The organism is Allobosea psychrotolerans (genome assembly GCF_002917105.1).
Taxonomy (GTDB): Bacteria; Pseudomonadota; Alphaproteobacteria; order Rhizobiales; family Beijerinckiaceae; genus Allobosea; species Allobosea psychrotolerans.
Genome location: NZ_PQFZ01000022.1, coordinates 1 through 56,100, shown reverse-complemented (window position 1 = coordinate 56,100; position 56,100 = coordinate 1). Strand labels below are relative to the sequence as shown.

Genomic DNA, 56,100 nt, shown 5'->3' with positions numbered 1-56,100 from the left:
ACGCTCTCGATGCATAGCCGCAGCCAACACAGCGCGATACGCAAGGAGCCTGTGTGGGAGCCGTGGATCCTGTAGAGAACCTTGTCCGATAAAACCACCAAAGTCGCTAAGATCGGCCGATGCGGCCGACTTTTTCGATAGCCTGCTGGCGCGGAGCGGGCTTGGGCAAGGCCGCCTGACGATCGGCCAATTCGCCGACCGATACCATCAGCGCGATTGTCCGAGCCGGAAGCTCATTGGTATCCGGACAGGGGGCGGGATGTGTAGGGTTCCTCCAGTGATCGGATCTCCTCTCCGTTCAGCCTGACGTCCACGGCGGCGAGCGCATCCTCAAGCTGGTGCATCTTGGTCGCACCGACGAGCGGAGACGTCACGCCTTCTTGTGAAGCGGCCAAGCCAGCGCGGCTTGCGCGCGTAGAATGCCGCGCGGCTCCGCGATCTCGCCAACGCGGCCGACGACCATGCGGTCCGCCTCCTGGGCCTTCGCGCAGAGGGCCTTCCAGACCTCATCGGCCGCGGCGTGCGCCGTAGACGACGTATCCTCCCGGGCGCGGGTCAGCCGCCCTCGCGCAAGAGGCGACCATGGCACGACGGCAATCCCGTCCGCGATACAGAGCGGGAGCATCTCCCATTCCTCCTCGCGATAGAGAAGGTTTAAGGCCCAGTCTCTGTCGAGCCGGTCTCGGACCGGACACTTGCGTGAGGCGGCGCCGTGCCACTCCGAGACAGGAGAATTCTGTGCGGAGCCAACATTGCCTCGCTGCTAAGCTGGCCGAGCGCTTTGCGGGAAGTCTGGGCTGAGTCGGCTTCGGCAGCGGTCTCGTGCTGCGACAGTTTCGGACGTTGAGAGCTTGCCAGAACCGGACCTTCGTTACGAACGGATTCTCCCATTCCCAGATTTCGGAATGTGGTGTCCAGGGACCAGAGCGCACGCCGATCGGGCTGCTGCGCAATCCGATCGGAGTGCCGACCTCAATCGAACATTCACAGCCGGCGGTGCTTTATTTCGTCGTGCCGCCTCAGCCATCTACCGAACAAGCCTCTGCCCCGGCACCGGCTCTGCCAGGCCGCGGCCTACTTCGGCGTGGCCGCCGGGAAGATCCATGTACCGTTCAAGATTTCTGCTCGGGGTCGGTAAAGGCGGACCATGTAGTTCCAGCCTTCCATAACCGGCAGGCAATTGGGAAGCGCGCCATCGCAGCCGCCGAACTGGATGTCGACGCCGCCGTCGGCGCCCCTCTTCGCGGTGATACTGTTGAGCGAATAGGCGCCGAACTCGTTCTTCTCGAAGAAGCCGTCCTTGTTGTAGAGGCTAACCGACCAGAAGGCGTCGACCGGCACGCTCGCCGGCACTTTCAGGCCGTAGACCGTCCTGCCGTCGTTCTTCTCCGGGACGACATTGAGGTAGACGGCCTCCTTGTCGGGGTTGCCGCCCCAGCCCGAGGCCGCGCCGAGCAGGAAGCGGACCGGGTCGACCTCCGCGCGCGTGCCGAACATCCGGTTCTTGTCGGGCAGGGTGTCACTGAGCGCGATCAGCAGGTCGCGGACCTTCTTCTGGCTGGCCTGGTCCCAGGCCGGGATCTCGAACTTGCCCGGCCCGCCGGGCTGCTCGACCTTGATCGCGTCCTGCACCGCATGGGCCTGCTTCATGTCGTCCCTGTCGGCCGGATTGGCCAGGGTGCGGAACGCCACGGCGACGTAGCGCGTGCCGACGCTCTCGCGCGTCAGGGTATAGGGGCCCGGCTTGTAGGCGACCCGATGGGTGTACTGATCCTCGTCGAACACTTGCATCGAGATGAAGCGCCGGCCTGCATCGGGGACCGTGATCGTGACCGGCCCGGCATCGAGATCGAACACCGCGGAAGAGTAGAGAGTGTCCCGGTTGAGGCGAATGACGGTCTGCTTGTCGAGCGGCGCGGGCTCGCGCGTGTGATCGAACTTGCCGAAGCCGCCGTTCCTGACGATGCCGGCGAAATAGAGGTCCGACTCGGCCCGCGCGAAATTCTCGACATTGACGGGCACCGGCTTGGGCTGGGGAGCCTGCGCCTGAGCGGACCAGCTTGCGAAGATGGCGGCCGCGGCCACCAGTGCGAATGTCTTTCTCATGATCGGTTCCCTTCTGTCAGGCTGCACGAACAAGCGCCGGCTGCTTCCATCGGCGATCCAGTGCCTCGGGCTTGGGCCAGTAGAGCCGCAGCGTCGTCCAGAACGGTCCGGCAGGAACGGGTAGCCAGTTCGCCTCGCGGTCCGGCCCCGGTGACTCGTGCTGGAGGTAGAGCGTCACCAGCCCGTCTGGATCGCGCTTCAGCGACGGCAGCATCGGCGAGTTGATGAGGTAGCGGTTGATCGCGTTTGCCGAGAGCAGGCTCTGCGGCAACTCATAGATGGTCAGCGACCAGAAGGCGTTGACCGGGAACGTGCTCTTCGGGTCGAAACGCAGCGTATACCGCCCGTCCCTGCCGTTCAGCGGCTTGCCGGCGGAATCGGTATAGTAGAAGGGGTAGAGTGCCTCCTCCTTCGAATTGCCATAGATTCCCAGAGCGGCCGAGGCCATGCGGATCATGTAGTCCTGCTTCAGGAAGCTCCGCGTCCCGAAGCCCTCTGCCGCAGTGCGCTTGCCGGTGTCGAGCTCGCCGGCCTTGAAGGTCGCGAAGGCCTTCCAGGCGTCAGCCATGCCGTCCTCGAGCGCCTTGCGCCGCTCGGGTGCAAGCGTGGCGATATCCAGAGCCCGACCCGGCCCGATACCGATGCTAGCGAAGCGCCGACGTAAAGCCCGCTCGGAAGCGTGCGTCGGGCAGAATTGCAGGATGAAGTTCAGGATCTGGAAGAACTCGGCCGAATTGCGCTGCCGCTCGGACGAGAGTGGCCGCGGGAAGTCGATGACGGGCGCGGCCGCCGGCGCCGGCTTGCCGAGGAATTGCGAGAGCGGCTGCACCTTGTAACCCGCCTGGATCGCCTTGACCTTCTCGATGTCGGCCGGCTCGAAGAGCTGGGTCCGGTAGAGTACGAAGGCGAAATCGGTTTCGCAGCGGATCACGCTCTTCACGCCCGGAGGCTTGCGCCCCTTCCAGCCCGGCCCGGCGAGCAGGAAGCTGCCGGCTTCGTTGCCGGTGGCGCGGCTGCCGACATAGGCGAAGTTGAAGGTGTACTGGTCAATGAATTGCAGCGAGTAGTAGCGCCCGGCCTCCACGGCGGGCACAGAGATCACCAGCGGCTCATTGCGCAGGTCGGCGCCGATATAGGAATAGGGCGTGTCCGAGTTCGGCGTCTGGATCGCCTTGTCTTCGGGCGTGTAGACGCGCGCCGTGCTGGCGATCACGTTCCAGGATGCCTTGAACTCAGGGCCGCCGCGATCCGCAAAATACGAATACTGGATGCGGTAATTGTCGACGAGCGGGAAGCCCCAGATCGTTGCCTCCTTCGCGATCGCGCGCAGGGTATCGGGCTCGGCCGCCCGGGCGGCACAGGGACTCGCGGTCAGGCCCAGGGAGGCTCCCGCACCAAGACTCGCGAGCGATGCGAGAAGGGCCCGTCTGTTGATGGAGGAGGAGGAGTTTGTCATGACGATGTTCTCCCGGCGAAGGCCCAGACGGCTCAGAAGGGGTTGACGTAGTTGAGGATCGCGATGATCCGGCGGATCAGATGAGCGGGCTGGACCCGCTCGGTGAAGATCGCGGCATCTCCGACGGAGCCGGCGGGAAGTGCGTCGGCGAATGCCGCGTCGTGGCCACGCCGCCGCGCTATCATACCCGGCAGCATGGCGAGCAGGACAACGACGGCGATCGTGCTGAACAGCAGCACGACAAGAACGAGCCAGGCGAAGATGTCGAGCATGAGCATGAGCGTTCCGGCGCGCCGTCAGAACCGATAGGTCGTGGCCAGGATCGGGCCGTGCATGGTCGTGTCGTAGAGGAAGCGGCCCTTGCTGTAGTCGACATGAAGGGCCCGGTAACCGGCGTGGAACACCCAGTTCTCGTTCCAGCGGTAGTTCACCGTCCCGAGCGCCTGCCAGGTCAACCGCGAGCCCACATCGAAGCCCCCGACGTCTCCGATCAGGGTCACGCTCCAAGGCCCGCCGAGGCGAGCGATCAGCCGGGCGGCCAGCACCGGGTCGAGCCAGTTCTCCGCTTCGGAATGTTCGATGGCGAAATTCAAAGCGCCCGGGCCGATCTTCAGACGGTTATCGAGATTCCAGAAGCGCAGCCCCGCACCGAGGTCGAAATCGAAGCTGGCATCACTGTAGAGCCGATACAGGGCAGTGGCTTGCAGCGTGAGCGTCTGCGAGCGCAGTTTCACGCTGGAGAAGTATGGCCCGGGCAGGGCAGCCCCCGAGGTCACCTGACTGAACATGGCGTCGGCGATAAAGCCCCAGTTGCCGAGCCGCATCTCGGCGACGCCCATCAAGCCGCCGTTGAAGTCCTTCAGGATGTCCGGGAAGCTGAGATCGACCTTGGCCGCCGGCAGCGGTGGCAGAGTCGAGGCGCGCCCGTGCAGAGCCGAGGCCCAGCCATAACCGGTGAAGGAAAAGGTCGGGCCGCCAGCCGTGGCGAATGAAGCTGCTCGCTGTGCAACGGGAAACGGCTCTGCTGCCTGAACGGGCAGCACGCCGCCCAGAATCGTCACGAGGGCGAGAAGCCGCTTCATGACCTTGCTTCCTTTCCGTCGGTCCGGAGGAAACGACCGGCAGTGCCCGGTCACCGCGATGAGCTCATTCGTCGCCGGGAGGATGATGGCGGTCAGCGTGCTGGTCGTCAGCCGAGCGCGGCCTCCAACCACCGGATCGGCAAAGACGGTTTCAGACAGACCGCGCGACGATGCCTCCCGCGCGATCCCATTATGAGGGATCGCGTCATCTTTCTTCCCAAAGCCGCGGACCATATCACCGCCTCCGAGCGCCATCTCGTCGCGCGCCAGTTGTCCAATCCCATCCAGCTTGCGTAGGAGTGGGAATAAGGAAGTGGCGGCGTAACGCGGCTACTATAAACGCTTGGAGAAGCGTATTTGTCCGGAATCGGACAAAGTTGGAGCTTTACGTGAAGCAAGTCAGCAGGGCCCGCGCCGAGGAGATCATGAGCGAGCGTGGCTGGCTACCATTGTTGCCGGAAGCGTTCCGGACCGAGGTGCTGCAGCGCTCGGTGTTGCTGCGCTTCGCGCCGGGCGACAGAGTATTTCGCCTCGACGATCCCGCAGGGGGAATTTACGGGCTAGTAACAGGCACCGTTAGCATCAGCTTTGCTCAGAGCGGCGCCACGCCGCGCCTGATTCTTCTGGGTGTTCCGGGCCACTGGACCGGCGAAGGTTGCTTCCTTACGCGAAAGCCTCGGCGGGCAGAGATCCGCGCCGTCGTCGAAACGACGATGCTATACCTTCCCCTCGACGCGATGGATCAGATGGCGGCGCGCGATCCGATGGTCGTGCACCATGTCGCGCTCTTGCTGATGATGACGGTCGAGGTTTTATTCCGCGTGATCGACGATCTCCAAAGACCCGACGTGGACAGGCGGGTCGCCTCGGTCCTTCAGCGCACCACATGGATCGGAGAGGTTCCGATCCCGCTGACCCAGAGCGAGGTGGGGGTGATGGCCAATGCCTCCCGCAAGCAGGTCAACGCCGCGCTCAAGCGCTTCTCTGCGGCGGGATGGCTGACCAACACCTACCGCTCCATCCACATCACCGATCCCGCAGCGCTCCGCCGCTTTGCCGAGGGAGATGGGACTGATTGAATCGCGTGCCCGTTGCCCAGACCGGGCAGCGCAAAGCCGCGATTGCCTTCGAGCTTGCTTGGCTCCGTGATCGAATGGGGAGTCAGTGCCACGAGCGGCTGACGCAAAATGCGTTCGCGATGCGATCTCGGGACGAAAGCCAATGCGACGTAGCCCTGCGCCGACGCGTGCATGGACAGCTCGCTCCCGGCTCGCGCGTCGATGGCAATCGGCGTGGTGCCTTGGACGGTCTTCAGGACCAGAGCGCCGTTCATGACGTGAGCACCGTCGTCAGACCGAGCCGGTCGCGGGCCTCGCGCATCGGCCCATTGGCCGCCACCGCGCCATCGTCGCCCCCCCCCCGGCGCAAGGCGGCCCAGCAGATAGCTCTTTGGCCCGAGAGCGTAGCGGGACGTCACGCTGCTCTGCGTGATGTAGCTCAACCTTCATGAGATTCGGGGTCGGCCGGCCTCAAACCTTGTGAGACAGGCTCAAACTTCGTGAGATCTGACACTAGCTCTCGTCGGCGAGCGGGTGCAGGTCGCGGACCATGCTTTTCAGCCGCTCGTCGAGGACATGGGTGTAGATCTGGGTGGTGGCGATATCGGCATGGCCGAGCAGTTCCTGCACGACGCGCAGATCGGCGCCGTTCTGCAGGAGGTGGCTGGCAAAGGCGTGGCGCAGCACATGCGGGCTCAAGGCAGCGGGTGAGAGCCCGGCCGCCGCGGCAAGCGATTTGAGATCGCGGGCGAAGGCCTGGCGGGTCAGGTGCCCGCTTTCGCCATCGGAGGGGAAAAGCCAGCGGCTGTCGGCCCCGCCCGCCTGGCGCAGCGCCTCGAGATAGGCGAGCCCGGCCTCGCGCGCGGCTTCGTTCAATGGCACCAGCCGGTCCTTGTCGCCCTTGCCGCGCACCACCAGGAAGCGTTCGCGCGTGGTCGCGGCCGAAAGCGGCAATGCGATCAGCTCCGAGACGCGCAGGCCCGTGGCGTAGAGCAGTTCGATCAGGCAGCGCATCCGCAGCGCCTTCAGGCGGGCGGGCTTCGACAAGCCGTCGCGTTCGCTCGCCAGCCGCGCCGTCTCGATCAACTGGTCGACATCAGCGACGGAGACCACTTTCGGTAGGGGACGGCCCTGCCTCGGGCCTTCGATGGCGGCCGAGGGGTCGTTGGGCAAGAGCCCCTCGGTGTAGAGAAAGCGATGGAACTGGCGCACGGCCGAGAGCTTGCGCGCGGCCGAGGACGCCTTGAGGCCGCGCGCGGCGATGTCGCCGAGCCAGCCGCGGATATCGTCCGCCGCAAGATCGCCCAGCGCCTTGCCGCCGAGCCATTCCAGGTAGTCGTCGATGTCGCGCTCATAGGCTTCCAGCGTATTGCCGGCCGCGCCGCGCTCGGCCGCCAGCATGTCGAGGAAGGCCTTCAGCCTTGCGCGGCCCTCGCGGCTCATCGCGGCTGCAGCTTGGCTGGCGGCACGATCTCGACGATCTCGCGCGGTTCGGGCTGGACGAAGGTCACCAGCGCGACCATGCCGCCGAAGATCAGCCCGCCGAGAATGGCGAGAAAGGCGATGAATCTGAACAGCGTCGGCACGGTGTGGCGGCCCTCGAAGTTCTGGCCCGGAATCAGGACTGATCGGTTATTCCCGAAGCGGCGGGGAAGGCGCAAGGGCCGGCGCGAGACTGCGGGGAGGGCAAGGTTTCGTGAGGGCATGACGGCGCGTGATCGCTCATGCTAAACGGGCGTTGAGGAAATGCCAGAATGATGATTGTCGAGACGCTCGACCAACGAGATAGCAAGGGTCTACGTGTGGATCGCGAAGATTTGCGCGCGGCATTGGGCCAGCGCGCGATCGTGCTAGTCGGCATGATGGGCTCGGGCAAGAGTGCGGTCGGCCGACGGTTGGCGACCAGGCTCGGTTTGCCCTTCGTCGATGCCGATACCGAGATCGAGACGGCGGCGGGCATGAGCATCCCCGAGATTTTCGCCCAGCGCGGCGAAACCGAGTTCCGCGACGGCGAGCGGCGGGTGATCGGCCGTATCCTGACCACGCGCGCGCCGCTCGTGCTGGCGACGGGCGGCGGCGCCTATATGAATGCCGAGACGCGCGAGCGCATCGCCAAGCTCGGCATCTCGGTCTGGCTCAAGGCCGAGCCCGAGGTGCTGATGCGCCGCGTCCGCAAGCGCTCGAACCGGCCATTGCTGCAGACCGCCGACCCCGACGCGACGCTGCGCCGGATGCTGACCGAGCGCGAGCCGGTCTATGCGCTGGCCGACCTGACCTTGATCTCGCGCGACGATCCCCTCGACGTCGTGGTCGAGGATGTCGTCGCGGCGCTGGGTCAACATCTGCGGCCGCCGCCATCCGGGTTGCAAGAATTATGACTATTCCAGCTCAAGAAAGCCCAGGGGGGCGGATCATCGTCCCGGTCGCGCTCGAAGGCCGCTCCTACGATATCCATATCGGCCGGCACCAGCTTTGCGAGGCAGCGGCCCTGATCGCGCGGCTCGCACCGGGCGCGAAGGCGGCGCTGGTGACCGATGCGCATGTCGCGGAATTGCATGCCCCGGCTTTCGAGGCCTGTCTGCACCAGGAGGGGATCGCGGCGACCCGCATCGTGATCCCACCGGGCGAAGCCTCGAAATCCTATGCAAGGCTGATCGAGCTCTGCGAGGCGCTGCTGGCGGCCAAGATCGAGCGCCAGGATCTCGTCATCGCGCTAGGCGGCGGCGTCGTCGGCGATCTCACCGGCTTTGCGGCCGCGGTGCTGCGGCGCGGCGTGCGCTTCATCCAGATTCCGACAAGCCTCCTGGCCCAGGTCGATTCCTCCGTCGGCGGCAAGACCGGGATCAACTCCACCCATGGCAAGAACCTGATCGGTGCCTTCCACCAGCCCGCGCTGGTCATCGCCGACACCGCCTTGCTCGACACGCTGAGCGAGCGCGAGTTCAAGGCCGGCTATGCCGAGGTGGTCAAATACGGGCTGATCGACGATGCCGGCTTCTTCGACTGGTGCGAGACCAATTGGAGCCGGATCATCACCGGCGGGCCCGAGCGCGACCATGCGGTGGCGGTCGCCTGTCGGGCCAAGGCTGCCATCGTCGCGCGTGACGAGCGCGAGGAGGGGGATCGGGCCCTGCTCAATCTCGGCCACACCTTCGCCCATGCGCTGGAACGGCTGACGCATTACGATTCGACGCGTCTCGTCCATGGCGAGGCGGTTGCGATCGGGCTTGCGCTCGCCTTCCGCTTCTCGCAGCGCCTGGGGTTGTGCTCCGGCCAGGACGCGGTCCGCGTCGCCCGCCATCTCGACCAGGTCGGGCTCCCGAGCCGGCTCCAGCAGGTGCCGGGCGGGGCGGGCAGCGCCGACGAGATCGTGACGGCGATGGCGCAGGACAAGAAGGTCAAGCGCGGCGCCATGACCTTCATCCTGGCGCATGGCATCGGCAAAAGCTTCATCGCGCCGGGCGTTGCGGCCGGGGAGGTCAAGTCGTTCGTCGAGACCGAGCTTTTGGTGAACGGCAAGGCGGCCTGAGCGGTTGGCTCAGCTGAGCTTGGCCAGCACCTGCGTCGCCTTGTAGCCCTCGGGCACACCGTCGACCAGCATGGTGACGCTTGTCGAATTCCTCGTCCTCAACGGCAGGATCTCCTGGTAGGCGGGCGAAGCGTACCAGCCGCGCGCTGCCTCCATGTCGGGAAAAGCGATCATGACGAGGTCGCCCGGCCAGGGCCCTTCGACGATCTCCGGCGTTGCGCCGTGAATGAGGAAATGTCCGCTGAAAGGCGCAAGCGTCGCGTCGATCCTCCGGATATAGTCGACGATGTCGGCTCCCAATTCGACATTGCGCAGATGGCAGATGGCGTAGGCTGTCATGGTCGTCTCCCTGTTCGGGCCGGAACGGCCGATTTCTCCAGAGGACGTTGCCCTGTCGAGGGCATAGGGTCGATTACCTCTCAGGTCATCGCGGCGCTGCTCATGGGCTGAACACCAGCACTAAAAACACGAAGAACACCGCGAGATGCACCGCGCCCTCCAGCATTGTCGTGCGCGTGCCGGTGAAGGTCAGCGTCGAGAGCAGCAGCGTCATCGCCAGGATGACCATATTGCTTCCCGACAAGCCGAGCACGACTTCCTGCCCCGTCAACAGGCCGATCGCGAGTACGGCCGGCACGGTCAGGCCGAGCGTCGAGGCCGCCGCGCCGAGGCACAGATTGATCGCGCGCTGGAGCTGGTTGGCGCTGATCGCCCGCAGCGCCGCGATGCATTCCGGCGTGAACACCACCATGGCGATCAGGATACCGCCAAGCGCGACGGGAGCCCCGAGTTTGATGATGCCGAAATCCAGCACCGCCGCGAGGCTCTTCGCCAGGATGACGATCGGCAGGATGTTGGCGAGCAGCAGGACGACATGCTTCGCGGTCGTGCCGCCTGGATCGTCATGGCCGTGGTCGTCCTCGCTGGGCTCGTCATCGCCGGGCATGGCGGTACGAGGCAGCGGCCCCTGCTCGCGCGTCGGCTCCTGGAAAAAGGAGCGGTGGCGCCCGGTCTGGAGCACGAGGAAGGCGCCGTAGAGCGCGATGGTGAACAGCGAGAAAGAGACCGATTGCAGCGTCGTCAGCGTGCCGTTGCTGGTCGATGTCGTGAAATTCGGCAGCATAAGCGGGATCACGGTCAGGGGAATGATCACCGCGAGATAAGAAGACGCGCCTTTCAGATTGTAGCTCTGCGCGAAATGGCGTCGGCCGCCCACCAGCAGGCCGATGCCGACCACACCGTTGAGCACGATCATCAGCACCGCGAACATGGTGTCGCGCCCCAGCGTCGGCGCGCCCTTGGCCCCAAGCATCACAGCCGAGATCAGCGCCACCTCGATGATCACGATCGAGAGCGTCAGGATCAGCGTCCCGAAAGGCTCGCCGAGCCGGCCGGCCAGGATCTCCGCCTCGTGAACCACACCGAACGCCGCCCAGATGATGATCCCCAGCAGCCACAGGAAGATCGCTGCAGACGCCAGCGGCGCGCCGAGCTGGCCGAGCAGGCTGCCTCCGAAGAGCAGGAAAGCGGCAACGGTCGCCCAGGCGCAGGCGAGGCGGAGGATCATGGTGTTCAAGGGGCCGTCCCGAAATGATTGGCTTGAAAAGGGCGTGCGGAAACAGGCCGCCAGGGCAACCTGCCTCAGCTTACCGCACTAGGATGGCATCTTGCTCGCCTGTTTGCCGCACCGAGAACGATGCAAGATCGAGGCGAGGCGTTCGCCTCAATCGAATGTGATCTTGGCCGCCAGCGGGCTAGTAGCCTCCTCCGCCAGCGCCGCGGGTTTGTCGGCGACGAGATACTGCGCCCGCGCCAGCGCGGCGAAACGTCCGCCCTTGGCGACGAGCTCCTCGAAGGAGCCCATCTCGATGACCTGGCCCTGCTCGAAGACCAGGATGCGGTCGGCATTGCGGATGGTGGCGAGGCGGTGGGCGATGACGAAGGTGGTGCGCCCCTTCATCACCTCTTCCAGCGCCTTCTGCAGCTTGACCTCGGTCGCGGCGTCGAGCGCCGATGTCGCCTCGTCGAGAATCAGGATCGGCGGGTTCTTGAGCAAGGCGCGCGCGATCGACAGACGCTGGCGCTCGCCGCCCGAGAGGGTCCGCCCGCGTTCGCCGACGAGGGTGTCGAGCCCGTCGGGCTGGCGCGCCATTACCTCGGTGGCCTGCGCGCGGTCGAGCGCCTCCATCATCTCGGCGTCGGTGGCATCGGGCTTGCCGACGGTGAGGTTCTCGCGGATCGAGCGTGCGAACAGCATCGGCTCCTGGAAGACGACGCCGATATTGCGGCGCAGCGACAGAAGCGAGATGTCGCGGATGTCGAGGCCATCGACGGTGATGCGGCCCGATTGCGGGTCGAAGGCCCGGTGCAGCAGGCCAAGCGTGGTCGATTTGCCCGAACCGGTCGAGCCGACGATGGCGATGGTCTCGCCCGGCTTCACCGCAAATGAGACGTCCTGCACGGCCGTGCGCTTGCCGTCATAGGAGAAGGAGACGTCCTCGAAGGCGACCGCCCCCGACAAGCGCCCGGCATCCTTGGCGCTGGGCAGGTCGCGCACGGCGGGCAGCGTGTCCAGCACCTCGAAGAATTCGCGCATCTTGGGCGCCTGCATGAAGATGAAGTTCACGAAGGCGACGATCTGCTCGAGTCGGCCGACCAGCATGGTGGCGAAGCCCATGAAGGTGACGATCTCGCCGACGGTCGTGAGGCCCTGCATCAGGAGCCAGGCGCCGACGACGAAGATCGCGAGCACGGTCAGCGTCGCCGAGGCGCGCGTCGCCACTGTCGCGATCGCCCACCAGGACAGGACCGGGAGCTGGGCTTCCAGCAGGCTCGCAATGGTCGAGCGCAGGCCGCGCACCTCGGCTTCGATGCGCGTGAAGCTCTGGATCACCGGCACATTGCCGAGCGCGTCCGAGGCGCGTTCGGCGAGGTTTGAGTGATAGGCCTCGACATTGCTCTGCAACTTGTCGGTCTTGCGCAGCACATAGGCGGTCAGCGCGCCGAAGAGCACGACAAGCGATATCAGCAGCAGGCCAAGCTGCCAGTTCTTCCACAGCGTGAAGGGCAGCAGGATGAAGAGCGCGACGAGGCTGGCGCAATGCTCGCGGAAGAAGGACAGCCACAGCGCCCACATGCCGCTGGTGCCGTCGAGCATCACCTTGAGCACGCGGCCGGAATGGGTCTGGGTGTGGTAGGCGAGCGGCAGTGTCAGCGCGTGCTCGAAATAGTTCGCCATCACGGCGAGCCGGCGGCGATGGGCGAGCCGGTCGGAATGCAGGGAGACGAAGACACTGGCGGCGATGGTGAACAGGCCGAAGCCGACCCAGGCCAGGATCAAAGCGTTGAGGTCGCCCCAGGCGAGACGCTGGCCGGCGCCCTGCACGGCCGACAGCTTGTCGATCAGCGCGCCAAACAGCATCGGCTCGGCAAAAGCCGCTGCCGCGAGCAGGATATTGGCGAGCGCCAAGATCAGGCCGAGCCGCTTTTCGGGACCAAGCTCACCAAGCACGCGAGTATAGATTGCAAACAGGGACATGCTGAGAGCTTTAGCTGACGTGGAGATGTGAGCAAGGCCTCAACCTTAACGCTTCGTTCAATGGCCGCCTTCTAAGGTTTTTTGTGCTGCAGAAGCGGGGCAGCTTCGCGCGGCGCGCATCGGCCGGATCGAGGTGGTTTCCATGGATATCGCAACTGGCGTCGGCATCCTCGCCGGTATCGCGACGATCTGCTCTCTGATCATCATCGATGGCGGCAATTTCGCTGCCTATTACGACAAACACGCCATGATCATCATTTTCGGGGGCGCCACTGCCGCCACTATGGTGCGGTTTCCGTTCTCGGTGATCGCGCATGGCCTGCCCATGGGCCTGCGCTTCGCCTTCACCCTGCGCTCGGTCAATCCGCGCGAGCTGATCGAGGAGATCACCCGCGTCGCCGAGATCGCCCGCAAGAGCGGGCCGGTGGCCCTGGAAAGCGTCGAGGTTTCCGACACGTTCCTGGCGCAGGGGCTGCGCTATATCGCCGACGGCTACGACAAGGATTTCATCCGCGACACGATGGAGCGCGACCGCGACAACTTCCTACAGCGGCTCGATGAAGGCTCGAAGGTCTATCGCGCCATCGGCGACTGCGCCCCGGCCTGGGGCATGGTCGGCACCATCATCGGCATGGTCTCGATGTTCGCCAATATGAGCGACCCGTCCAAGCTCGGACCGGCTATGGCGACAGCCTTGCTCGCCACGCTCTACGGCGCGCTGGTCGCCAACATGATCACCCTGCCGATCGCCGACAAGCTGCATATCAAGCTCGAGGAGGAGGAGATCTCGCGCACGCTGATCATTGACGGCGTGCTGCAGATGCGCGACGCCAAGAGCGCGACGCTGGTGCGCGAGATGCTGCTCGCCTATCTGCCCGACCATCACCGCGCTGAGATGGCGGCGGCATGACGACAGCATTACGCGAAAAAGTGAGCACCGGGCTTTCGCATGGGCAATGCTCTAAACTATTAGAATCGATCACGGTTTTCCGCGTTCGGACGGTTCCGCCCGAATGCGGCGTGATCTAGGGCCCGAACGATGGCGAAGAAGAAGCGCGGAGCGCATGGCGGTCACGGCTGGTTCGTGACCTTCGCCGATCTGATGGCGCTGCTGATGGCGTTCTTCGTCATGGTCGCGGCCTATTCGAGCCAGGACAAGAACAAGATGCAGATCGTCGCAGGCTCGATGCGCGAGGCCTTCGGCACACAAAAGGACATGCGGCTGGCCGGCATCGTCGAGGTCGACGGCATCCCGACCAAGACCCATATCAAGAACGCCTATATCCGGCCGCTGGAGGACGCCTCCGACACGACCGCGCCCAACCACAACAACCAGAAGGAAGACGGGCTGATCGCGGCGACGCATGATCGCGGTTTCGCGCTCGCCGCGGCCTCGCTGCGACAGGCCTTGCGCGAGATGCCGGAGATTGCGGAAGTCTCGCGCAACATCCTGGTCGAGGTCTCGGAAGCGGGCATCGACATCCAGCTTGTCGATCAGGATGGCCGCGCCATGTTCGCGGAAGGCTCGAGCCAGCCCAATGAACGCATGCGCAAGGTGCTCGCGGCGGTGGCGCCTTCGCTGAGGCGCCTGCCCAACAAGATCACGCTGACCGGGCACACCGCGACGCCGCGCCCGGGTCAGTTGCCGGAGGGCGATCCCTGGACCTTGTCGGTGGGCCGCGCGGCGGCGGTGCGCGAAATCCTGGCCAATGCCGGCGTGCCCAATGAGCGCTTCGCCTCGGTCACCGGCAAGGGCGATACCGATCCCTTGATCAAGGACAATCCTTACCTCGCCTTCAACCGTCGCGTCGGCATCGTGCTGAAGGCCGATGCGCCGCCCTTGCCGTTCGGAGCGAAGCCTTAGAGGGTCGCATACGGACAGCGCATGGGCCATGATGCGGCGATGAAGCTCGGCTGGCGGCTCGGTTGGATCGGTGGCCTGCTCCTCGCCGCGCTTGCGCCCGCTCGGGCCGGCGAGCCGCTGCCGGACGGCTTCATCCGCCTGCGCGAGATCGCTCCCGGGATACGCCAGGACATCCGCTACGCTTCCGCCTTCAATTTCACCGGCGCAGCTGTCGCCGGCTATGGCCGTGCCGATTGCGTGCTGACCCGGGCGGCAGGGCAGACCCTGATCCGCGTGGAGGCGCGGCTGGGGAGGTCCAGCTATGCGCTGAAACTGTTCGATTGCTACCGGCCGGCGCGGGCGGTCCGGGCCTTTCTGGCCTGGGCGCAGGATGGGACGGCGAGCGATCTCGGACGGGTCTTCCATCCCGATGTTTCCAAGGACATGCTGGTCGCGCGCGGCTTCATCGCCTCGGCGTCGAGCCATTCGCGCGGATCGACCGTCGATGTCGGCCTCGTCCGCCGCGATGAGCCTGCCTTGCCGACGCCCGCAGGTGGTGGGCGTTGCGATGGCCCTCTCCAGCAGCGCCCGCAGGAGACCAGCCTCGATCTTGGAACGAGCTTCGACTGCTTCTCAGTGAAAAGCGCGGGCCGCGATCCGTCCGTCGGTCCGGACGCGCTCAGGCACAGGACGATCCTGCGCGACGCGATGAAGGCTGAGGGATTTCGCGGCTATGGCCGCGAATGGTGGCATTTCACCCTGGCGAACGAGCCCTTTCCAAAGACGATCTTCGATTTCGCGATCGAATGACTGGAGCCGGATGCGAAAACCGGCTCCGGCTCTCCCCGCGCAGTCTCTCGCTCTCGGTCAGGGCGCGAGGATCAGCGCCCAGTAGACCTGGTATTTCGAGCCCGGCGCATAAGCGGTTGCGATACCCATGCGGGTTGCGCCCGGCGTTTTCATGACGCGGTCGTGCTGGGGCGAATCGCGCCAGCCGGAGAAGGCTTCCGCCAGCCGGCGATAGCCGGCCGAGAGATTGGCTTCCGCCCCCTGCTGTCCGGCACGGGCGAGGCGCGCCTTCACGGCTTCCGCCTGGGCCGGCTTGTCGGCGGCCGCCATCGCGCTCGCCTCTTCCTGGGCCGCGGCGTTGAGGGCCGGGTCGAGCGTCAGCGCGTTCAGCCCGGCATTCATCCGATAGGCCGAGATCATGGCGCGCGCCTCGCCGGCGTCGACGCGGGCCGAGGCCGAGCCAAGATCGCGGTAGAAGGCCGGCTGACTGGCGCGGGGCGCTTCCGTACAGCCGGCGAGGTTCAGGACCGCGAGCGCGCCGGCCAGCAAGGCAGGACAGGTCACGGCGAGAGCTTTCCGCTCGCCGCGTGGGAAACAAAACATCGCATCATTCCTTGCTGTCGTCTTTCGCGAAGTCCCTGGCCGGTTCGGGCGAGGGCTGCGGCTCCGGAGGGGCCTCCTCCGTGGATTCGTCTTCGATCTTGTGGTGCCGCGCGCGACGGGCCGGCGCGGCGGACCTGGCCGGCTTGCGCGCCTCGATCTCGCGCCCCACCGCCTTGGCGATGCCGGCAAGCGATTGCTCGATGCCTTCCAGTCCCTTGACCGCGAGTTCGGGGACAGGCGGAGCAACCTCCATCTCGGCCAGGCGCTTGTGGATGACATAGTTGAGGTCGCTGGTCACGCGGCCGACGATATCGACCTCGGCGACGACGCAGATCAGGTCGAAATCCATCGTCGTGGTGCCGAGCTTCTTGAACAGCACGTTCGGCGGCGGTTTCTGCAGCACGTCGCCATGCGCCGTTGCGGCCTCCGCCAGCATGGTGCGGACCTCGGCGGGGTCATAGGTGCGCGGCACCACGATCGAGATCAGCACGCGCCCGGTCCGGTCGTTGCGGACCCGGTTGCGGACGACGCCCGAGATCAGGTTCGAATTGGGTACGATCACCGATGAGCGGTCGAAGGTCGCGATCTCGGTCGAGCGCACATTGATCTTCTTGACGATGCCTTCCGCGTCGCCGACCACCACCTGATCGCCGACACGGATCGGGCGTTCCCACAGCAGGATCAGGCCGGAGACGAAGTTCGAAACCACCGATTGCAGGCCGAAACCGATACCGACCGAGAGCGCACTGGCGACCAGGGTCAATCGTTCGAGACTGAGGCCCAGCGACGAGAAGGCGAGCGCGACCGCCGCCGCGTAGCCGAGATAGCCGGCGGCGGTGGTGATCGAATTGCGTAGTCCGGTGTCGAGCTTCGTCGTCGGCAGGAATTTGCCGTCGAGCCAGCCCTGCATCGAGCGCGTCGCCATCAGGCCGAGCGCAAACAGGAAGGCGGCGATGATGATCGAGGACAGCGAGACGGTGACGCCGCCGACCTGGAAGCCGAAGAAGGCGGCGCGCAGCGAGGAGAAGAAGTCGGCCGACTCCAGCCCCCAGGGCGCCAGCGCCAGCATGATCGTGACGATGATCGCGATCAGCTTGAGAAGACCGGTGCCGACCACCGCGATCTTCTGCAGCGTGGCCTCGCGGATACCGATACCGGCTTTCAGCGTCAGGGCGAAGCGGCCCTTGCCGGTCAGTGCCCGGGCGACACCGAGTTCGAGGAACTGATAGATCAGCATGAACAGGCAGGCGAGGACGCCGATCCAGAGCACCTGCTCGGTGAGGAAGGTCGCGAAGACGACATAGCCGCTGAGCGCCGCCAGCACGATGACAAGGCCGACGACCCAGCCCAGGATCCGCACCGGGCCGAGACTGGCGCCGTCGACGGGCACATAGGGGCCCAGGCAAGCCTCTTCCTCGACCTCGTCGTCATCGCGCAATCGATACAGGCCCGCGATCAGGGTCAGCGCGAAGATGATGGAAAAGGTGCCTTTGATCAGGATCGAGACCGCGAGCCCGGCCGCGATCGCCTGCAGCCAGGCTTCCATCACCTTGCCGATCGCCATCACCAGCGCGAGCGAGCTTGCGATCCAGACGACGGTGCGCGCAGTCGAATCCATCACGCTGACGAGGCGGCGCTGCGGCGTGCCGGGTGCGAAGAGAGCGTCGGCCAAGGCCTGGATGAAGGCGAAGCTGGCGAGCCCGATCACCACGGCCCAGACCACGGGCTGGATACGCGGCGGCAGCAATCCCGTGGTGTTGAGCGCGGAATAGATCAGCCAGCTCGCAAGGGCGGGAGGGGCCGCGCCGGCGACGAGATGGGTGAGCGCGACATAAAGGCAGTGCAGGCTGCCGGGGTCTTCCCTCGCGCCGACATGCGCCTTGAAGCGCGGCAGGTAACGGGCGCGGGCGACGTAGAGCAGGATCGCGCCGATGAAGGAGACCGCGACGAACAGACCGCGCGCGCCTGACAAGGCATCGCCGAAGACCGACAGCCAGCCGCCGAAGATATAGCCGGAGGCGCGCAGATCCTCCGGCAAGGTCGTCAGCGCATTGCTCCAGAGTTCCGGGCTGAGGATCGACGGGCCTGGCGCGAAGAGCGCCTTGGCGAAGAGATCGCGGCGCTTGTCGCTGATGCCGGTCTGGAGCTGCTCGGCCTGGAGCTGCGCCGCACGGGCTATCTTCATCGTCTCGTCGGCATCGGCGAAGGCCTTGGTGCGGACCTCGCGCTCGCGCGTGACCTCGGCGCTTTCGGGCGGCGCATTGGCGTCGGGCTTGGCGCCGAGCTGGTCGAGCCGCAACTTGGCCTGGTCGACGCGGGGACCCTGCTCCTCGACGATCCGGCGCAATTGCTCCAGGAGCGGTTGCAAGCGCAGCCTCTGGCGCTGCAAGTCGGAGTCGCTCGGGCTCGGGGCCGCCAGCGTCGTCTCGATCTGGTTCAGCTCGAGACGCGCGGCATCGAGCTTTGCCCGGCCGGAATTGGGGTCTGGCGTTTGGGCAAGAGCCTGAAGCGAGCCGAGGAGGAGGGCAAATAGCGCAGCCGCCAGCAAGGCCAGGAGGGCGTGCCCTGCGGGCGCGGCGCGACCATGGTTACGGGTGGGAAAGGGGGCTTGCCCCGCCTGCGCAGGCATTCCGGTCGCGCCTCGTTGAGACTGATTCGCTTGGAGGCCAACCCTCGCCTTGCGAGCGTCTTCAAGGCAAGGCAGCGAGGAAAAATGCGTGGTGGCCGGCAATGGGAGAACCTTGTTGCGCAGATGGGGCTGTTGGCGAAGAAAACATCACATTGCCGTGATGCCTGCGACCGGCGAGCCGAAGGCTGCGGCCGTCATTGACGACAAACAGGACATGAAGATGGCGTCGAAGCGGGAAATCCGGCGCATTCCGGCATTTGGTTGAGCCAAAACGCGTTTCGCCGAGGCTTTTACAGCGCCGCCATCGCCGCGAAGACTGGTTCTAGCGGGCGACGCGCTTCTAAGCTTCACTCTCCTCCAATCAAAAATTCGTCGCATGTCCGGCGGACGCATATGAGGTCCGTTGGACGAACACATGCTCCACGACGAGGCGCGCACGCGCTCTCGCCGCCCTTCTCATAGCGAAACCGGGAGGTTTGCAGTGGCGAAGCTTAATGTGAACGGCAAGACGCTCGATGTTCAGGCCGCGGATGATACGCCGCTGCTCTGGGTGATCCGCGAGCAGATTGGATTGACGGGAACGAAATATGGCTGCGGCGTCGCCCAATGCGGCGCCTGCACGGTGCTGATCGACGGGGTCGCGACACGGACCTGCGTCTTGCCCGTGAATGCGGTGACGCCGGAACAGAAGATCGTCACCATCGAGGGCCTGTCGCCCGACGGTTCGCATCCGGTGCAATTGGCCTGGATTGCTCATGACGTGCCGCAATGCGGCTTCTGCCAGAGCGGCATGATCTTGACCGCCGCCGCCTTGCTCCAGGCGAATCCGAAGCCGAGCGAGGCCGACATCGCCAATGAAATGACCAATATCTGCCGCTGCGGCACCTATACCCGAGTCAAGGCGGCGATCCTTGATGTCGCCGCCAGCGGCGCGCTCGGTCGCGGCTGATCCCTCGAGACCGCCGGCCGATTTGCTCCCTTCCAAAGAGTGTCCGCAGCACAGGGTCGAGCCTGACGGCTCCGGTAGCCATCGCCGCCCTCGCGCCAAAACCGAGATCTGGAGGACCACATGACATCCGCCTCGATCGCATCCTCGACGACTTTGTCCCGCCGCAGCCTGCTCGCGGGCTCGGCTGCCGCCGCCGGAGCCTTCAGTTTCGGCTTTGCCATCCCGCTGACGGGGGAGGCGCTGGCGCAAGGCGTCACGCCTGAAATCAATGCCTGGGTCGTCGTCCATCCCGACGACAAAGTGGTGATCCGGATCGCCCGCTCCGAAATGGGGCAGGGCACCTTGACCGGTCTCGCCCAGCTCGTCGCCGAGGAGCTGAACTGCGATTGGTCCAAGGTGACGACCGAATATCCCACGCCGGGACAAAGCCTGGCGCGCAATCGGGTCTGGGGCAATTTCTCGACCGGCGGCAGCCGCGGCATTCGCGAATCGCACGACTATGTCCGCAAGGGCGGTGTAGCGGCGCGGATGATGCTGATCCAGGCTGCAGCCAATGAATGGAAGGTGCCGGCCGCCGAATGCACGGCGCAGAAGAGCGTGATCACGCACAAGGCTTCGGGCCGCTCGCTGCGCTACGGCCAGGTCGCAGCCGAGGCCGCCAAGCTCGAGGCGCCCAAGGACGTCGCGCTCAAGGATCCGAAGGATTGGACGATCGCGGGCAAGCCCCTGCCGCGGCTCGACACCGCCGACAAGACCAACGGCAAGAAGATCTACGGCATGGACCTCAAGATGCCGGGGATGCTCAACGCCGCGATCAAGGATTGCCCGGTCTTCGGCGGCAAGGTGAAGAGTTTCGATGCCGCCGTGGTCAGGGCGATGCCGGGTGTCAGGCATGTCCTGCCGGTCGGCGAGAGCGGCGTCGCCGTGGTCGCCGAGACCTGGTGGCAGGCCAAGACCGCGCTCGATGCGCTGCCGATCGAATGGGATGAGGGCGAGAACGCCAAGGTCTCCAGCGCGAGCATCGCGGCCTGGCTCAAGGAAGGGCTGGACGCGCCCCAGGCGGCGATCGGCAATCAGGTTGGCGATGCGAAGGCCGCGATCGCCAATGCGGCCCGTACGGTCGAAGCCGTCTACAGCTATCCCTTCCAGAACCACGCCACGATGGAGACGATGAACGCCACGGCGCTCTATACGCCGGAGCGTTGCGAGGTCTGGACGCCGACCCAGAATGGCGAGGCTGCGCTCGCGGCCACGGCCGAGGCCTCGGGCCTGCCGCCGTCCAAATGCGAAGCCTACAAGATCGATCTCGGCGGCGGCTTCGGCCGGCGCGGCGCGGTGCATGACTGGGTCAGGCAGGTCGTGCTGATCGCCAAGCAGGTACCGGGCACGCCGATCAAGCTGATCTGGTCGCGCGAGGAGGACATGACGCATGGCCGCTACCACCCGATCACGCAATGCAAGCTGACCGGCGCGCTCGACAAGGACGGCAACCTGACCGGGCTGCATATGCGCATCTCCGGCCAGTCGATCCTGGCGGGCATCGCCCCGCGGAGCATCCAGAATGGCCGCGATCCTGCCGTCTTCCAGGGGCTCAACCCGCCTGGACCCGAGGCTTCGATCGGCTACGGTATCCCCAACCTCCTGATCGACCACGCCATGCGCAATCCGCATGTGCCGCCGGGCTTCTGGCGCGGGGTGAACCTGAACCAGAATACGATCTATCTCGAATCCTTCATGGACGAGATGGCGCATGCGGCTGGCAAGGATCCGCTCGAATTCCGCCGGGCGCTGATGAAGAACCACCCGAAGCATCTCGCGGTGCTCAATGCGGTGGCCGAGAAGGCGGGCTGGGGCAAGCCGTTGCCCGAGGGCGTCTATCGCGGCATCTGCCAGACGATGGGCTTCGGCTCCTATGTCGCTGGTGTCGCCGAGGTCTCGGTCAGTCCCGAGGGCAAGCTGAAGATCCATCGCATCGTGGCGGCGACCGATCCCGGCCATGTCGTCAACCCGGCGCAGATCGAGCGGCAGGTCGAGGGATCCTTCGTCTATGGGCTCTCGGCGGCGCTCTATGGCGAATGCACGGTCAAGGACGGGCGCATGGTCGAGGAGAATTTCGACGCCTACAACGTCCTGCGCCTGGACGAGATGCCGGCGGTCGAGACGGTGATCATGCCGTCCGGCGGCTTCTGGGGCGGTGTCGGCGAGCCGACGATCGCGGTCGCGGCTCCTGCCGTTCTGAACGCGATCTTCGCCGCGACCGGCAAGCGCATCCGCGACCTGCCATTGAAGAACGCCGATTTGCGCAAGGCGTAAGCTCGCGCCAGTCGAGGGAAAACGACCGAAAGAAGAAGAGACCCCGCGTCGCGCTCGCATAGCGCGACGCGGGGTCCGATTCAGGCGTTGCCCTTCGGCTTGGCCCGATTGCGGTAGCTCGCATTGCCGAGCCCGGTGCCGATCGTCAGCACGGCCCAGTGCTCGACATCCTGCATCCCCGGCATTTCGCTCAGGCCCTGGATGACGGCGTCGTTGTGCATCACGATCTGCGTTTCGTGCTCGCCGATCTCGGGCACCATCTCGCGGATGCTGTCGACGAGATTGAAGCGGCTGCTCTCCCAATTGCCGGGCAGGTTCTGCGCGCCGCGGTCGATCGAGCCATCGGGTTCGATCAGGCCGGGGCAGCCGAGGCCGATGAAGGGCGCGACTCGCAATCCAGCCTTCCGGGCCTGGCGGATCTGGCTGTTCAGCATCTTGCCGAGACGCTTGATCGCGGCGTCGCGGCTGGGTTCCTCGTCGATATGGCGCCAGAGCTCCGACTCCCAGACACGGGCCTTGCTCAGATCTGGCGCCTTGTCCTGGCGCAGCTCGACGATGCCGGCGCGGATGTTCGAGCCGCCGATGTCGACCGCGGCGAGGCTGTCATAGGCCTCGAAGATCCATTTCGGCGCGAGATGGGCGCTGCCGACGAGCCCGGCCTCGTCGGGATGATGGCGGATCGGCCTGAGGTCGATCTCGCGCCCCTCCGTGCGCAGGAGGATGCCGGCACGACCGATGGCGAGCTCGCCGATCCGGCTTTCGCGAAAGCCGCCGCCGACGGCGATGCGTTCGACGGGCGCCCAGGATTTGAGCTTGATGAAGCGGCGGATGACGAAGGCGAGCGACTGGGCGAAGCTCTCGATCGCGCTCAGCACGAGTGCGGCCTCATGCGGTTCGCCCTTGAGCAGCAGCTCATCCAGCTCCTTCTTGCTGAGCGCGGCCGTGTCGCCGGCGAGCGGATCGTCGCCGGTCTTGCGCAGATGCCGGCGCAGCGCGTCGAGGTGGTCGACGAAGGCGCTGCGGCTGGCCTTGTCGCCGACGAAGCCGTCCTGGTCGCGGATTTCGAGGTTGTAGCTGGTCAGATGGACGGAGGGCAGTTCCGCCAAGCCATGGGTTCCGTGATTGCGCGTCGTGTCGGCCGTGGCGGCGCCCATGCGAAGGTTCCTTGTCCTGCGGTTCAGTCTGGCAACCCAGGACGGCGCGCAGGGTTCCCCGGGGGAGGCACGATCGGAGCCGTCCTTGCATGTCCCGCATGAGCGCAGGGCGCTTGACCGGCCGCGCCGATATCCGCTCCATGGCGACAGGGTGGCCGAGAGACGATGCGGGAACGATCCTCGCAGCGCGGATCATCCTGCTCCAGGGGGGCGACGACGATGGAATTCCTGATCCGCGCGATCGTGATCGGCGCTGGCGCCACCTTGCTGCTCGATATCTGGGCGCAAGTGCTGCAACGCGTGGCCGGCTGGCCCGCGCCGAACTGGGCGATGCCGGGACGCTGGTTCGCGCATCTGCTGCGGGGACAATTCGCGCATGAGGACATCGGGCGGGCGCAGCCTGTCGCAAACGAACTCGCGATCGGCTGGGCGTTCCATTACGCCGTCGGCATCCTCTTCGCCGCCGTTCTCCTGGCGCTTTGGGGGCTCGGCTGGTCGCGCAGCCCGACTTTCGGTCCCGCGCTGATCGTTGGCCTCGTCACGGTCGGCTGCGGCTGGTTCATCCTGCAGCCGGGCATGGGGGCGGGCATTGCCGCCTCGAAGAAGCCCAATGCCTGGACGATCCGGGCGCTGAATATCGTCGGTCACATCGTCTTCGCGATCGGGCTTTACGGCACGGCGCTGCTGACCCGCTGAGCGACGGCCTCCTGGCAGGTCAATTCAACGGGCAGGTCAATCCAGGATGCGCGTTTCGTAGCTGTAGAGCCGGCGGAAGCCGAGGCGGTCGTAGAGGCCGATCGCGATCTCGTTGGTCTGGTCCACCTGGAGATAGGCGCTGCTGCAGTCCATGAGGCGAGCCCAGGACATCAGCCCGGAGACGATGCGCCGGCCCAGCCCGTGGCCGCGATGGTTGGCGTCGACCACGATCGTGCCGATCTCGGCCATGCCGCGCTCGGCGACGCTCATGCCGTAGGCGACGGGCTCGCCGGCGATCAGCAGGGTGGCGAAGGCGGCCGGCATCCTGATCTTCTCGACGATGGCGGCGAGATTCCCGGCATGGGTCTTCACGCCACTCTGGCGCGCGGCGACGCCGGCGATCCAGTCCGCGCCCGGGCGCGCCTCGATCTGGAGCTCGGGGTCGATCTCGGGCGCGACGCCGTCGAGGGCCGCGATCATGCCGAAGGACGCATCCTTGAGGCGATAGCCGCGCGCGATCACCTCGGCGCGCGTCGCCTCGCCGGTCAAGGGCGTCAGGCGCACCGAAGGCGGCAATCCGTCGGCCCGATAGAGCTCCTCGATCATCGCCAGCGTCGCCTCGTCAAGCTCGGCGCCGGGCTTCAGCGGCGTGGCGGCGTTGGCTCGGCCGGAATAGCCATTGGCGAAGCGCACCACCCAGTCGTCGATCAGCAGGGTCGCGGGCGCGGGCCAGGCATTGACGATGCGCCGCTCGCATTCGAGCGCCAGCGCGAGGTCGTCGGCAGTGTCGGATATCATCAGGCTCCCCAGGGCTTGCGCGGCGTCGGGCGCCAGCCCGGCGGCGCCATCTCGAATCCGGAAAAGGCGAAGCCGGGCGCGACCGTGCAGCCGACCAGCGTCCAGGCGCCCAGCGAGGTGGCGCTCTGCCAGCTGCCCGCCGGGACCACGAATTGCGGTCGCTGCCCGGCTCTCAGATCGGGGCCGAGATGATGCGCCGAGGCGTCATGGCCATTGGGCGAGATGCTGATCACCAGCGGCGCGCCGGCATAATGATGCCAGATCTCGGCGGCATCGACCCGGTGCCATTCCGAGGTCTCGCCGGTGTCGAGCAGGTAGTAGATCGCGGTGGAGAAGCCGCGCCCGTCGGGGCCGGCCTCGTCGCGGAAGGTTTCTCGGTAATGGCCGCCTTCCGGATGGGGCTTGAGCTCGAGCAGGCGGATGACCTCGGCCGCGCTCAGGCCGTCGAGTGAGGAACTGCCTTCGAGCGAGGAATAGTCGGGCGAAGAATTCATGCCGGCTGTCCTCAGAATGCGTTCTTGGCTTCGCGCAACGCTGCGAAAACCTCGCCGGGAGCGGCGCCGGCCTTGCCGACTGCCGCTGCAAGCGCAGCTTCTCCTGCGCGGAAGAAGGGGTTGGTCGCCTTCTCCTCGCCGATCGTGGTCACCGCCCAGAAACGGCCTTCCGCCTTGGCGGCTTCGGCCTGGGCATAGCGGGCCTTGAGCGCGGCATTGTCGGGGTCCATCGCGACGGCGAAACGGGCATTGGACAAGGTGTAGTCATGGCCGGTGATCAGGCGGACATCGTCGGGCAGCGTCATGATGCGGCAGAGCGAGGTCCACATCGCCGCCATCTGGCCGGGCTGGACTCGCCCGCAGCCCATGACGAAGACGACATCGCCGACGAGCGCCAGCTTGGCGCCGGCGCTGGCGAAGGTCAGGTGGCCGCCGGAATGGCCCGGCGTGTGCCAGATCTCGAAGACGGCATTGCCGAGCTCGACGCGGTCGCCCTCGCCGAGGACGCGGTCGAGCGGAGCGGAATCGGCGGCGTCGGCCGGACCGCAGACGAAAGCTCCGGTCGCATCCTTCAATTCGGCCACGCCTTGCGTGTGGTCGTGATGGGCGTGGGTGACGAAGATGTCGCTGATCGTCCAGCCCTTGGCCTTGGCGGCGGCGAGGATGGGAGCGGCATCGGGCACATCGACAGCCGCGCAGGCTTTCGACGCCGGGTCGAAGATCAAGGCGCCGGCATTGTCGCTGAGGGTGCGGAAGACATGGAGATCGAGGGGCATGCGAAGCTCCGGCACAGGCGGGCAGGACAGGGTGCCGCCCTGAATGCGCCATGGCCCGGCTTCTATCAAGTCGAGTGGCTTGCAAGCCGCAGGTGCTGACAAGCCTTTCGACTCGAGGCGCCAGATTCAGGCCTCCCCACAGCATGCGAGGGAAGGGGCGTTCAGCCGAGCCTTCGCTTGGCAGCCTTCGCCTGCAGCCCTTGCTTTGGCTGCGCTGCCGTTCCATCTCAGGCTCATGCCACTCGACGTCGTCGATCTTCGCGCCTTCTATGCCAGCCCGCTCGGCCATGTCGCGCGGCGGTTCATCGGCAGGGCGATGCTGCGCTTCTGGCCCGACTGTTCGCGCCAGCGCGTGCTCGGGCTTGGTTTCTCCACGCCTTACCTGTCTGTGCTCGGCCTTGGCGCGGAACGGGTGCTTGCCTTCATGCCGGCGGCGCAAGGCGTGGTGAACTGGCCCTCCGAGGGCTTGTCGGCCTCCGCGCTGGTCGAGCCGACCTTGCTGCCCTTGCCCACGGCCTCGATCGACAGGGTGGTGCTGGTGCATGCGCTGGAGGAGACCGAGAGCCCCGACGATCTGCTGGAAGAGGTTGGACGCGTGCTCTCGCCGGGGGGACGGATGATCGTCGTCGCGCCTAATCGCCGCGGACTCTGGGCGCGGATGGACGGCACGCCCTTCGGCCATGGCCGCCCGTTCAGCCGCTCGCAGCTCCAGGCGCTGATGCGTGCCGCCGAATTCTCGCCCGAGAACTGGGCCGAGGCGCTCTACGTTCCACCGCTGAAACGGCATCTGCTGATGCGTTCGGCGCCCGCCTGGGAACGGGTCGGCGCAGGGTTGTCCCTGCCTTTCGCCGGCGTCCACGTCATCGATGCGACCAAGCAGTTCTATCGCCGCGCGCCCTTGCGCGCGACGCGGCGCAGCTTTGCCTTCCGGCCGATTCTGCTGCCGCGACCGACCCCGACGCAGCGCGTGGCAAACCCGCCGGGAGACGGTACGGCGGGTTGACAACGGCCGCGACGCGCGGCCAAGGTCCGCCGCTTTTCGCGAACCCGGTTCCGCCCCTGCGCCACGCGCGGACCTGCCGGCGCGGAACCTGAACTGGATCACGATGCGAAGCTATTTGGATTTCGAGAAACCGGTCGCCGAACTTGAGGCGAAGGCGGATGAATTGCGCGCCCTCGAGGCGAAGGGTGAAGGCTATGCGCTCTCCGAGGAGATCGGCAAGCTCGACGCCAAGGCGAGCCAGGCGTTGAAGGAAATCTATGCCGCGCTGACGCCTTGGCAGAAGACGCTGGTCGCGCGCCATCCGCAGCGCCCGCACTTCAAGGATTACTGCGCGGCGTTGTTCACCGAGTTCACGCCGCTCGCGGGCGACCGGGCTTTCGGCGAGGATGAGGCGATCGTGGGCGGTTTCGGCCGCTTTCGCGGCGAAGCCGTCTGCATTGTCGGGCAGGAGAAGGGCGACTCGACCGAGACCCGCATCCGGCACAATTTCGGCATGCCCAAGCCCGAGGGCTATCGCAAGGCGGTGCGCCTGATGGAGATGGCCGGTCGTTTCGGACTGCCGGTCCTGAGCTTCATCGACACGGCCGGCGCCTATCCCGGCATCGAGGCGGAGGAGCGCGGCCAGGCCGAGGCGATCGCGCGCTCGACCGAAGCTTGCCTGGGATTGCGCACGCCGAGCGTGGCGCTGGTGATCGGCGAGGGCGGTTCGGGCGGCGCGATCGCGATCGCCGCGGCCAGCCGCGTGCTGATGCTGGAGCATGCGATCTATTCGGTGATCTCGCCGGAGGGCGCAGCCTCGATCCTCTGGCGCGATACGAAGCGTGCCCAGGACGCTGCGACCGGCATGAAGATCACCGCGCAGGACCTGCTGAAATTCGGCGTCATCGATCGCATCATCAGCGAGCCGGCGGGCGGCGCGCATCGCGATCCTCAGATGGCTATGGTGCGGGCGGGCGATGCCATCGCCTCGGCGCTGTCGGATTTCACAGGCGTCGGCGCCGAGGATATCGTCAGCCGCAGGGCGGAGAAATTCCTCGCCATCGGGCGGGCGATCTGACCTTGGGCGAAGCCTTTCTGCGGTGTGTCGACGGCCACCGCCGTTAGGAAGGCGTTGACCATATGGCTATGACGGAGCAGCCTGTGGTAAGGAACCCTCAAGGCTAACGCTTCTACAACTGAGCCGCCGGCACAATTTGGCCGTGTTGCATAGTCAGTGGTCGTGCTTCCGCCGGCCGTTCGATGGGATTGACGACGTGGCATTCAAGCACTTCGCGCTCGTGGCTTTCGTTGCATTGTCGCTGGGCGCCTGCGAGGAGGACCGCTATCGCGGCTCCGCCAGGCATAATATCCCGATTCCGTCGGCGACCTATGCGCTCATGTCCGAGAAGGGCATGAGCAAGGATCAGCCGATCCTGATCCGCTCCTACAAGAAGGAGTCGGAGCTCGAGATCTGGAAGCGCAAGGCCGACGGGCAATATGCGCTGCTCAAGACCTTCCCGATGTGCCGCTGGTCCGGCCAACTCGGCCCGAAGGTGCGCGAAGGCGACCGCATGGCGCCAGAGGGCTTCTACGCCATCACGCCGGCGCAGATGAACCCGAACTCGGCTTATTACGTCTCCTTCAACATGGGCTACCCCAACGCCTATGATCGCTCCTATGGGCGCACCGGCGCACATCTGATGGTGCATGGCGCCTGCTCCTCGGCCGGCTGCTATTCGATGACCGACGATCAGATCGGCGAGATCTACGCGCTTGTCCGCGAGGCGCAGAATGCCGGCCAGAAGGCGGTGCAGATGCAGGCGCTGCCCTTCCGCATGACGCCGGAGAATCTGGCCAAGCATAGGCTCGATTCCAACATCGCCTTCTGGAAGAACCTGAAGGAAGGCACCGACTATTTCGAGGTCACGAAGAGCGAGCCGCCGGTCTCCGTGGCGGGCGGCCGTTATGTCTTCAGCAACGGCGCCGATCCTTCCGTCGCCCAGGCCGTGCAGCAGAAGCGCCAGCAGGACGAGGTTCAAGTCGCTGCGCTCGTCGCCAAGGGTACGCCTGCGATCAAGCTGATCTATGACGATGGCGACTCGCATGCGTCGTTCAAGCGCACCCTCGTCGCCGGCGGTTCCGATTCGCTGAACCGCACGGCGACCTGGGCTTCGCGCGATGTCGGGGTCAGCCGGCCCGACGCCATCACCAGCGGTCCGCGCGTGGTGGTGCTCGACAATCTGGGCAAGCCGAAAGCCGAGTTTCGGGCGGCGTCGGCCGACAACGACGCCGTGCTCGCTGCGGTCGCTGCCGCGCCCGACCTGAATCAGGTTGAGACCGCCAGCATCGCCAAGCCGAGCCCGGCCAAGGTCGAGGCGCAGCCAAGGGCCGTGACTGGCAAGCCGGCATCGGCTGCCGCAACGCAGGTCGCCAAGGCCACTGCAGGCAGCGCTGCCGCGCCTGTGGCGATCGATGCACAGCCTGCCCCTGCCGCGCCGGCCGCCGTGCCCTTCTATCAGCGAGCGCTCAGCTTCGTTCCGCTGATCGGGGGCTCGCAGCAGCCGGAGCAGGCGCAGCAAACCACGCCGGTGGCTTCGGTCGTGCCGGATTCGCCGACCAATATCCGGGCTCCGCTGCCACCCCGGCGCGCCACAGGCCTGCGCACCTCGCGGCTGGATCAGCCGGACGCGGCCTATTCCAGTCAGCCCATGACACGCTGATGGGTTGCATCCGGGCGCTCGCGCCCGGTATGCGTGACGGAAATATCACAGCATTCTGCTTTGTCGGCGAAGCCCGTTTTGAATGCATCGAAACGTGACTCTGACCGGGATATTGCCCGCTTCATGAGCAAGCTGCCGAAAAGCTCGGCTTGCTGAATCAGGCGTTCCATTGGCTTCATAATGGCGAAAGCGCGGCACGTTGCGCTGGCATTTCGACATTTGACGGAGCTGATGATGGCTTTCGATTTCTTCCGGTCTTCTGTGGCGGGTGCAGCGTTCTCTCTGGCAATGCTGTCGGGTGCCGCGCATGCATCGGATCTTCCGAGCAAGAAGGGTGCTCCGGCTGCACCGGTGCCTCCGGCGATCACCTGGTTCGATATCGCCGTTACCATCAAGGCGACGACCGACTATAATTTCCGCGGCATCTCTCAGTCGGATCGCAAGCCTGCCATCCAGGGCGGCGCGGAACTGCAGATCTACGACAATCTGTTCTATGCTGGCGTCTGGGCCTCGAGCGTCGACCTCGTCACCAACCCGCCGGCAGAAATCGATTTCACCGCTGGTATCCGCCCGAAATTCGGCCCGGTCTCCTTCGATATCGGCGTGATCCAGTATTACTACCCGGATGAGAGCCGCTATATCGACAATCTCGGCACGATCTGGACACCGAAGAACACCGATTTCATGGAAGTCGCCGGCAAGGTCTCCTATAATTGGGAAGACAAGGTCACGATCGGCGCCAACGTCTTCTATTCCTGGAACTGGCTGGGTACCGGCGCGAGCGGCACCTATGCCTCCGGCACCGCCAAGTACAACCTGCCCTTCCTCGAAGGTCTCTCGGTCTCGGGTGAGTTCGGCCGCTACTGGCTCGGCACGACCAACACCAACATCGCCTTCCCCGTCGCGATCCGCCTGCCCGACTACAATTACTGGAATGTCGGTCTGTCCTACACCTGGAAGAACCTGACGGCGGATATCCGCTATCACGACACCAACCTGTCGAAGAGCAAGTGCTTCACGCTGACCTCCGATCCGAGCGGCATCACGCGCGGCAATGCCGGCGGGGCCTACTCCTCGAAGTGGTGCAACCCGACCGTGGTCGGCTCGCTCTCCTTCGACATCACGGCAAGCAGCCTCGGCGTCTTCGCGCCGAAGTGAGCGCAAGCACTACGATCTCAAGCGGCACGATCTGATGACAACAGGCCGCCCGGAAGGGCGGCCTTTCTCGTGCGAGCTTCGCTAGCGCTCGGCGTTGGCCTTCACCCCTCGAGCGCCTTGGCGACGCGGCGCATCATCTCGCCGACCGCATCGCATTCGGCATCGCTGAGCACCGTCATCATCGCCTCGATACGCGCGACATGGATCGCCATGGCCTTGCGCGTCATCGCCTCGCCCGTCGGCGTCAGCCAGAGCCTGCGGACGCGGCGGTCGGTGTCGTCGCCGCGCCGCTCGACCAGTTCGCGCCGCTCCAGCTCCGGCAGCAGCATGCTCATGGCGCTGCGGCCGACGAGGAGCTTTCCGGCAAGCGCCTGCTGTGTCAGGCCCGGCGTGTGGAAGATGTTCGCAAGCACGTCGTAATGCGCGACCTGAATGCCGAGCGGGGCGAGGGCCTCGCCGAAGACCTTCTTCCAGAGCTGGTGGACGCGCGCCACCGCGATCCAGTTTCGGAAGCGCGGCAGGTCCCAGGGCAGGGTCTGGGTCGCGACGAGGCCCGTCTCGTCAACCTCTTGCTTTTTGTTCATGGATGAACATAATAGTTCAGCGCTGAACTAACGCGAGTATGAGCCATGGCTGACATTGCACTCCGTCTGTTGCGGCCGTTGATCCGGGCCTCGAGCTTCCTTGCTCCCAAGACCAGTGGCCGCCTCGCCTTCAAGGCCTTTTGTACGCCGCCGCGACGCCCACAGGGAAACGCCAATCGCAAGGGGGCGGTCAAGCCCGCGAGCACGCGGCTGCAGGCGGGTGAGGCGGTCTCGATACCGTTCCCTTGTGGCTCGGTGGCGGCTTATGTCTTCGATCCGCCCGGCGCCGATCCGGTGGAGCAACGCCCGACCGTGATCCTGGTTCATGGCTGGACGGGTGCCGCCGTCTTCATGACCGCTTTCGTCGCGCCTCTGCTGGCAGCGGGCTTCCGCGTCGTGGCCTATGATCTGCCGGCCCATGGCGCCTCGACCGGCAGCGAGCTCAACATTCCGATCGGGGTTGCGAGCCTGGCGGCCGTCGCGCGCGCCTTCGCCCCGGTGCATGCCATCGTCACGCATTCCTTCGGCGGCGCGATCGCGCTGGCGGCGCTCGCCGGCACTGTTCCCGGCCAGCCGGTCGTCGAGGCGAAGCGCCTGGCGATGATCGCCGCGCCCTCATCGATGACGCTGGTGACGCGTCGCTTCGGCGCCACGATCGGCCTTGGCGCGCGCGGGCAGGCGGCGCTGGAGCGGCGTATTCATGTCGTCGCAGGCGCGCCGGTCACCGCTTTCGAAGGGGCGGGCCAATTGGCCTCGCTCGGCTTGCCGGCGCTGATCGTCCATTGCCGCGACGACAAGGAACTCGGCTTCCATCATGCCGAGGCCCTGGCGACGGCAGGGCCCTTCGCCAGGCTCGTGCCGATGAGCGGGCTCGGGCATCGCCGCATCCTGCAGGCGAAGCCGGTGGTGGAGGCGGTGACGAGCTTCGTGACGGCCTGACCCTGGGGCTGCCTCAGACCCAGCCCATCAATTCGCGCCGGACCAGGGCTTCGAGCACGTCGATGCTTTCAGCGGAATCATTCAGGCAAGGCAGGTAGGCGAAGCGCTTGCCGCCATTATGCATGAAGATCTCGCGGTTCTCGACATCGAGTTCCTCGAGCGTCTCCAGGCAATCGGCCGAGAAGCCCGGTGCAACGATGGCAAGTGATTTGGTGCCCGCCTGCGCCAGCGCCTTGACGGTCTCGTCGGTATAGGGCTGCAGCCATTCATCGGGTCCGAAGCGTGACTGGAAGGTCAGCCTGAAGCGCTCGGCCGCCAGCCCGAGTTCCTCGCGCAGCAAGCGCCAGGTCTTGACGCATTGGCAGTAATAGGGGTCGCCCTTGAGCAGATACTCCTTGGGCATGCCATGGAAGGAGCAGAGGATGATCTCGGGATCGAAATCGAGCTTCGTCAGCGAGCTGCGCATCGAGGCGGCCAGCGCTTTGATATAGGTCGGATCGTCATGATAGGGCGGGGCGACACGCACCGCCGGCTGCCAGCGCATCTCCATCAGGGCACGAAAGGCCTGGTCGCAGGCCGTGGCCGTGGTCGGCGCGGCATATTGCGGGTAGAGCGGCACCAGCAGGATGCGGTCGCAGCCCTGGTCCTGCAGCGCCTTGATCCTGCTTTTGGTATCGGGGAAGCCGTAGCGCATCGCCCAATCGAAGATGACGCGCTCGCCGGTCACGGATTTCAGGCGTTGGACGAGCTGTTCAGTCTGCGAGCGCGTGATCGTCTTGAGCGGCCCCTCATTGCGCTCATTGTTCCAGATCGAGGCGTAGTCCTTGCCCTTGCGGCCCGGCCGCGTGGTCAGGATGATCAGATTGAGGATCGGCCACCATTTCCAGCGCGGTTCCTCGATCACCCGCCGGTCGGAGAGGAACTCCTTGAGATAGGCCCGCATCGGCTTGTAGCTCGTGCCCTCCGGCGTGCCGAGATTCATCAGCAGGACGCCGATGCGCCCGGCCGCGACCTTGGGGTGGTCGGGGGGCATGGCCGGCATCTCGGCGGCTGGACTGGTCTCGACTGTCATGGCGCGGACTTTCCTTTGCCCGTGATTTAGACGAGTTCCGGTTTTCGTCCAGTCGCGAAGCGCGCCAGGCAGGGGGGTGCGACACTGGCGAACAAGGCTGAGCCCGCACTGGTCAATGCGGCCCGGGCTTTGCTAGTTTGCAGCGGTTCTCAAGCAGAGGCTTCCGCCATGTCCACACTGACACGCCGCAAGGCGCTCGGCGTCATCGCCGCCCCGGCAGCGCTCGCCGCGACCGGAACCATGGCGCAGGTGCCGGCTCCCGCCTTCACGCTGCTTCTGGTCAACGACATCTACAAGATGAGCGACGACAAGGGCAAAGGCGGTTTCGCGCGGGCTGCCGGCATCGCCCGGGCCGAGCGGGCCAAGGGCGTGCCGGTCCTGTTCTGCCATGCCGGCGATTGCTACTCGCCCTCGCTGATGTCGGGCTTCGACCAGGGTGCCCATATCGTCGCGATGCAGAACAAGATGGGGCTCGATGTCTTCGTGCCGGGCAATCACGAGTTCGATTTCGGCAAAGAGAACTACCTCAAGCTCGTCGCCGCCCAGACTTATCCGACTTTCGCCGCCAATCTGCGTGATGCGGCCGGCAATGTCTTGCCCGGTCACAAGGATTCGCAGATATTCGAACTCGGCGGCGTCAAGGTCGGCGTCATCGGCACGACCTATGATCCGACGCCGCAGCTCTCCAACCCCGGCGATCTGAAATTCTCCTCGACCATGGAGGCGCTCCGGCGCGAGGCGCGGGTCTTGAAGGCGCAGGGCGCCGACATCCTCGTCGCCGTGGTTCATGCCGAACGCCGCACCGATCTCGAAATCGTGCGCTCGCGCGTCGTCGACATCGTGCTGACCGGCCACGACCACGACCTTGCCATCGCCTATGACGGCAAGGTGGTGATGGTGGAGTCGAATGAAGAGGGCAATTACGTCACCGCGATCGACATCGCGGTGAGCATCACGGGCGAGGGCGCGGCCCGCCAGGTCTCCTGGTCGCCGACCTTCCGGGTCAATGACAGCCGCGCGGCCACGCCCGACCCCGAGGTCGCCGCGATCGTGAAAGGTTACGAGACCGAGCTCTCGAAGGAGCTCGACGTCGAGATCGCGACGCTCGCCGCCCCGCTCGATTCCCGCACCGGCGTCATCCGCACGCAGGAGACGGCGATCGGCAATCTGATCGCCGACGCCATCCGCGCCTCGACCGGCGCGCAGCTCGCCATCACCAATGCCGGCGGCATCCGCGCCAACAAGCAATATGCCGCCGGCTACAAGCTGACGCGGCGCGATGTGCTGAGCGAACTGCCCTTCGGCAACGCCACGATCATGGTCCAGATCACCGGCAAGGATGTGAAGGACGCGATCGAGAACGGGCTTGCCCCCGCCCCGCAGGGCTCGGGCCGCTTCCCGCAGGTCTCCGGGCTCAGCTTCGAGGCCGACATCAAGCGCCCCGTCGGCCAGCGTGTCGTCTCGATCAGCGTCGAGGGCAAGCCGATCGACGAGGCGGCGAACTACACCGTCGCCTCCAACAACTTCATGCTCGCCGGCGGCGACGGCTACAGCTCGCTGGCGCGCGGCAGGACGCTGATCGGCCTGACCGACGGCAAGCTGATGGCCAATGAGGTGATGGTCTATCTGCGTCGGCTCGGCACGATCGACGCCAAGGTCGAGGGCAGGGCGACCCTGAAGTGAGCGGCTATGAGGCGGCGCTCGCCGCGTTCCTGGCGGCGCCGGTCTCGGAAGGGTGGCGCGATCTCGCCGTGTTCCGCGACGGGGCGGCGGCACGGGCCTGCATTCGGGCGGATGCGGAGGTCGCCGCCGGCCATGTCGTGGCCCCGACGCCGGGGCGGATCTTCGCGGCGCTGGCGGCGACGCCTTTCACCGGCGTTCGTGTTGTCATCCTGGGCCAGGATCCCTATCCGACGCCGGGCGATGCCAATGGTCTCGCCTTCTCCTATGTCGGCTCGCCGCCCTTGCCGCGCTCGCTCGTCAATATCTACCGCGAATTGCAGGACGATCTCGGCGCGGCGGGGCCTGTGAGCGGCGATCTGACGGCGTGGGCGGGGCAAGGCGTGCTCTTGCTCAACACCGCGCTCACCGTGCGCGAGGGGGCAAGCAAGGCGGGCTCGCATCTGGCGCTCGGCTGGGGCGCCGTCACCGATGCGGTCATCGCCGGCGTTTCCGAGCGCCGGCCCCATGTCGTCTTCCTGCTTTGGGGCAATCCGGCTCAGGCCAAGCGCGGATTGATCGATGAGACGCGCCATCTGGTGCTGACGAGTCCGCATCCCTCGCCGCTCTCGGCGCGGCGCGGGTTTTTCGGGTCGAAGCCGTTTTCACGCGCGAATGCCTGGCTGGAAGAGCGGGGGGAGAAAGCGATCGCCTGGTGAAGACGCGCGGGGAACCCTTCTCCTGTAAGGAGAGGGGCAGGGGCGAGGTGTAGGCCGTTTGACGCTTTCGCCATGACCTCACCGTCGCTCCATCGTCATTGCGAGCGCAGCGAAGCAATCCAGGAAGGCTCGCTCTACGTCCTCTGGATTGCTTCGCTGCGTTCGCAATGACGGCAAGGTCGTTACGCAACTGGTCCAAGGGCCTACACCTCACCCTGCCCTCTCCTTACAGGAGAGGGTTCCCCGCGCCCTTTCAGCAATGCAGCGCGCTACCCCACCGGCCGCTCGTCCGCGATCACCTTGCCGTCATTCGGCAAAGCTCCGAGCGGCAGGATTTCGACCGCGCCTTTCAGCTTGGTGACCTGCTGCAGGGTCGAGGAGACCGCGTCGATAAACCCTGCGGGCTCGGCATAGATTTCGGCCTTCAGCGTCATCGTGTCGACCTCATTGGCGCGGCCGACGACGAGGCGCAGCTTGGCGATCTCGGCATGGCGCCTGGCGATCTCGGCAACCTGCTCGGGCCGCACGAACATGCCCTTGATCTTGGCCGTCTGGTCGGCGCGGCCCATCCAACCCTTGATGCGGGTATTGCTGCGCCCGCACGGGCTCGCCCCCGGCATGACGGCGGTGAGATCGCCGACCGCGAGCCTGATCTGCGGGTGGTGCGGGTCGAGATTGGTGATGACGATCTCGCCGACTTCGCCCTCCGCCAGGGGATCGCCGGTGCCCGGCCGCACGATCTCGACGATCAGGTTCTCGTTCAGCACCATTCCCGCGCGTGCGCTCGTCTCATAAGCGATCACGCCGACATCGGCGGTGGCGTAGAGCTGGTAGGCGTCGATGCCGTGCTCCTTGACCCAGGCCTGGAGCGAGGGCGGGAAGGCCGCACCCGAGACCACGGCGCGTTTCAGGCAGGTGATGTCGACGTCGCGTGCCTCTGCCGCCTCGATCAGGATCTTGAGGAAATCGGGCGTGCCGGCATAGCAGGCCGGGCGGTAGGCCGAGATCACCTCCATCTGCTGCTCGGTGTTGCCGGGGCCGGCGGGGATCACGGCGCAGCCGAGCGCGCGCGCGGCCGAATCCATGATGAAGCCGCCCGGCGTCAGATGGTAGCCGAAGGTGTTGTGCACGACGTCGCCGGCCCGGAAGCCTGCAGCGTAGAGCCCGCGGGCCGCGCCCCAGGGATCGCTGCCGGTGCCTTCCGGCTCGAAGATCGGGCCGGGCGAGGTGAAGAGCCGGCCAAAGGAGCCGAGCGGCGCCGAGACGAAGCCGCCGAAGGGCAGGGCGGTCTTCTGGAGCGCGGGCAGATCGGCCTTGCGCAGGATCGGCAGGGTGGAGAGTGCATTGCGATCGGTGATCGCGGCCGGGTCGACGCCGGCGAGCCGCTCGGCATAGGCCGGGGTCTCCAGGGCGGCCGCGAGCACAGCCGGCAGGCGCGCGAAGAGATCGGCCTCGCGGGCGTCGGGCGAGCGGGTTTCGAGGGCGTCGTGATGCTCGCTCATCGGTCAAATCCTCACGAAAACGGGCCGCCTCGTCTCAGCGGATGATCCGCAGCAGGCGGAGAAAATTCAGAAGGCCGATCAGGGCCCCGGCGACATAGGTGAAGGCGGCGGCGCGCAGCACGCCGCGTGCGGCGGGCAGGTCGCGCGAGTCGAGATAGCCGTCGGCGGTCAGGATCGGCAGCGCCTTGCCGAAACTGGCGTCGAGCTCCAGCGGCAACGTCACCAGATGCACGACGAGCCCGACGCCGAGCAGCGCAATGGCGAGGCCGAACTGCATCAATCCGATCGAGGGCACGCGGGTGAGGATGGCGACGAGCGGGGCCGTGATCATGATCCCCATCGCGACCTTGTCGAAGATGCCGAGGAAGCGGGCGAGCGCGGTCCGCCAGGCAAAGAGCACGCTGCCTTGATGATGCTGGATCGCATGGGCGACCTCATGGGCCGCGACCGCGACGGCAGTGATCGAGCGCCCGTCATGATTGTCGGGGGAGAGCCGCACAGCGCGGGCGCCCGGATCGTAGTGGTCGCCGCCGGGCGTCGACTCGACGGTGACCGAACCGAGCTGGAAGCGGTCGAGGAGATGGCGCGCGAGCTCCCCGCCGGTGCCGGGCAGGTCGGGCCGGTCCGAGGCGTGCCGGCTCATCTCGTGACGGACCCAGGCTTGCGGCCCGAAGACCAGCAGGATCACCAACAGGGCGAGGACGAGATAGAGCATGGGATGCCGCCTTGCGTTCCATCGGCTCAGGAGAGCCAGCGCTTGCGGCGTTTATAACTTTTGACCTCGCGGAACGACTTTTTGTTGCCTTCGGCGACGCCGAGATAGAACTCCTTCACGTCCTCGTTCTCGCGCAGCATCGCAGCTTCGCCATCCATCACGACGCGGCCGGTCTCCATGATGTAGCCATAGGTCGCGTAGCGCAGGGCCATGTTGGTGTTCTGCTCGGCGACGAGGAAGGAGACGCCGTCCTCGGCATTGAGCCGGCGCACGATCTCGAAGATCTCCTCGACGATCTGGGGGGCGAGCCCCATCGATGGTTCGTCGAGCAGGATCATCTTGGGCTTCGACATCATGGCGCGACCAACCGCGCACATCTGCTGCTCGCCACCCGAGGTGTAGCCGGCCTGCGAGGTCCGGCGCTGCTTCAGGCGGGGGAAGAGCTCGTAGATCTTCTCCAGGTCGCGCTTGATCGCGGCGTTGCCGTCGCGGCGGGTGAATGCGCCGGTCAGCAGGTTCTCCTCGATCGAGAGATGGCCGAAGCAGTGCCGCCCCTCCATCACCTGGATGCAGCCGCGCCGGACCAGCTCGTTGGGCGACATCTTGTCGACGCGCTCGCCCTCGAACACGATCGAGCCCTTGGTGACCTCGCCGCGCTCGGCCTTGAGCAGGTTGGAGATCGCCTTCAGCGTCGTGGTCTTGCCGGCCCCGTTGGCGCCGAGGATCGCGACGATGCCCTTGCGCGGGACATGCAGGGAGACGCCCTTCAGCACGAGGATGACGTGATCGTAGATCACCTCGATATTGTTCAGCGACAGGATGTTGTCGGTGGCGGCGTTTGTGTTGGGCGTTTCGAGTGTCGCTATCGACATGGCGGTTCCCCGGCAGTGGGCAATCGACAGTCGGCAGTCGGATCAGCTGCCGGAAAAACCGACTGCCGATTGCCCACTGCCGACTGCCGTCAGATCAGGACGACTTCTCGCAAGGCTCGGTCCGCTTCGGCCAGCCGGTCGCCTTCTCCACATAGTCCTTGGCGTTGGCCTCGATCAGCGGGCGGACCTCGTCCTTGAGCGGCTCGAGCCAGTCGCCGGGCTTGGTCCATTTGGTGCCGTCCCATTCCGCGACATAGGCCTTGCTGTGGCCGGAGTGGTCGGTGCAGGAGATGGTGGTCGGCGTGGCGAAGCCTTCCATGCCGATCTCCTTCAATCGCGCCGCGGTGATGTTCAGGCTCTCCAGGCCGCGGCGCATGTCCTCGGCATTGATCACCTTCTTGCCGGTGAGCTTCTGCGCGTTGCGCATCGCCTCGACGACGAGCATCGAGTTGTAGACGCCGCGATTATAGAGGTTCTCGCCGACCTTCTCCTTGGCGGCGAGGCTCTTGCCCTTCTCCACGACGTATTTCTGGATGTCCTGGATCGCCGGGAAGTTGGTGCCCGCCGCGTTCAGGTTGAGCGATTTGTAGCCCTTGGCCTCGGGGCCGCCGGCACGTGCGTCGTCATCGCCGCCGGCCCACCAGACGCCCACCAGCTTGTTGATCGGGAAGTTGTTCTTGATCGCCTCCTTCACCGCGGTCGGGTTCATCGCGCCCCAGCCCTGGTTGTAGAGGTAGTCAGGCCGGTCGCGCCGGATCGAGAGCCAGAGCGAGCCCTGGTTCTGCATGTCGGCGGCGGCCACCGGATAGATCTTGAGCTCGAAGCCGTATTTCTTGGCGAGGTTCTCGAGCACAGGGATCGGCTCCTTGCCGAAAGGCGCATCGAGATGGATCAGGCCGAGCTTCTTGCCCTTGAGCTTGTCCATGCCGCCGAGCTCGGCGGCCATGTGCTTCACCATCAGTGAAGCGCCATCCCAATAGGTGAAGGGCGGGATGAAGACCCAGGGAAAGTTGGTGCCATCGGCCGAAGCGGAGAGGCCATAGGCCATCGACAGGATCGGGATCTTGTCGATATGGGCGCGCGGAATGGCAGCAAGCGTCGCGCCGGTCGACCAGGGCGAGTAAAGGATGGTGTTCTTCGACTTGGCCTGCTCGTAGCATTCGATCGACTTCTTGGTGTCGTAGCCGGTCTCGCATTCCTCATAGACGATCTTGACGCCGTTCACGCCGCCGTCGCGCTCGTTGATCATCGTGATGTAGTCGCGCATGCCGTCGCCGATCGGAATGCCGGAGCCCGAGAACGGGCCGGTGCGATAGGCGTTGTTGGCGAAGTAGACGCTGTCCTGGGCAAGGGCCGGAGCGACTTGCGCGCTCGCGGCGAGGAGCGCGCCCAGCGCCGCCCCCTTCATCAGCTTGGTCGTCTTCATGATGGTTCCTCCGTCGTTTCCACCGATCCTGGCCTTGAACGCCGGATCGTCTCCGCTTCGCCTGCCGCATTGAGACCGCGCAGGTCGTTTTGTTGGGCTCCTCTCCGCCGCGCCGGGGAAAGGGCCGACCTCAATAGGGGAAGGGCCATGTCCGCAATTTCTGCTTCCCTATCTGCCAGAGCCGCGCGAGGCCGTGCGGCTCGACGATCAGGAAGGTGATGATCAGCGCGCCGACGAGCATGAAGGTGACATGCTCGGCTGCAGCGCCCGAGAGCGGGACGCCGAGCGCCGGCAGGCCGAACTTCAGGATGGTCGGCAAGCTGGCGATGAAGGCGGCCCCGAAGAAGGAGCCGATCAGCGAGCCCAACCCGCCGATGATGACCATGAACAGGATGTTGAAGGAGAGGCGGATGTTGAAGACGTCGGCCGCTTCGCCGCCGCCATACCAGAAGAAGATCATCATCGCGCCGGCGACGCCGGCATAGAAGGAGGAGACCGCGAAGGCGGTGAGCTTGGCGTTGAGCAGCTTGATGCCCATCAGCTCGGCGGCGATGTCCATGTCGCGCACCGCCATCCAGGAGCGGCCGAGCTTGCCATGCACCAGGTTCGAGGCGAACCAGGTCAGGCCTACGACCAGAACGAGGCAGACGAAATAGCGTGTCTCGGGGCTTGCCGAGGCGCCGGTGATGGGGAGGCCGAAGAGCGTGCGCTGCGGCACCTCGATCGCGCCCGAGGCGTTGTAGTTGAACAGCCAGGGCACGCGCACGAAGGCCCATTGCAGGAAGAACTGCGCGGCAAGCGTCGCGACTGCGAGATAGAAGCCCTTGATGCGCAGCGAGGGCAGGCCGAAGAGCACGCCGATCGCCGCCGAGAACAGGCCGGAGACCAGCACGAGCACGATGATGTTGATGCCGGGAAAGGCGGTCGTCAGCTTGTAGGCGGCATAGGCGCCGACGCCCATGAAGGCGGCGGTGCCCAGCGAGATCAGCCCGGTATAGCCGGTCAGGATGTTGAGCCCGATCGCGGCAAGCGAGAACACCAGGAAGGGGATCATCACCGAGGAGATGAAGAAGTCGTTGCCGATCAGCGGCACGCCGATGAAGGCGAGCGCCAGGATCACGGCGATGCCAATCCGGTCCTGCCGCAGCGGGAACACCGCCATATCGGCGGAATAGGTCGATTTGAACTGGCCGGCTTCGCGATAGAACACGGTTTCAGCCTCTCAGATGCGTTCGATGATCTTGTCGCCGAACAGCCCTTGCGGGCGGAACAGCAGGAAGCCCAGCGCGATGAAATAGGCGAGCCAGCTCTCGATGCCGCCGCCGATCAGCGGACCCCAGTAGAACTCACCCATTTTCTCGCCGATGCCGATGATCAGCCCGCCGACGATGGCGCCGGGGATCGAGGTGAAACCGCCCAGGATCAGCACGGGCAGGGCCTTCAGCGCCACGATCTCGAGCGCGAAGGAGACATCCGAGCGCGCGCCCCACATGATGCCGGTGATCAGGGCGACGATGCCGGCGGTGAACCAGACGATGACCCAGATCTGGTTCAGCGAGATACCGACCGAGAGCGCTGCCTTGTGGCTGTCGGCCACGGCCCGCAAGGCCCTTCCGATGCGCGTATATTGGAAGAAGGCGGCGAGAGCGGCGATCATGATCGAGGCGATGACGGCCGCCGCGATGTCGATCTTCTGCAGCGAGACCAGGCCGCCGAACAGTTTCAGGTCGATCGCGCCCTTGGGCAGCCAGAGCTGGTCGGCGATCATCTGCTTGGGGTTGCCGCCGAACAGCGCCTCGCCGAAGCCGATCAGGAAATAGGTGATGCCGAAGGTCGCCATGAACAGGATGATGTCGGGCTGGTTGACCAGCGGGCGCAGCACGACGCGTTCGATCGTGACGGCGAGCGCGAACATCACGCCGAGCGTCAGGATCACGGCGAGGAAGGCCGGCACGCCCTTCTCGTAGAGCCCGACCAGGGTCAGCGCCGCAAACACCACCATGATGCCCTGGGCGAAGTTGAACACGCCCGAGGCCTTGAAGATCAGCACGAAGCCGAGCGCGATCAGCGCGTAGAGCACGCCGGAGACGAGCCCCTCCCAGATCGTCTGGGCGAGCAGGTCCGGCGCCTGGACCATCTGCTGGAACGGGTCGATGAAGACCTTGTAGAGCGTGCCGGAATCGTCGAACTGCGCGCCCAGGATCGCGGCCGCGACGATGGCGACGAGGATCAGGCCGGTCTTGACCCAGCCTTTGGCGAACAGGTTTGGCGCAGGCCGCGCGGCGACGTCGCTCATGGCTTTGTGTCCTTGAAGAAGCTGGCCATCAGTGCGCCACCCCCAAATAGGCGTCGATCACCTTCTGGTTCGCCTTCACCTCGTCGGGCGTGCCGTCGGCGATCTTGCGGCCGTATTCGAGCACCACGACGCGGTCGGAGAGGTCCATCACCACGCCCATATCGTGCTCGATCAGGGCGATGGTCGTGCCGAACTGGTTGTTCACGTCGAGGATGAAGCGGCACATGTCCTCCTTCTCCTCGAGGTTCATGCCGGCCATCGGCTCGTCGAGCAGGAGCAGTTCCGGCTCCATGGCGAGCGCACGGCCCAGCTCCACCCGCTTCTGCAGGCCATAGGGCAATTTCCCGACGGGCAATTTGCGGATGTGCTGGATTTGCAGGAAGTCGATGATGTCCTCGACCACCTTGCGATGCTCGATCTCCTCAGTCATCGCCGGGCCATGACGCAGCGCCTGCCAGAAGAAGCTCCGGTGCATCTTCAGCGTGCGGCCGGTCATGATGTTGTCGAGCGTCGACATGCCCTTGAACAGCGCGACGTTCTGGAAGGTGCGGGCGATGCCGTCGGCCGCGGCCTGGTGCGGCTTCACCTTGGCGCGGCGCACGCCCTTATAGGTGATCTGGCCTTCCTGCGGATGGTAGAAACCGTTGATGCAGTTGAGCATCGAAGTCTTGCCGGCGCCGTTGGGGCCGATGATGGCGCGGACCTCGCCCTTGCGGATGTCGAAGGAAACATCCGAGATCGCCTTCACCCCGCCAAAGCGCAGCGAGATGTTGTCGACCGACAGCAGGACGTCGCCCTTGTCGCGGTGCAGCGGTTCCCCGGTCACGTTCATGGTCTCGACGTTCATGCCGCCCTCGCCGGAATTGGCGCGGTCACCGGATAGATCTGGGCGTCGCGCACCTTGACGCGGGCGGAGATCACGCCCTTGCGGCCGTCCTCGAAGGTCACTTCGGTCGAGATGTCGGCGGCGTCCGAGCCGTCATAGAGCGCGGCGACGAGCGGGGCGTAGCGCTCGGCGATGAAGCCGCGCCGGACCTTCTGAGTGCGGGTCAGTTCGCCGTCATCGGCGTCGAGCTCCTTATGCAGGATCAGGAAGCGCCTGATCTGCGCCCCGCCCATCAGGGGCTCGGCAGCGAGCGAACGGTTCACCTCGTCGACATGCTTGGCGATCATGTCGTAGACGAGATCGTGGCCGGCGAGCTCCTGGTAGGAGGCGTAGACGACATTGTGGCGCTCGGCCCAGTTGCCGACCGCGGTCAGGTCGATGTTGAGCGCGACGGTGACGTAGTCGCGACCCTGGCCGAAGGCGACGGCCTCCTTGATGTTGGGATAGAATTTCAGCTTGTTCTCGATGTATTTCGGCGGGAACAGATCCCCCGAGGAGAGCTTGCCGACATCCTTGGCGCGGTCGATGATCTTGAGATGGCCGGTCTCGTCGAAGAAGCCCGCATCGCCGGAGCGGACATAGCCGTCGGCGGTCATCGTCTCCGCGGTCTTCTCGGGATCCTTGAAATAGCCGCCGAAGATCGAGGGCGAGCGGTAAAGCACCTCGCCATTGTCGTCGATCCGGATTTCGACCAGCGGCGCGGGCCGGCCGACCGTGTCGGCCTTGATCTCTCCATTGGGCTGCATGGTGATGTAGACGCCGGCTTCGGTCTGTCCGTAGAGCTGCTTCAGATTGACCCCGATCGAGCGATAGAACTTGAACAGTTCGGGGCCGATCGCCTCTCCGGCGGTATAGCCGACCTTGATGTTGCTCAGGCCGAAGCGGTTGCGCAGCGGCGCGTAGATCAGGATGTCGCCGAGCTTGTAGAGCAGCCTCGCGCCCAGCGGCACGCTCTCGCCGTTGAGGATCTTCTCGCCGTGCTGCTTGGCCACGCCGAGGAAGTAGTGGAACATCTTGCGCATCAGCGGGCCGGCATCCTCCATGCGCACCATGGTGATGGTCAGCATGGTCTCGAAGACGCGCGGCGGCGCGAAGGCGTAGGTGGTGCCGACCTCGCGCCGGTCGTCGATGACGGTCTCGGGCCCTTCCGGGCAGTTCACGCAGAAGCCCGCGACGATCGCCTGCGCATAGGAGAAGACATGGTCGCCGACCCAGGCGATCGGCAGATAGGCGATGACCTCGTCGCTCTCGTTCAGCCCGTCGAACTGGCAGCCGATCTCGGCGGCGGTGATGACGTTGAAATGGCTCAGCATGACACCCTTGGGCCGCCCGGTCGTGCCCGAGGTGTAGAGGATGATGCCGAGATCCGAGCCTGAGCCGGCCTCCATCTCGCGCTCATGGGCGGCTGCAGCCTCGGGGCTCGCCTTCAGCGCGTCGCGCCCGGCGGCGATGACCTTGTCGATCTCATGCAGCTTGCCGTGGTCGTAGTCGCGCAGGCCGCGCGGCTCGTCATAGAGCATCTGGCGCAGATGCGGCAGGCGCTCGGCGATGGAGAGGACCTTGTCGACCTGCTCCTGGTCCTGCACGCAGGCGAAGACCGCCTCGGCATGGTCGAGCACATAGGCCATCTCCTCGGCGACGCTGTCGGCATAGACCGGCACGGGAACCGCGCCGATCCATTGCGCGGCACACATCGACCAGTAGAGCCTGGGCCGGTTGTAGCCGATGATCGCGACCTTCTCGCCGCGCTTCAGGCCGAGATCCTGAAGCCCCTTGGCGAAGCTGCGCACCTGCTCGGCCACCTCGGCCCAGGTCCAGGACTGCCAGATCCCGAGATCCTTGTGCCGGAACGCGATGCGCGAACGGCGCTCGCGCGCATTGCGCAGCAGCAATTTCGGAAAGGTATCCGCCTGGCCGGCGCTTGCGCTTGCCACGATTGCGTTCTCCACCCTGTCCGGCCGCCGTACATGGCAGCGACCTTCGTTTTGGCCGTTTCGGCCCTTGTTCTTGATGAGAGCCTCGCAGCCACCCCATATCTTTGCAAGGGGGGGCTTGACAGACAACTTGGCATTTGGTCGCTATTGTCTTGGGGTCGTGCGATTCACCGTACGCCGGTGCGCAAATGTGGCGAACTTTGCCGGCCTTCCTAGGCTTCGCTTGGTGAAGAGCCTGGACCTGTCCCCGCCATTCAAGCCAGATCGTTCAGGGCCTCGGTCGTGCGACAACCGCATCTGATCGCGCTGGCATCCTGACCGCCATTCATCCGCCGTCTTCGGGTCGGATCCTGGCGGCGTGGACAGGTCAATGCGCGTTCTCGCTTCGATCAGCATGGCGCTGGTGCTGGCCACCGGGGCGATGGAGGCGCGCTCGCATCAGGCTGCCAGCGGCTGGGACTATCCCTTCGAGTGCTGCTCGGGCGCCGATTGCGCGCAGATCGACGCCAGCGCCGTCCGGGAGAACCCATCCGGCTTCGTCGTGACGATCGCGCCGGGGCGCCATCCGATGTGGCCGACGGAGCGTCGCGAGCCTCTCGTCCTCGAAATCCCTTATTCGAAAGCACGCGCGTCGCCGGACGGGCATTGGCATCTGTGCATCAACGATACGGGCGAACTGCTCTGCTTCTACTGGCCGGGCGGCGATTCGTGACGAGGTAGGGCCGATGCCTGCCATGGCGGGCTTCCATGGCCTTCGCCATTCAGATCACCTCTTGCGAGCCACGATGTAAGGCCGATGGTCCTTACCCTTGGTTGCGTGGTTTTCAACGGCAAGAATCTCGAAGCCGGCGGCAGAGATATGCTGGCGCAGCTTGGCCGCCCGAAAGACGCCGGCATAAGGTGCCTGCCCGATCGCTCGCATCGCAGGCAAGGCAAGCCGGATGAGCGGGTTCATGTCTCCGACGCAGGGTGTCTTCGAGATGAACAGCCCCTCCGCTAAGAGCAAGGCGTGAATGCGGCGCAGCGTCCCGGGCAGATCCCGGAGCAGATGCAGATAGTTGAACGCCAGAACGGCGTCGAACTGGCTTGCGTCAGCTGTGAGATCTTCTGCAGTCGCAGTGCGGAAGACGAGGCTCGGGAGAGGGCCGGCTGCGTGCTTCTCATGTGCGATCGCGATCATTCCAGCGGAAATATCCGTCGCAAGGTAGTCTCGAACATGGCCGGCGAGCCGGAGCGCCGTGGTCCCTGTTCCACAACCCAGTTCCAGCACCTTGTCGCCTGATCCCAACAAGGCGCGGGTCCGGTCCAGAGTGCGCTCATAGCCGGCCTGGTCGGCAATCGCACTCCTGGCGTATTTCCGCGAAGCCCGGTCCCAGAAACGGGCGTCGCTTGCCAGGCTCATAATGCGGTGCTCCTCACAAACATTTTTCGATGTCGGGAACGGGGCGCAAGCCGCTCTGGCTCTATACGCCGACCGTACCCGTCGTAGCGCGCCAGCGGCTCCAGATCCAAGATCGCCACGCTCCATGGCCGACCTCGAGCAGGCTGAGGTCCGCGAACCTAGTCAAACTCTGACTGTTGATCGCTACCGGAAAACGTAGCCTGTGATCCACCGCATCGCTCGCCCTAACCCGAATAGTGCGAGTGCATAGACGAAAATGAATGGCACGCTGGCAAGTGCTCCAAGCAGCGCGAAGCCATCAAATGAGAAACGAAACAAAATATATCCTGGAACGAAGATGGCGCCTGCAATGGCTGGACCCAGCGCATTCGTTAACGACCTATGCTGCCATCCCTTAGCGATCAGCATTATCGCGAGGGCGATGCAGAAGGCTCCGATCAACAGGTCTTTTGTCATTTGAGGATTGTAGCTGATGATCGCAAACGAAGCGTGAGTATCTCCGTCGCAATTTAGGCAGGTAGCGACTGTAGTTCTGTTACTACCCCTCGTAGCGCGCCAGCCGTTCCAGATCCAAGATCGTCACGCTGCCATGTCCAACCTCCAGCAGACCCAGGCCCTCGAGCTTCGCCAGCCCCTGATTGGCGATCTGGCGCGACATGCCGGCGAGCAGGCCGAGCTCCTCCTGTGAGATCGCCAGCGTCCGGTCGAGATCAGGATAGAGGATCGGGTTGAACAGCCAGGCGAGATTGCGCGCCAGGCGTCCGGTCGAATCGAGGGTGCGCTCGGTCTCGGCGATGGCGATGAACTGGGCGAGGCGCTCGTTGAACTGATGCACCAGGAAGCGGTTGAAGGCGGCGCTGTGCTCGAACAGCCAGAGGAAGGTCGAGCGCCGCATCAACGCGAGCCTGGTTTCGCGCAGGGCGACGAGCTCGTAACGGCGGGGTTCGGCCTTGATCACCGTGCCCTCGCCGAACCAGGCGCCCGCGCGCATGCCCGCCAGCGTCGCGGCCTTGCCGGTCTTGGAGGTGGTCGACATCTTGACCAGCCCCTCGGCGACGCCGGTCCAGGATTCAAGCCGGTCGCCGACATGGCAGATATAGGCGCCCTTGCCATAGAGCTTCAGGCTGACGCCGCGCCGCGCCTCCTCGAATTCCACCTCCGTCAGGTCGCGCGACCAGGCGGCAATGCGGCGGAGGTCTTCGGGAGGGATCAAGGGCGGGGCGATCCTGAAGTGGAGGAGCGTGAAGGCTCAGTATGGGCCGCGGCCGCGTTGCGACTCAAGCTGGACAAAAGATGCGCGGGGAACCTCCTCCCTATTCCGCCGCCTTCGGCATTGCCAATGCGGCAACAGAACCATCGCGCAGCTTCGCCAGCAACTCCGCCTCTTCGGCCTTCGCCGCCTTGAGGTGCCGGTCCTTGACATGGCCGAAGCCGCGGATCTTTTCAGGCGTCGCGGCGAGCGCGATGCAGAGCGCGTGGTTCTCGACCGAGAGCTTCGCCAGGATTTCGCCGATCAGCGTCTCATAGGCGCCGATCAGGGCGCGCTCGGTACGGCGCTCCTGCGTGTAGCCGAAGATGTCGAAGGCCGTGCCGCGCAGGCCCTTCAGCTTCGCCAACAGGCCGAAGGCCGACATCATCCAGGGGCCGAAGCTGATCTTGCGGGGAATACCGGTGACGGGATCGCGCCTGGCCAGCAGCGGCGGGGCCAGGTTGAACTCGTAGCGCAGCTTCTGGCCCGAGGCGCTGGTCGATTCGAAGGTCGCCTCGACCTGGCGCTGGAACGAGCCGTCGGCATAGAGCCGGGCGACCTCGTATTCGTCCTTATAGGCCATCAGCTTGAAGAGATAGCGCGCGACGGTTTCGGTCAGGGCGCGCTGGCCTGGCAGAACTTCCGTTTCCTTCGCCTGCACGCGTTCGACGCGTTCGCGATAGCGGGCGGCATAGGCTGCGTTCTGGTAGGCGGTGAGGACGCTGACGCGCCGAGCGATGATCTCGTCGAGCGAAGCCGAGATATGCCGCGCCTGCGTCGGGGCCTTGGCCTCCGACAGGGCGGCGACCAGCGCAGCGGGATCATGCGCGGCGCGGCGGCCGAGCTCGAAAGCTTGGCTGTTCATCGCCACGGCTTCACCATTGAGCTCGATCGCGCGCAAGAGCGCCGCGCGCGACAAGGGCACGCTGCCGAACTGCCAGGCGTAGCCGAGCATGAACATGTTGGCGGCAATGGCATTGCCGAGAAAGGCGACGGCTGCTGCGGTCGCATCGACGAAATGGGTCTGGTCGCGGCTCGAGGCCGAGAGGATCGAGCGCTTGATGCGCTCGATCGGCAGCGAGAAATCGGCATTGCGGGTAAAATCGCCCGGCAGGCTCTCGGCCGTGTTGACGACGACGGTCGCGGCCATCGGCTTGATCGCGCCGAGCACTTTCTTCGAGCCGGTGACGGTGAGGTCGCAGCCGAGCACGAGGTCGGCCTGCCCAGCGGAGACGCGGATGGCGTGGATGTCGTCGGGCGTCGGGGCGAGCTTGACATGGCTGAAGACCGCGCCGCCTTTCTGGGCGAGGCCGGCCATGTCGATCATGCCGCAACCTTTGCCCTCGAGATGAGCCGCCATGCCGAGGATGGCGCCTATGGTGACGACGCCGGTGCCGCCGACGCCGGTGACGATCACTGCGAAGCTCTTGTCTAGGGTTGGCAGTTGCGGTTCGGGGATGTCGCCTGCGCCGAGTGCGCCGGCGTCGAGCTTGCGTGGCTCGGCCTTTTTGGGCCGAGCGCCGTGCACGGTGACGAAGGACGGGCAAAAGCCCTTCACGCAGGAGAAATCCTTGTTGCAGTTGGACTGGTCGATCTGGCGCTTGCGGCCGAATTCGGTTTCAAGCGGCTGCACCGAGACGCAGTTCGACTTGACGCCGCAATCGCCGCAGCCCTCGCAGACCAGTTCGTTGACGATGACGCGCTTGTCGGGATCGGGATAGGTGCCGCGCTTGCGCCGGCGGCGCTTCTCGGTGGCGCAGGTCTGGTCGTAGAGCAGCAGCGAGACGCCGGGCACCTGCCTCAGCTCGCGCTGGACGGCGTCGAGATCGTCGCGGTGGTGAAACGTCGTGCCGGGCGGCCAGATCGTTCCGGGCGGGTATTTGTCGGGATCATCGCTGACGATTGCGATGCGCTGGACGCCCTCGCCGGCGATCTGGCGTGCCATCTGGTCGGGCGAGAGATGCCCTTCGGCCTGCTGGCCGCCGGTCATCGCGACCGCGTCGTTGTAGAGCAATTTGTAGGTGATGTTCACGCCAGCCGCGACGGCCCAGCGGATCGCGAGCGAGCCGGAATGGGTGTAGGTGCCGTCGCCGAGATTCTGGAAGACGTGGTTGCGGGTGGAAAAGGGCGCCTCACCTATCCAGTTCGCGCCTTCGCCGCCCATCTGGGTGAAGCCGGTGGTCGAGCGGTCCATCCACTGCACCATGTAGTGGCAGCCGATGCCGGCATAGGCGCGCGAGCCTTCAGGCACCACGGTCGAGCTGTTATGCGGGCAGCCCGAGCAGTAATAGGGCGTGCGCTTGGCGACCTCCTGGGCTTCCGCGAGCCGTCCCTGCGCTTTGGCGATCTCCTCCAGGCGCCCGCGCAGAACGGAATCGTCTTGGTACTGCAGCAGGCGCGCTCCGAGCGCGATCGCGACATCGTTGGGGTCGAGCGCGCCATGGACCGGGAACAGCCATTCGCCGGCTTCGTCCTTCTTGCCGATCACCATCGGCTGGGCTTCCGAGCCGTAAAGCTCCTCGCGGAGCTGGACCTCGATCAGCGAGCGCTTCTCCTCGACGACCATGACGAGGTCGAGCCCGGCGGCGAAACTCTTGAGTTCGGAAGGGTCGAGTGGCCAGGGGCAGGCGACCTTGAACAGGCGGATGCCGAGATCGTTCGCCCGGACCTCGTCGATGCCGAGATCCTCAAGAGCCTGGCGCACGTCGAGATAGGATTTGCCGACGGTGATGATGCCGATGCGCGGGCTCTTGCCGCCGGAGGTGATGGTCTGGTTGAGCTTGTTGGCGCGCAGGTAAGCAAGGATCGCAGCGCGCTTGTGGATGTGCAGGCGCTTCTCCTGGTCGAGGAAATCGAGCTCGCGGCGAATGCTCAGGCCGCCCGGCGGCATCACGAAATCATCGGGGAGGGTGATCGTCACGCGGTCGATCGCGCCATCGACGGACGCCGTCGATTCGATGTTGTCCTTGACGCATTTGATGCCGACCCAGACCGAGGCGAAGCGCGAGAGCGCGAGGCCATGCAGGGCATAATCCATGATCTCCTGCACGCCGGCGGGATTCAGGATCGGCATCATCCGGTCGACGAGGACGAATTCGGTCTGGTGGGCGTTGGTCGAGGACTCGGCCGTGTGGTCGTCGCCCATCAGGCAGATCACGCCGCCATGGGGCGAGGTGCCGGCCATGTTGCCGTGGCGGAAGACGTCGCCGGTGCGGTCGACGCCCGGACCCTTGCCGTACCAGAGCGCGAAGACGCCGTCATATTTGCCCTCGCCCTGGAGCTCCGCCTGCTGCGTGCCCCAGACGGCCGTGGCGGCGAGGTCCTCGTTCAGCCCGGGCTGGAAGACGATGTTTGCTGCCTTGAGCTGCCTGCCGGCGCGCGAAAGCTGCTGGTCGAGGCCGCCGAGCGGCGAGCCGCGATAGCCGGAGACGAAGCCTGCGGTGTTAAGGCCGGCAAGCCTGTCGCGCTCGCGCTGGACCATCAGCATGCGCGCGATCGCCTGTGTCCCGGTCAGGAAGATCTTTTGCTTGGACAGGTCGTATTTGTCGTCGAGCGCGACCTCGCGCAGGCTGGTCGCCGCCTTGGCGACAGAGCCGGAGTTCCGCTGCGTCTCGGCCATGGCCGACCTCCCCAGATCGTCCCGTTTCCAGACTATGGGGCCGGTTGATCCAGCCTCCAAGCTAGGCATCGCCCAACTCTTTAATATGTCAGTAAGGCTGACATATCGGCGCGCCGGGGTCAATTCGGATTGGGATTGTTCCAGCCTTTGCGCGAAGGCCGATGCTGCGCCGCGATTTGGCCTCGTTTACGGGGGAAGGCTGGTTGCGACGCAAACCATCGGCAAGTGGCGTGTTCATAATAGGTTAACCATGATCCGCCAGGTTTCGGCCTCACGCGAAGGAGCCGCCCCTTGAAGCGCCGTGCCATCACCGCCGCCTTGGTCGCGGCTCTGGGCTGGTGGGCCGTTCTGTCCACCCCGGCGAGCGCGCATCCGCATGTCTTCGTCTCGGCGCGCGCCGAGATCGTCTTCGGCCCCGACGGGGCGGTGACGGCGCTGAAGCACATCTGGAGCTTCGACGAGGCCTATTCCGCCTATATCACGCAAGGGCTCGACAAGAACGGCGACGGCAAGCTGACGCCCGACGAACTGGTCGACCTCGCCAAGGTCAATATGGAGTCGCTGCCCGAGGTCGGCTTCTTCACCACCGCCAAGGCCAATGGCAAGGCGCAGGAATTCGGCGAGCCGACCGAGGCGAGCCTCGCCTTCGAGAACAAGATCCTGACCCTGAGCTACACCCTGCCGCTGAAGACGCCGATCAAATCGGTCCGCTCGGTCGGGCTGGAGATCGGCGATCCCACCTATTTCGTCGCCTTCGACATCGTCGATGCACCCGATGCCGTGATCACGCGCGATGCGCCCAAGGGCTGCGTCGTGCGGGTCGCACGCCCGCCCAAGCTCGATGCGGCCACCCAGCTCAAGCTGGCGCAGGAGGACATCACCGCCACGCCGGATATGAGCGGTTTCCAGGTGACGACCCGCGCGCTGGTCGCATGTCCTTGATCGCGTCATGTCCCTGACCCCGTCGCAATCGCCCCCGCTCGCCTGGCCTTCGCTGTCGCGCCGGTTGATCGTCGTCGTGGTCACGCTGGCGCTGGTCGCGGGCGTCCTGGGGCTGCTGGCGCATTTCGTCACGAGCCTGAGCCCGGTGCCGCCACCGCCGCCGCGCAATCCCTTCGGCGGGGGGATGCCGCGCGAGGCGCTGCCCTCGACGACCGGGATCGGCGGATTGCTGCTGGCCTGGCAATCCTCCTTCTACCGCGAATTGACGGCGGCTCTGAAGGCGATCCATCAAAGCCCGGCCGCGCTCTGGAGCCTGATGGCGCTGGCCTTCGGTTACGGCGTCTTCCATGCCGCCGGTCCCGGCCATGGCAAGGCGGTGATCTCGGGCTATATCGTCGCCGACAACCGCAGCCTGCGGCGGGGGCTGGGCCTGAGCTTCGCGGCGGCGATCCTGCAGGCGCTCGTCGCCATCGCGCTGGTCAGCACGCTGACGCTGGCCTTGAGGGCGACGGCGCAAACCATGACCACCGCGGCCGACATGGTCGAGCAGGCGAGTTTCGCACTTGTCGCGCTCGTCGGCCTCTTCGTGCTCTGGCGCAAGGCCGGGGCGCTGCTGGCGCTCGGCCACGGCGCGCAGGCGCATGACCCGACCTGCGACCATGTCCATATGCCCGGTCCCGAGGAGATCTCGCGTCTCAAGAGCTGGCGCGAGATGGCGGGTGTGGTCTTTGCGGCGGGCCTGCGCCCTTGCGCGGGGGCGCTGATCATCCTGGTCTTCTCGGCCTCGCAGGGCCTGCTCTGGGCCGGCATCGCCGCGGCCTTCGCCATGGCGCTCGGCACGGCGCTGACGACGGGAGCGCTCGCGGCGCTTGCCGTGTTCTTCAAATTCGCGGCGCTCAGATTGGCCGGCGGCGGCACCCTGCGCAGTGCCAGATTGATCGCCGGGCTGGAGCTTCTGGCCGCGGGCTTTGTCGCCGTGCTGGGCGCGGCGCTGTTCTTCGGGCTCTGGGCGGCAGGGGCGGGGAGTTAGGTTCTTGCTTTAACGCGTTTTCTTGACGCGAACCGGTCTCCACTTCGCTCGAAAACGCTCTAGAAGAAGCTTTCGAGGAACGCCGCCGCCTCATCCGAAATAGCCACGATCTTGTTGGTCGCCTGGCGATAGAATTTGAAATTCAGCTCGGTCTCCGGCCTGCCGTCGCTCCAGGATACGAAAGGCTTCAGCGCGCCGCGTCCCAACGCCCGCCGCGCCAGCGCGGTGCGTTCGACGGCGATGCTGACGCGCGGGGTCTGGCGCTCGACACCGGGCCGTCTTGGGAGGGGCTCGGCGGAGGCGACGACACCACGCGCGAGCAAACCTTGCCCGGCCTCGTTCTCGCTGGCGAAGATATAGATCACGTCGCTCGCCGCGATGCGCTTTCCGCCATACATCGTCTTCTGTCCGGCAAAGACGAAGGTTGCCGCATGCGGATCGCCGATTGCGGCCTTTATCGCAAACGCCATGGTCATGGAGCCTCTGCGGGATGGTCGACCTCAGCGTCATCGTGCCAGCCATGTCGAGCCATTTGAGGCAATATTAACCGAATTCGCAGCATTTTAGCTGAACCTATGGTGCCGGCCGCAACCGCTGCCGGATTGAACCCTGTTCCAGGTGCCGTGATGATCTTCCCGAGTTCCATTCGGCAGTACCTGCTGGCGACCATGGCGGCCGTCTGCCTGCCTGGCCTCGGCACGCTCGGCTATCTCGCCTATGATGCGGTCATCGACATGCGCACCAGCCACCGGCTGGCCGGTCTGGTCGAGGCGGATCGCGCCTTGCTGCTCACGGGCAATTCAATCCGCTCCGATCGCGGCAAGGCCCAGACCAGCCTGCAGGCCAAGGACGATGCCGGCGCGACGATCCGTTCGATCGTGGAGTCATCGCGAAACCAGATCGCGACAGCCGTAGCGAAGCTCGAAGCCGTCGATCTGGCGGAGCGTTCGGCCTATTCTGCCGCCATCCTGCAGGCTGAGAAGGCCATGCAGGGCAAGATTCCCGATCTGGACGCCGAGGCCGCAAAGCCGCGGGCGCAGCGCAGCCTGGCTGCGACCATGCCCTGGTACAACGCCGTCGGCGCCATCGAGAGCGCGCTGACCAAAGCCTCCGATGCGGCGTCGCTGGCCGTTCGCCTGACCGATCCCGCGCTCGCGGAGCTTCAGGCATTCAAGGCCACCGCCTGGGCCCTGCGCTCGAACTACGGCACGCAATGCTCATTGCTGCGTGCCTCGCTCGGCTCCGGCCAGGCGCTCACCCCGCCACAATGGAAACAGTTCGGCGAATTGCGCGGTGCGAGCAATGCGGCGCAGACCCAGTTGGGGCAACTCGCCACGCGCGCCGGCATCTCGCCCGAGCTTGCGCGCAAGGTCGGCGTTGCGACCGGCGAAGTCGCCACTGCAAACCAGGCAATGGACCAGCTTGTCGGCAAGCTGGGTCAGGGCGCAGGCGCCGTCATCGGCGCCGAGGACTGGACCGCAATGTGCAACGGGCCCTTCAATGCCATCGTTGGCGCGGTCACCCAATCGCTGGACGAGATGCGATCGACGACTGCGGCGCAGAGCAATTACGCCCTGACCCGGCTGGCCCTGATTGCCGGCCTGCTTGTCGCGCTGCTGACCCTGTGCGCAGCAAGCTGGCGCGGCATCCAGAAGCGCATCGCGAACCCGCTGACCGGCATGAATGTCGCGCTTGCGCGCATGCAGGCCGGCGACATCGACGAGGCTGTTCCCGCCGCGCCTTGTCCCGATGAAGTGGGGGCGCTTGGCAACGCGCTTGAGGCCTATCGCGAAAATCTGGTCAAGGTTCGGGCTCTGGAAGAGCAGGAGCGCACGGCCTCGGCCGCTCGCCTGGCGCGGGCGCAGTCGATGGAGGCCGTGGTCTCCGATGTCGGCGAGGTCGTCGCAGCTGCGGCGTCGGGCGATTTCTCGGCGCGGCTCGAGATCGAGCATGCCGACGAGCAGATGCAGAAGCTCGTCGCCGGCATCAACGAGATCAACGCGGTGGTCGACAGCGCCACGTCCGAATTCGCCGCCGCCCTGCAGGCGGTGGCGGGCGGCGACCTGACCGCCCGGATCGAGACGGCCTATCGCGGCAAGTTCGCCGAGCTCAAGGGCGCGATCAACGAGACGGTCGACCGGCTGTCTTCGACGGTGCGCACGATCCAGACGACCTCGGCGGATGTCGGCCTGGCGGCGCGCGAGATCACCATGGGCGCCGACGACCTGTCGAAGCGCACCGAGGAGCAGGCGAGCTCGCTGGAGGAGACCGCAGCCACGACCGAGGAGCTCGCAGCCTCGGTGAAGGCCTCGGCCCAGGCTTCCAGGCAGGCCGCCGCGATCGCAACCGAGGCGATGCAGGCAGCGCAGTCGGGCGGCACGATCGCGACCGAGGCTGTCGCTGCGATGGCGCGCATCGAGAGCGCCTCGCAGAAGATCTCCGACATCATCCGGGTGATCGACGACATCGCCTTCCAGACCAATCTCCTGGCGCTGAACGCGGCGGTGGAAGCGGCGCGCGCCGGCGATGCCGGCAAGGGCTTTGCGGTCGTGGCCTCGGAGGTGCGCACGCTGGCGCAGCG

General features: G+C 65.6%; 52 protein-coding genes. 20 read left to right on the top strand and 32 right to left on the bottom strand.

The window, feature by feature from the left end:
- Positions 1-370: 370 nt before the first annotated feature.
- The 5 genes from CYD53_RS25520 to CYD53_RS30560 all read right to left on the bottom strand — a co-directional run bounded on the left by CYD53_RS25520 (position 371) and on the right by CYD53_RS30560 (position 4,878).
- On the bottom strand, positions 371-625 hold the full coding sequence (locus CYD53_RS25520; protein WP_210202432.1) for an aldo/keto reductase: 255 nt from the start codon (positions 623-625) through the stop codon (positions 371-373).
- Positions 626-1,074: 449 nt separating this feature from the next.
- A complete protein-coding gene (locus CYD53_RS25515) occupies positions 1,075-2,106 on the bottom strand; it encodes a DUF1254 domain-containing protein (RefSeq protein ID WP_103720904.1) in 1,032 nt (343 codons plus the stop codon).
- A gap of 16 nt (positions 2,107-2,122) precedes the next feature.
- Positions 2,123-3,562 carry a DUF1254 domain-containing protein gene (locus CYD53_RS25510; RefSeq protein ID WP_103720903.1) on the bottom strand — a complete coding sequence of 480 codons (1,440 nt, stop codon included), beginning with the start codon at positions 3,560-3,562 and terminating at the stop codon, positions 2,123-2,125.
- A gap of 32 nt (positions 3,563-3,594) precedes the next feature.
- Positions 3,595-3,840, bottom strand: a complete 246-nt coding sequence (locus CYD53_RS30895) for a DUF3302 domain-containing protein (protein WP_146056008.1) — start codon at positions 3,838-3,840, stop codon at positions 3,595-3,597.
- Between the two features lie 18 nt (positions 3,841-3,858).
- A complete protein-coding gene (locus tag CYD53_RS30560; RefSeq protein WP_210202431.1) occupies positions 3,859-4,878 on the bottom strand; it encodes a hypothetical protein in 1,020 nt (339 codons plus the stop codon).
- A gap of 155 nt (positions 4,879-5,033) precedes the next feature.
- Between CYD53_RS30560 and CYD53_RS25495 the strand changes: the two genes are divergently transcribed.
- On the top strand, positions 5,034-5,723 hold the full coding sequence (locus CYD53_RS25495) for a Crp/Fnr family transcriptional regulator (RefSeq protein WP_103720938.1): 690 nt from the start codon (positions 5,034-5,036) through the stop codon (positions 5,721-5,723).
- Here the strand turns inward: CYD53_RS25495 and CYD53_RS31050 are convergent.
- The 3 genes from CYD53_RS31050 to CYD53_RS25480 all read right to left on the bottom strand — a co-directional run bounded on the left by CYD53_RS31050 (position 5,654) and on the right by CYD53_RS25480 (position 7,363).
- On the bottom strand, positions 5,654-5,977 hold the full coding sequence (locus CYD53_RS31050) for an IclR family transcriptional regulator domain-containing protein (RefSeq protein ID WP_103720902.1): 324 nt from the start codon (positions 5,975-5,977) through the stop codon (positions 5,654-5,656). The genes CYD53_RS25495 and CYD53_RS31050 overlap by 70 nt on opposite strands.
- Before the next feature lie 238 nt (positions 5,978-6,215).
- Positions 6,216-7,145: a site-specific tyrosine recombinase XerD gene (locus CYD53_RS25485; protein WP_103720901.1), complete on the bottom strand. Its 930-nt coding sequence runs from the start codon at positions 7,143-7,145 to the stop codon at positions 6,216-6,218.
- Entirely contained in the window at positions 7,142-7,363 is a 222-nt protein-coding gene (locus CYD53_RS25480) for a hypothetical protein (RefSeq protein WP_425428343.1), read from the bottom strand. The genes CYD53_RS25485 and CYD53_RS25480 overlap by 4 nt, the downstream gene beginning before the upstream one ends.
- 198 nt (positions 7,364-7,561) lie before the next feature.
- Here CYD53_RS25480 and CYD53_RS25475 point away from each other — a divergent pair, with 198 nt between their 5' ends.
- Positions 7,562-8,080 carry a shikimate kinase gene (locus CYD53_RS25475; RefSeq protein WP_245928435.1) on the top strand — a complete coding sequence of 173 codons (519 nt, stop codon included), beginning with the start codon at positions 7,562-7,564 and terminating at the stop codon, positions 8,078-8,080.
- Positions 8,077-9,231, top strand: a complete 1,155-nt coding sequence (gene aroB, locus CYD53_RS25470; protein WP_103720900.1) for a 3-dehydroquinate synthase — start codon at positions 8,077-8,079, stop codon at positions 9,229-9,231. Before CYD53_RS25475 ends, aroB begins: the two co-directional genes overlap by 4 nt.
- Before the next feature lie 9 nt (positions 9,232-9,240).
- Here aroB and CYD53_RS25465 read toward each other — a convergent pair whose 3' ends face one another.
- The 3 genes from CYD53_RS25465 to CYD53_RS25455 form a co-directional block, all read right to left on the bottom strand.
- Positions 9,241-9,570 (bottom strand): DUF1330 domain-containing protein, encoded by a 330-nt coding sequence (locus CYD53_RS25465; RefSeq protein ID WP_103720899.1) that lies wholly within the window; start codon positions 9,568-9,570, stop codon positions 9,241-9,243.
- A 100-nt stretch (positions 9,571-9,670) separates the two neighbouring features.
- Complete coding sequence (locus CYD53_RS25460; RefSeq protein ID WP_103720898.1) at positions 9,671-10,798, bottom strand: calcium:cation antiporter; 1,128 nt, start codon at positions 10,796-10,798, stop codon at positions 9,671-9,673.
- Positions 10,799-10,954: 156 nt separating this feature from the next.
- Positions 10,955-12,769 (bottom strand): glucan ABC transporter ATP-binding protein/ permease, encoded by a 1,815-nt coding sequence (locus CYD53_RS25455; protein WP_103720897.1) that lies wholly within the window; start codon positions 12,767-12,769, stop codon positions 10,955-10,957.
- A 142-nt stretch (positions 12,770-12,911) separates the two neighbouring features.
- Between CYD53_RS25455 and CYD53_RS25450 the strand changes: the two genes are divergently transcribed.
- The 3 genes from CYD53_RS25450 to CYD53_RS25440 all read left to right on the top strand — a co-directional run bounded on the left by CYD53_RS25450 (position 12,912) and on the right by CYD53_RS25440 (position 15,422).
- Positions 12,912-13,679: a motility protein A gene (locus CYD53_RS25450; protein WP_092174904.1), complete on the top strand. Its 768-nt coding sequence runs from the start codon at positions 12,912-12,914 to the stop codon at positions 13,677-13,679.
- Between the two features lie 129 nt (positions 13,680-13,808).
- The gene (locus tag CYD53_RS25445) at positions 13,809-14,633 is read left to right on the top strand and encodes an OmpA/MotB family protein (RefSeq protein WP_103720896.1); all 825 of its coding nucleotides are present in this window, start codon (positions 13,809-13,811) and stop codon (positions 14,631-14,633) included.
- Between the two features lie 21 nt (positions 14,634-14,654).
- Positions 14,655-15,422, top strand: coding sequence for a M15 family metallopeptidase (locus CYD53_RS25440; RefSeq protein ID WP_103720895.1), 768 nt, complete (start codon positions 14,655-14,657; stop codon positions 15,420-15,422).
- 57 nt (positions 15,423-15,479) lie between these two features.
- On the opposite strand, the gene CYD53_RS25435 is transcribed toward CYD53_RS25440, so the two are convergent.
- Both CYD53_RS25435 and CYD53_RS25430 read right to left on the bottom strand, forming a co-directional pair.
- Positions 15,480-16,004, bottom strand: a complete 525-nt coding sequence (locus CYD53_RS25435; protein ID WP_103720894.1) for a CAP domain-containing protein — start codon at positions 16,002-16,004, stop codon at positions 15,480-15,482.
- Between the two features lie 4 nt (positions 16,005-16,008).
- Positions 16,009-18,633: a DUF3772 domain-containing protein gene (locus CYD53_RS25430; RefSeq protein ID WP_103720893.1), complete on the bottom strand. Its 2,625-nt coding sequence runs from the start codon at positions 18,631-18,633 to the stop codon at positions 16,009-16,011.
- Between the two features lie 481 nt (positions 18,634-19,114).
- Between CYD53_RS25430 and CYD53_RS25425 the strand changes: the two genes are divergently transcribed.
- Together CYD53_RS25425 and CYD53_RS25420 are read left to right on the top strand one after the other, a co-directional pair.
- The gene (locus tag CYD53_RS25425) at positions 19,115-19,582 is read left to right on the top strand and encodes a (2Fe-2S)-binding protein (RefSeq protein ID WP_103720892.1); all 468 of its coding nucleotides are present in this window, start codon (positions 19,115-19,117) and stop codon (positions 19,580-19,582) included.
- A gap of 120 nt (positions 19,583-19,702) precedes the next feature.
- Positions 19,703-21,895, top strand: a complete 2,193-nt coding sequence (locus CYD53_RS25420; protein WP_103720891.1) for a xanthine dehydrogenase family protein molybdopterin-binding subunit — start codon at positions 19,703-19,705, stop codon at positions 21,893-21,895.
- An 80-nt stretch (positions 21,896-21,975) separates the two neighbouring features.
- Here the strand turns inward: CYD53_RS25420 and CYD53_RS25415 are convergent, their stop codons facing one another.
- Complete coding sequence (locus CYD53_RS25415) at positions 21,976-23,049, bottom strand: ROK family protein (protein ID WP_103720890.1); 1,074 nt, start codon at positions 23,047-23,049, stop codon at positions 21,976-21,978.
- A gap of 219 nt (positions 23,050-23,268) precedes the next feature.
- On the opposite strand from CYD53_RS25415, the gene CYD53_RS25410 reads away from it, so the two are divergent.
- Complete coding sequence (locus CYD53_RS25410) at positions 23,269-23,745, top strand: DUF2938 domain-containing protein (RefSeq protein WP_103720889.1); 477 nt, start codon at positions 23,269-23,271, stop codon at positions 23,743-23,745.
- A 36-nt stretch (positions 23,746-23,781) separates the two neighbouring features.
- Here CYD53_RS25410 and CYD53_RS25405 read toward each other — a convergent pair whose 3' ends face one another.
- From CYD53_RS25405 to gloB, 3 genes are read right to left on the bottom strand one after another with little or no spacing between them, the layout of a single operon-like run.
- Entirely contained in the window at positions 23,782-24,543 is a 762-nt protein-coding gene (locus CYD53_RS25405) for a GNAT family N-acetyltransferase (protein WP_103720888.1), read from the bottom strand.
- Positions 24,543-25,037: a cupin domain-containing protein gene (locus CYD53_RS25400; RefSeq protein WP_103720887.1), complete on the bottom strand. Its 495-nt coding sequence runs from the start codon at positions 25,035-25,037 to the stop codon at positions 24,543-24,545. Before CYD53_RS25400 ends, CYD53_RS25405 begins: the two co-directional genes overlap by 1 nt.
- Before the next feature lie 11 nt (positions 25,038-25,048).
- Positions 25,049-25,813 (bottom strand): hydroxyacylglutathione hydrolase, encoded by a 765-nt coding sequence (gene gloB / locus CYD53_RS25395; protein ID WP_103720886.1) that lies wholly within the window; start codon positions 25,811-25,813, stop codon positions 25,049-25,051.
- Positions 25,814-26,048: 235 nt separating this feature from the next.
- On the opposite strand from gloB, the gene CYD53_RS25390 reads away from it, so the two are divergent.
- The 3 genes from CYD53_RS25390 (at position 26,049) to CYD53_RS25380 (ending at position 29,515) form a co-directional block, all read left to right on the top strand.
- Positions 26,049-26,816: a class I SAM-dependent methyltransferase gene (locus tag CYD53_RS25390; protein WP_103720935.1), complete on the top strand. Its 768-nt coding sequence runs from the start codon at positions 26,049-26,051 to the stop codon at positions 26,814-26,816.
- Positions 26,817-26,919: 103 nt separating this feature from the next.
- The gene (locus tag CYD53_RS25385) at positions 26,920-27,873 is read left to right on the top strand and encodes an acetyl-CoA carboxylase carboxyltransferase subunit alpha (RefSeq protein WP_103720885.1); all 954 of its coding nucleotides are present in this window, start codon (positions 26,920-26,922) and stop codon (positions 27,871-27,873) included.
- Between the two features lie 196 nt (positions 27,874-28,069).
- Positions 28,070-29,515: a L,D-transpeptidase family protein gene (locus tag CYD53_RS25380; RefSeq protein WP_103720884.1), complete on the top strand. Its 1,446-nt coding sequence runs from the start codon at positions 28,070-28,072 to the stop codon at positions 29,513-29,515.
- Here the strand turns inward: CYD53_RS25380 and CYD53_RS30435 are convergent.
- Complete coding sequence (locus CYD53_RS30435) at positions 29,497-29,844, bottom strand: hypothetical protein (protein ID WP_181012024.1); 348 nt, start codon at positions 29,842-29,844, stop codon at positions 29,497-29,499. The two genes, CYD53_RS25380 and CYD53_RS30435, sit on opposite strands and share 19 nt — an antisense overlap.
- On the opposite strand from CYD53_RS30435, the gene CYD53_RS25375 reads away from it, so the two are divergent.
- On the top strand, positions 29,747-30,673 hold the full coding sequence (locus CYD53_RS25375; protein WP_342751740.1) for a TorF family putative porin: 927 nt from the start codon (positions 29,747-29,749) through the stop codon (positions 30,671-30,673). The two genes, CYD53_RS30435 and CYD53_RS25375, sit on opposite strands and share 98 nt — an antisense overlap.
- Positions 30,674-30,774: 101 nt before the next feature.
- Here CYD53_RS25375 and CYD53_RS25370 read toward each other — a convergent pair whose 3' ends face one another.
- Complete coding sequence (locus tag CYD53_RS25370) at positions 30,775-31,257, bottom strand: MarR family winged helix-turn-helix transcriptional regulator (protein WP_103720882.1); 483 nt, start codon at positions 31,255-31,257, stop codon at positions 30,775-30,777.
- A 45-nt stretch (positions 31,258-31,302) separates the two neighbouring features.
- Between CYD53_RS25370 and CYD53_RS25365 the strand changes: the two genes are divergently transcribed.
- Positions 31,303-32,196, top strand: a complete 894-nt coding sequence (locus tag CYD53_RS25365) for an alpha/beta fold hydrolase (RefSeq protein ID WP_103720881.1) — start codon at positions 31,303-31,305, stop codon at positions 32,194-32,196.
- Positions 32,197-32,209: 13 nt separating this feature from the next.
- Here CYD53_RS25365 and hemH read toward each other — a convergent pair whose 3' ends face one another.
- Entirely contained in the window at positions 32,210-33,268 is a 1,059-nt protein-coding gene (gene hemH / locus CYD53_RS25360; RefSeq protein WP_103720880.1) for a ferrochelatase, read from the bottom strand.
- A gap of 168 nt (positions 33,269-33,436) precedes the next feature.
- Between hemH and CYD53_RS25355 the strand changes: the two genes are divergently transcribed.
- Positions 33,437-34,951 carry a bifunctional metallophosphatase/5'-nucleotidase gene (locus tag CYD53_RS25355; RefSeq protein WP_103720879.1) on the top strand — a complete coding sequence of 505 codons (1,515 nt, stop codon included), beginning with the start codon at positions 33,437-33,439 and terminating at the stop codon, positions 34,949-34,951.
- Positions 34,948-35,646 (top strand): uracil-DNA glycosylase, encoded by a 699-nt coding sequence (gene ung / locus CYD53_RS25350; RefSeq protein WP_103720878.1) that lies wholly within the window; start codon positions 34,948-34,950, stop codon positions 35,644-35,646. Before CYD53_RS25355 ends, ung begins: the two co-directional genes overlap by 4 nt.
- A 269-nt stretch (positions 35,647-35,915) precedes the next feature.
- Here ung and CYD53_RS25345 read toward each other — a convergent pair whose 3' ends face one another.
- The 8 genes from CYD53_RS25345 to CYD53_RS25310 form a co-directional block, all read right to left on the bottom strand.
- Positions 35,916-37,148, bottom strand: coding sequence for a phenylacetate--CoA ligase family protein (locus CYD53_RS25345; RefSeq protein ID WP_103720877.1), 1,233 nt, complete (start codon positions 37,146-37,148; stop codon positions 35,916-35,918).
- A gap of 34 nt (positions 37,149-37,182) precedes the next feature.
- On the bottom strand, positions 37,183-37,863 hold the full coding sequence (locus CYD53_RS25340; RefSeq protein ID WP_103720876.1) for a zinc metallopeptidase: 681 nt from the start codon (positions 37,861-37,863) through the stop codon (positions 37,183-37,185).
- A gap of 26 nt (positions 37,864-37,889) precedes the next feature.
- On the bottom strand, positions 37,890-38,735 hold the full coding sequence (locus CYD53_RS25335) for an ABC transporter ATP-binding protein (RefSeq protein WP_103720875.1): 846 nt from the start codon (positions 38,733-38,735) through the stop codon (positions 37,890-37,892).
- 94 nt (positions 38,736-38,829) lie between these two features.
- Positions 38,830-40,161: an ABC transporter substrate-binding protein gene (locus CYD53_RS25330; RefSeq protein WP_103720874.1), complete on the bottom strand. Its 1,332-nt coding sequence runs from the start codon at positions 40,159-40,161 to the stop codon at positions 38,830-38,832.
- A gap of 130 nt (positions 40,162-40,291) precedes the next feature.
- On the bottom strand, positions 40,292-41,371 hold the full coding sequence (locus tag CYD53_RS25325) for a branched-chain amino acid ABC transporter permease (RefSeq protein WP_103720873.1): 1,080 nt from the start codon (positions 41,369-41,371) through the stop codon (positions 40,292-40,294).
- 12 nt (positions 41,372-41,383) lie between these two features.
- Positions 41,384-42,298: a branched-chain amino acid ABC transporter permease gene (locus CYD53_RS25320; protein WP_103720934.1), complete on the bottom strand. Its 915-nt coding sequence runs from the start codon at positions 42,296-42,298 to the stop codon at positions 41,384-41,386.
- 187 nt (positions 42,299-42,485) lie between these two features.
- Positions 42,486-43,304 (bottom strand): ABC transporter ATP-binding protein, encoded by an 819-nt coding sequence (locus CYD53_RS25315; protein ID WP_103720872.1) that lies wholly within the window; start codon positions 43,302-43,304, stop codon positions 42,486-42,488.
- Positions 43,301-45,280 carry an AMP-dependent synthetase/ligase gene (locus tag CYD53_RS25310; RefSeq protein WP_181012030.1) on the bottom strand — a complete coding sequence of 660 codons (1,980 nt, stop codon included), beginning with the start codon at positions 45,278-45,280 and terminating at the stop codon, positions 43,301-43,303. Before CYD53_RS25310 ends, CYD53_RS25315 begins: the two co-directional genes overlap by 4 nt.
- A gap of 367 nt (positions 45,281-45,647) precedes the next feature.
- Here CYD53_RS25310 and CYD53_RS25305 point away from each other — a divergent pair, with 367 nt between their 5' ends.
- The gene (locus CYD53_RS25305; protein ID WP_103720870.1) at positions 45,648-45,989 is read left to right on the top strand and encodes a hypothetical protein; all 342 of its coding nucleotides are present in this window, start codon (positions 45,648-45,650) and stop codon (positions 45,987-45,989) included.
- A gap of 54 nt (positions 45,990-46,043) precedes the next feature.
- On the opposite strand, the gene CYD53_RS25300 is transcribed toward CYD53_RS25305, so the two are convergent.
- The 3 genes from CYD53_RS25300 to CYD53_RS25285 form a co-directional block, all read right to left on the bottom strand.
- Complete coding sequence (locus CYD53_RS25300; protein ID WP_103720869.1) at positions 46,044-46,679, bottom strand: class I SAM-dependent methyltransferase; 636 nt, start codon at positions 46,677-46,679, stop codon at positions 46,044-46,046.
- A gap of 538 nt (positions 46,680-47,217) precedes the next feature.
- On the bottom strand, positions 47,218-47,892 hold the full coding sequence (locus tag CYD53_RS25290) for a Crp/Fnr family transcriptional regulator (protein ID WP_103720867.1): 675 nt from the start codon (positions 47,890-47,892) through the stop codon (positions 47,218-47,220).
- Between the two features lie 100 nt (positions 47,893-47,992).
- Positions 47,993-51,547 carry an indolepyruvate ferredoxin oxidoreductase family protein gene (locus CYD53_RS25285; RefSeq protein WP_103720866.1) on the bottom strand — a complete coding sequence of 1,185 codons (3,555 nt, stop codon included), beginning with the start codon at positions 51,545-51,547 and terminating at the stop codon, positions 47,993-47,995.
- A gap of 291 nt (positions 51,548-51,838) precedes the next feature.
- Here CYD53_RS25285 and CYD53_RS25280 point away from each other — a divergent pair, with 291 nt between their 5' ends.
- Positions 51,839-52,489 carry a DUF1007 family protein gene (locus CYD53_RS25280; RefSeq protein ID WP_103720865.1) on the top strand — a complete coding sequence of 217 codons (651 nt, stop codon included), beginning with the start codon at positions 51,839-51,841 and terminating at the stop codon, positions 52,487-52,489.
- A gap of 7 nt (positions 52,490-52,496) precedes the next feature.
- Positions 52,497-53,519, top strand: coding sequence for a nickel/cobalt transporter (locus CYD53_RS25275; protein WP_103720864.1), 1,023 nt, complete (start codon positions 52,497-52,499; stop codon positions 53,517-53,519).
- A 59-nt stretch (positions 53,520-53,578) separates the two neighbouring features.
- Here CYD53_RS25275 and CYD53_RS25270 read toward each other — a convergent pair whose 3' ends face one another.
- The gene (locus CYD53_RS25270; RefSeq protein ID WP_342751739.1) at positions 53,579-53,995 is read right to left on the bottom strand and encodes a hypothetical protein; all 417 of its coding nucleotides are present in this window, start codon (positions 53,993-53,995) and stop codon (positions 53,579-53,581) included.
- A 150-nt stretch (positions 53,996-54,145) separates the two neighbouring features.
- Here CYD53_RS25270 and CYD53_RS25265 point away from each other — a divergent pair.
- On the top strand, positions 54,146-56,100 hold a 1,955-nt coding region (locus tag CYD53_RS25265), incomplete at its 3' end, for a methyl-accepting chemotaxis protein (protein WP_181012022.1).

Bases quoted from the DNA above. Each gene is read 5' to 3' on its own strand.
- CYD53_RS25520 (WP_210202432.1), bottom strand. From the start codon at position 625: ATGCTCCCGCTCTGTATCGCGGACGGGATTGCCGTCGTGCCATGGTCG.
- CYD53_RS25515 (WP_103720904.1), bottom strand. From the start codon at position 2,106: ATGAGAAAGACATTCGCACTGGTGGCCGCGGCCGCCATCTTCGCAAGC.
- CYD53_RS25510 (WP_103720903.1), bottom strand. From the start codon at position 3,562: ATGACAAACTCCTCCTCCTCCATCAACAGACGGGCCCTTCTCGCATCG.
- CYD53_RS30895 (WP_146056008.1), bottom strand. From the start codon at position 3,840: ATGCTCATGCTCGACATCTTCGCCTGGCTCGTTCTTGTCGTGCTGCTG.
- CYD53_RS30560 (WP_210202431.1), bottom strand. From the start codon at position 4,878: ATGGTCCGCGGCTTTGGGAAGAAAGATGACGCGATCCCTCATAATGGG.
- CYD53_RS31050 (WP_103720902.1), bottom strand. From the start codon at position 5,977: ATGAACGGCGCTCTGGTCCTGAAGACCGTCCAAGGCACCACGCCGATT.
- CYD53_RS25485 (WP_103720901.1), bottom strand. From the start codon at position 7,145: ATGAGCCGCGAGGGCCGCGCAAGGCTGAAGGCCTTCCTCGACATGCTG.
- CYD53_RS25475 (WP_245928435.1), top strand. From the start codon at position 7,562: ATGATGGGCTCGGGCAAGAGTGCGGTCGGCCGACGGTTGGCGACCAGG.
- aroB (WP_103720900.1), top strand. From the start codon at position 8,077: ATGACTATTCCAGCTCAAGAAAGCCCAGGGGGGCGGATCATCGTCCCG.
- CYD53_RS25465 (WP_103720899.1), bottom strand. From the start codon at position 9,570: ATGACAGCCTACGCCATCTGCCATCTGCGCAATGTCGAATTGGGAGCC.
- CYD53_RS25460 (WP_103720898.1), bottom strand. From the start codon at position 10,798: ATGATCCTCCGCCTCGCCTGCGCCTGGGCGACCGTTGCCGCTTTCCTG.
- CYD53_RS25455 (WP_103720897.1), bottom strand. From the start codon at position 12,769: ATGTCCCTGTTTGCAATCTATACTCGCGTGCTTGGTGAGCTTGGTCCC.
- CYD53_RS25450 (WP_092174904.1), top strand. From the start codon at position 12,912: ATGGATATCGCAACTGGCGTCGGCATCCTCGCCGGTATCGCGACGATC.
- CYD53_RS25445 (WP_103720896.1), top strand. From the start codon at position 13,809: ATGGCGAAGAAGAAGCGCGGAGCGCATGGCGGTCACGGCTGGTTCGTG.
- CYD53_RS25440 (WP_103720895.1), top strand. From the start codon at position 14,655: ATGGGCCATGATGCGGCGATGAAGCTCGGCTGGCGGCTCGGTTGGATC.
- CYD53_RS25435 (WP_103720894.1), bottom strand. From the start codon at position 16,004: ATGTTTTGTTTCCCACGCGGCGAGCGGAAAGCTCTCGCCGTGACCTGT.
- CYD53_RS25430 (WP_103720893.1), bottom strand. From the start codon at position 18,633: ATGCCTGCGCAGGCGGGGCAAGCCCCCTTTCCCACCCGTAACCATGGT.
- CYD53_RS25420 (WP_103720891.1), top strand. From the start codon at position 19,703: ATGACATCCGCCTCGATCGCATCCTCGACGACTTTGTCCCGCCGCAGC.
- CYD53_RS25415 (WP_103720890.1), bottom strand. From the start codon at position 23,049: ATGGGCGCCGCCACGGCCGACACGACGCGCAATCACGGAACCCATGGC.
- CYD53_RS25410 (WP_103720889.1), top strand. From the start codon at position 23,269: ATGGAATTCCTGATCCGCGCGATCGTGATCGGCGCTGGCGCCACCTTG.
- CYD53_RS25405 (WP_103720888.1), bottom strand. From the start codon at position 24,543: ATGATATCCGACACTGCCGACGACCTCGCGCTGGCGCTCGAATGCGAG.
- CYD53_RS25400 (WP_103720887.1), bottom strand. From the start codon at position 25,037: ATGAATTCTTCGCCCGACTATTCCTCGCTCGAAGGCAGTTCCTCACTC.
- gloB (WP_103720886.1), bottom strand. From the start codon at position 25,813: ATGCCCCTCGATCTCCATGTCTTCCGCACCCTCAGCGACAATGCCGGC.
- CYD53_RS25390 (WP_103720935.1), top strand. From the start codon at position 26,049: ATGCCACTCGACGTCGTCGATCTTCGCGCCTTCTATGCCAGCCCGCTC.
- CYD53_RS25385 (WP_103720885.1), top strand. From the start codon at position 26,920: ATGCGAAGCTATTTGGATTTCGAGAAACCGGTCGCCGAACTTGAGGCG.
- CYD53_RS25375 (WP_342751740.1), top strand. From the start codon at position 29,747: ATGATGGCTTTCGATTTCTTCCGGTCTTCTGTGGCGGGTGCAGCGTTC.
- CYD53_RS25370 (WP_103720882.1), bottom strand. From the start codon at position 31,257: ATGAACAAAAAGCAAGAGGTTGACGAGACGGGCCTCGTCGCGACCCAG.
- CYD53_RS25365 (WP_103720881.1), top strand. From the start codon at position 31,303: ATGGCTGACATTGCACTCCGTCTGTTGCGGCCGTTGATCCGGGCCTCG.
- hemH (WP_103720880.1), bottom strand. From the start codon at position 33,268: ATGACAGTCGAGACCAGTCCAGCCGCCGAGATGCCGGCCATGCCCCCC.
- CYD53_RS25355 (WP_103720879.1), top strand. From the start codon at position 33,437: ATGTCCACACTGACACGCCGCAAGGCGCTCGGCGTCATCGCCGCCCCG.
- CYD53_RS25345 (WP_103720877.1), bottom strand. From the start codon at position 37,148: ATGAGCGAGCATCACGACGCCCTCGAAACCCGCTCGCCCGACGCCCGC.
- CYD53_RS25340 (WP_103720876.1), bottom strand. From the start codon at position 37,863: ATGCTCTATCTCGTCCTCGCCCTGTTGGTGATCCTGCTGGTCTTCGGG.
- CYD53_RS25335 (WP_103720875.1), bottom strand. From the start codon at position 38,735: ATGTCGATAGCGACACTCGAAACGCCCAACACAAACGCCGCCACCGAC.
- CYD53_RS25330 (WP_103720874.1), bottom strand. From the start codon at position 40,161: ATGAAGACGACCAAGCTGATGAAGGGGGCGGCGCTGGGCGCGCTCCTC.
- CYD53_RS25320 (WP_103720934.1), bottom strand. From the start codon at position 42,298: ATGGTCCAGGCGCCGGACCTGCTCGCCCAGACGATCTGGGAGGGGCTC.
- CYD53_RS25315 (WP_103720872.1), bottom strand. From the start codon at position 43,304: ATGAACGTCGAGACCATGAACGTGACCGGGGAACCGCTGCACCGCGAC.
- CYD53_RS25305 (WP_103720870.1), top strand. From the start codon at position 45,648: ATGCGCGTTCTCGCTTCGATCAGCATGGCGCTGGTGCTGGCCACCGGG.
- CYD53_RS25300 (WP_103720869.1), bottom strand. From the start codon at position 46,679: ATGAGCCTGGCAAGCGACGCCCGTTTCTGGGACCGGGCTTCGCGGAAA.
- CYD53_RS25285 (WP_103720866.1), bottom strand. From the start codon at position 51,547: ATGGCCGAGACGCAGCGGAACTCCGGCTCTGTCGCCAAGGCGGCGACC.
- CYD53_RS25275 (WP_103720864.1), top strand. From the start codon at position 52,497: ATGTCCCTGACCCCGTCGCAATCGCCCCCGCTCGCCTGGCCTTCGCTG.
- CYD53_RS25270 (WP_342751739.1), bottom strand. From the start codon at position 53,995: ATGACCATGGCGTTTGCGATAAAGGCCGCAATCGGCGATCCGCATGCG.